Origin of the sequence: Yersinia sp. 2553 StPb PI, from assembly GCF_052217105.1 — a bacterium.
GTDB lineage: Bacteria > Pseudomonadota > Gammaproteobacteria > Enterobacterales > Enterobacteriaceae > Yersinia > Yersinia enterocolitica_E.
Genome location: NZ_JAZGPX010000002.1, coordinates 1,092,203 through 1,149,873, shown reverse-complemented (window position 1 = coordinate 1,149,873; position 57,671 = coordinate 1,092,203). Strand labels below are relative to the sequence as shown.

The following is a 57,671-nucleotide window of genomic DNA, read 5'->3' as shown; positions in this document are numbered from 1 at the left end:
GTCGGTTAGGGGTTATTGCCCTTAACGTCGGGCTTGAATTTGATATCTACGGCCATGCCAACTCGACCCACGTTGCCGGTACGGAATTGGTCAACGGTATTGGCGGCAGTGCAGATTTTGAGCGTAACGCCTATTTGTCGATCTTTATGGCCCCCTCCATCGTCAAAGGTGGAAAGGTCTCCACCATTGTGCCGATGTGTACCCATGTTGATCATAGTGAGCACAGCGTAAAAGTTATCGTTACAGAACAAGGCGTGGCTGACTTACGCGGGCTATCACCCATGCAGCGTGCCACCACGATTATCAATAACTGTGCACATCCGATGTATCGTGACTACCTGCATCGCTATCTGGCACAGGCCAAAGGCGGACATTTGCATCACAATCTGGCGCAAGCATTCCAGTTGCACCAAAATCTGTTCGAATTTGGCTCAATGTTGGCACCTTAATCACCCTCTCGGTCTGAATGTATATAGCCCATGACTTTTTCGATGTGATGATTATTCTTGAGCGAATATAGGTACTCTCGCATATACATGGGCTGATTCGGTGCATCAAAATATTTCAGCTTGGCGGGGTTAACTAACCGATAAGCAAACTGAGGCACTACCGTCAGAAACTGCCCTTGCTCAACAGCACTGATTTTTGCCATAAAGCTGTAGGGGCGATAGATAATAGTGGGGTTAATGCCAATCGCACGGAAATGCGCATCCAGTAGAGCCTCAAAATTTGCCCTATTTTGGAAGCGCATTTGCAACCAAGGCAATGTATTCAACAACTCTAGCGCCTGGATATTCTCAAAGCGACGTGACACTAAAAAACCGAGCCGTAAAGAGGGAAGCTCCGTGGCTTGCAGGGTATCAATATGGGTGACACGTTGTGACGCTTGCTGCGGGGAGATAATAAAATCTACACGGCGATCGAGTAAGTCATCAATCACACTGTTTTCGTTAAACTCAAAAGGCTGAGCGGTAATCCCGTCGTATTTATCGCTGAGACTGAACAATTGATCAAAAATGATGGTTGGGTAAGTGTTATCAATTCCTATCACAATATTCTTCTGACGCTGTGATATAGCCACAATGCTGTTATCTATAGCTGAAAGTCGTTGATAAATAGGAAATAGCTCCTGATAAAGCTCTTGTCCTGCTTTATTGAGGCTGATACTTTTCTCATTACGAGTAAATAAGGAATAACCGACCAATTCTTCCAGCGCCATAATACTTTTGCCGAAAGGAGATGCCGTCATGTGTAATTTTTCAGCCGCCTTCGCCATGCTATTTGTTTGGGCTAACACAATAAAATTACGCATTTTCTTGGAAATGAAAACGTTCATTACTTTACTGATATGACAGAGGAGAGAGTGCTACAGCATAAGGGAATCACATCAGAAATAGTGTGAGTGCAAGAAGAGTATCACTACCATTTTCTGGTAAAATTCTTTCAATACATTAATTTATTTATATATCAATAAAATAGACAATAAAAAGGCCAGAATGCTGTGTCACACACTGGCTTGTTTCTATACATCTCTATCACTCAGCAAGGCTTTCTTACAACAGAATCACCCTTGAGCCATCAATCCCAACAATTTAAGAACAAAATACCCCACCACAGCAATCACTAACGGCAAGATATATAAGGTAAAGAACTGCAAGAAGATGGTGTGATGCGGTAAAACCACCTTCTCTTCTAGCTGTTCACGGCTGCGCCCTTCGCTACCTTTGGCTTGTTCCAAAATCAATTGATCTTCAATACCTTCACGAATGTGCCGCACCTGCCGCGACATACGAGCACCAGATGCCTGTAGTGACAAACCGACAAAAATCAGCATATAGATGATAAAGAACATAATATTCGCGGCGGTTAAGCCCTGCTGAAGATCAGGTACTGGCGAGTTGAACCAGAAAACATCCAGAAAAGTGGTATTGAAGCGAATCATATCGGTCATCACATGGATAAAATCCAACATGACCGCATTAATCCCGCTGCTTTTTTGACTATATTGATAGGCAAAATTGATAATTGAGATCAATGTTGACAGCAGTGCTGGAATAAAAACGAGCCACCCTGCAATCCGTTTGATAACAGCGACGCGCCCAGCCTGTTGATAGGTCATGACTTCTCCTTGTAAATACCACAACTTATGTAGCTCTAGTTTACCCGCTACATTCGCTCTTTGTGCAAAATTTTTGCTATAACTCTCACCCTTAACACAAATTCAAGCCTAGCTCATTCGGCGCTTTATCATTAAGTTAATGATAAAGTATTCAGCCCGTAGCTAAAAAAACCACAGGAGTGATGATAAATGGCAACCCCTCACCCGATTAAAGCGGCAATTTTCGATATGGATGGCTTGCTGATAGATTCGGAACCATTATGGCTACAGGCCGAACTCGATATTTTCACCAATCTTGGGCTGGATACATCCTCACGGGATTCATTACCCGATACCTTGGGTTTACGTATCGATTTAGTGGTAAAGCTTTGGTTCCAAGCCATGCCATGGCAGGGTCCTAGTCAGGCGGAAGTGTGCAAACGGATTATTGTTCGGGCGATAGAACTGGTAGAAGAGACCCGCCCGGTGCTGCCAGGCGTTGAGTACGCACTGGACCTTTGCCGCCAACAAGGGCTGAAAATCGGCCTGGCATCAGCATCCCCTCTCCATATGCAAGAGCGTGTGCTGGACATGTTAGGTGTTAGAAATCAGTTCGACTGTCTGGTTTCAGCCGAATACCTGCCCTACAGTAAACCGCACCCTGAGGTGTATCTGAATGCTGCGGCTGATCTCGGTATCGACCCGCTACAATGCGTCACGCTGGAAGATTCGGTAAACGGTATGATTGCGACTAAAGCAGCACGAATGCGCTCTATCGTGATCCCATCGCCTGAATACTGCGCAGACCCACGCTGGGTATTGGCTGATCTTAAGTTGGAATCATTAGAGCAATTGAATAAAAAAGATATAACGTAATATTACCGTATTGATGATAGAGGGCGGTGGAGCCAATGACTCAACCGCCCAAATACCCTTTAGAGGAAATCATCTCGCTTAGGGTTAAAGGTGTCGATTAAAATACTGTTATCTTCCAGTGATACCGCGCCGTGCATCTCATTTTTCACGGCACGATACGCATCACCCGCTTTCAATATGCGTTTCTGCCCTTCAATTTCCACTTCAAAGCTGCCTGCGGCAACATAAGCAATCTGGTCATGAATGTCATGTTTGTGTGCAGTACCAATGGCACCTTTGTCAAAGTGAACGCAGACCATCATCAGATCATCGCTCCAAGTCATTACTTTGCGTTTAATGCCATTTCCTAACTCTTCCCATGGCGTTTCATCATTAATAAAGAACATCTTCATTGTCTCACCTCATTATGCAGAATAAGTTTCTGATGTAGCGTAGTCACAGTTTCACGCTGAATTCTGCCCATTCTACGGGCAAAATTGGCAGATAAGCCATAAATAATCCAAAAATCATGACATCCCTCAAAAAATAATAAAACATCATTTCATTTTTATTGAATTAACTTCCCGCAAACACTATCATCATCAGCATTACAAGAAACACTCGGTCAGACATCAGACCAGTACAAGTTGTCAGCAACAATTGTCGACATCATGCGCTTGTTTGAGCCGGTCTTGCTTTCTGAGTTGGGTTTTACCCACCAAGATACTGTTCTGTAAAAGAGGTACTGACATGCAAGTTCGCCAAAGCATCCATAGCGACCACGCGAAACAGCTTGATACTGCCGGTTTGCGCCGTGAATTTTTGATCGAAAATATATTCACCGCAGATGAGTACACCCTGACCTATAGCCACATTGACCGCATCATCGTCGGGGGTATTTTGCCCGTCAGTAAAGCAGTCAGCATTGGTGATGATGTAGGTAAACAACTGGGTGTCAGTTACTTTCTGGAACGCCGCGAATTGGGCGTTATCAACATCGGTGGCTCAGGACTTATCGTTGTTGATGGTCAGCGTTATGAAATTAACAATGAAGAAGCATTGTATGTGGGTAAAGGTGCGAAAGAGGTGCAGTTCAGCAGTATCGACAGCACAAAACCTGCCAAGTTTTACTACAACAGCGCGCCAGCACACACCACTTACCCGAACAAAAAAATCACGTTGGCAGAGGCCGCACCGCAAACATTGGGTGATGATGCCACCAGCAACCGTCGCACTATCAATAAATACATCGTGCCTGATGTGTTGCCAACCTGCCAACTGACCATGGGTTTAACCAAACTGGCTCCCGGCAATCTGTGGAATACCATGCCTTGTCATACCCATGAACGTCGTATGGAAGTCTATTTCTACTTTGATATGGACGAAGAAACAGCGGTGTTCCACATGATGGGCCAGGCACAGGAAACACGTCATTTGTTAGTCCACAACGAACAAGCTGTGATTTCACCAAGTTGGTCTATTCATTCTGGCGTGGGCACTAAGCGTTATACCTTCATCTGGGGCATGGTCGGTGAAAACCAAGTCTTCAGTGATATGGACCACATCGCTGTTAGCGAATTGCGTTAAGCGTCACCAACCGAATCCGTCCTTTGGGCGGTTTTCTCCCCAATATTGAAATCGCGGCAATCTTTGACCGCCTTGAGAGAGATGTTAGCTATGATTTTAGATTCCTTTGAATTGAAAGGTAAAGTTGCACTGGTTACTGGCTGTGATACAGGTTTGGGCCAAGGCATGGCGATCGGTTTAGCCGAAGCCGGTTGTGATATCGTGGGTATCAACATTGTTGAGCCACGTGAAACTATTGATAAAGTGACTGCACTAGGCCGCCGTTTCCTTAGTCTGACGGCTGACCTGAGCAAAATTGAGCACATTCCTGCCCTGTTAGAACAAGCTGTCGCTGAATTTGGTCAAATCGATATTCTGGTCAATAACGCCGGTATCATTCGCCGTGAAGATGCGATCAACTTCAGCGAGAAGGACTGGGACGATGTCATGAACGTTAACATCAAAACCGTGTTCTTTATGTCTCAAGCGGTTGCTAAACAGTTCATCAAACAAGGCCATGGCGGCAAGATTATCAACGTGGCATCAATGCTGTCTTATCAAGGTGGTATCCGTGTGCCATCTTACACCGCATCGAAAAGCGCAGTCATGGGTGTGACTCGTCTGTTAGCTAACGAGTGGGCTAAACATGGCATCAACGTGAACGCAGTGGCACCGGGTTACATGGCAACCAACAATACCCAACAGTTGCGTAAAGATGAAGAACGCAGCAAAGAGATCCTTGACCGTATCCCTGCTGGTCGTTGGGGCTTGCCTGATGATCTGAAAGGTCCAGTGGTCTTCCTGGCATCTAAAGCATCTGATTATATCAGCGGTTACACCATCGCGGTTGATGGCGGTTGGTTGGCTCGCTAAGCCGATAATCATGACTAATTTGAGTTAAGGTCTATCTGGCGGAGTTATTCGCAATATTTTGACTCAAAAACGCATCAAGGCACAACTTCTGTTGTGCCTTTTTTATTACTTATTTATCAATTAGTTAACAAATAAATCTACCGGTAAATTTCTGCCAAAAGCGCAAAAATAAAAAATTCAAAACAACGTTCCGACTCCGATCACACTTTTGTCATTCGCTCAATGACTCGTCAGTAAATACAAATATAATAGATTGTGAAACGACGTTTCTATTTATAAGGAACCTTAAACCGGTTCTATCCTGATGTTCGATGATGGGGTTATGGCAATGGATTTTATAGGCAACATTAAAGGCAGCGACGCAATGATGATTAACTGGCTCAGCGCTATTCGCAGCTATGTTGATCTGGTCCAGTCTATTGGCCATAGCAACCAAAACCCTACCCCCCTGCTAGCTGATGGCTTTGATGTGCTGACACATCAACCGGTCGTATGGGAATTTCCTGATGGCCACAATACACCAATATCTAATTTTGCCAGTCAGCAAAACTGGTTGCGGACATTGGATGCCCTCAGTCTGGTGACTCAGGATCCGCAATATCACCAACAAGCACGAGTGCAAAGCAGCTATTTTATGCACCTTGGCGTTCATGAGCAAAGCGGGTTGTTTTACTGGGGCGGCCATCGTTTCCTCAATCTGGATACATTAACGACCGAAGGGCCAGAATCAAAAGCGCAAGTACATGAACTGAAACATCATCTGCCCTATTACGATTTTCTGGTCACTGTTGACCGGGAAAAAACACTTAATTTTTTACAGGGTTTTTGGCACGCCCATGTAGAGGATTGGCAAACGCTGGATCTGGGCCGCCACGGTAGCTACGACAAGTTACGCGACCCACATGTGTTTACCCATGCTCGCCGCGATGTGGTTAATCCTACTGACTTACCGCGCCTTCCTGAAACCAAAGGCCTGACCTTTGTGAATGCGGGTACTGACCTGATTTATGCCGCATATAAATATGCTGAATATACCGGTGATATCGCTGCTGCTGCCTGGGGGAAACATCTCTATCGTCAATATGTATTAGCCCGTAACCCAGAAACCGGTTTACCGGTTTATCAGTTCAGTTCGCCACAACAGCGTCGCCCTATCCCGGCGGACGATAATCAGACCCAATCTTGGTATGGCGATCGTGCCAAACGTCAGTTTGGTCCAGAATTTGGTGACATTGCTCGCGAAGCTAATGTGCTGTTTCGCGATATGCGCCCGCTACTGATTGATAACCCATTGGCGATGTTAGATATTCTGCGCCAACAACCCGACGAACAAGTCTTGCAATGGGTTATTGATGGCTTAAAGAACTACTATCGTTTCGCTTATAACGTTGAGAGTAATACATTGCGCCCGTTATGGAACGATGGACAAGACATGAGCGGCTATGTATTGCAGCGGGATGGTTACTATGGCGCCAAAGGTACGGTTATTTCGCCATTCCCATTAGATGTTGATTATTTGCTGCCATTAGTTCGCGCCTGGCGCTTGAGTGAAGATGAAGAGCTGCTGGATCTGATTGGTGTGTTACTGCACCGCTGGCAGTTTGCTGAATTGAACAAACAAAAACGCCGAGCATCATTGATGGTGGGTAAAAAACCTGCTGCCACTGCACACCTATTGTTGGCCCTAGTTGAACTGGCAGAACACTGCCAATGTAGCCGATTATTTGAATTAGCCTGGCAAGTTGGCGATGAACTATTTAAACAACATTACCATCGCGGCCTGTTTGTTGAATCGGCTCAACACCGTTATTTCCGTATCGACAATCCAATTGCATTAGCAATATTGGCCTTAATTGCAGCAAAACAAAATAAGTCTGCTGCTATGCCTCAATTTATTACCAATGGTGGTTACATTCATGGAGATTATCGGGTGAACGGGGAAAACCGTACTCTGTATGATATTGATTTTATTTATCCGACGCTTTTGAATCAGTAATTTTATTTATCTTTCATGTTATTAAAAATAGGTAAGCATTATGAATGAAAACAGAATGCTGGGGTTAGCCTATTTATCGCCTTATATACTCGGGTTGATAATATTTACGGCTTTCCCCTTTGTATCATCCTTCTTTCTCAGTTTTACTGAGTATGACTTAATGAACCCTCCCGTATTTAACGGGATCGAGAATTATCGTCATATGATTCTTGAAGATGATTTATTCTGGAAATCCATGGGCGTTACATTCGCTTATGTTTTTCTGACTATTCCTTTAAAACTGGCATTTGCTCTAGGGATCGCTTTTGTACTGAACTTTAAATTACGCGGTATTGGCCTGTTCCGTACTGCTTTCTATATTCCATCAATCCTCGGCAGCAGCGTTGCAATTGCCGTGTTATGGCGTGCCCTGTTTGCCATTGATGGCCTGTTAAACAGCTTTATTGGCGTGTTCGGGTTTGATGCCATCAACTGGTTGGGAGAACCAGCGCTGGCGCTGACATCCGTGACATTACTGCGTGTCTGGCAGTTCGGTTCCGCCATGGTTATCTTCTTGGCTGCATTGCAGAACGTACCGCAGTCACAATATGAAGCAGCCATGATTGATGGTGCCTCTAAATGGCAAATGTTTATGAAAGTTACCGTGCCACTGATCACGCCGGTTATTTTCTTTAACTTTATTATGCAAACCACGCAGGCGTTCCAAGAGTTTACCGCGCCGTACGTTATTACCGACGGTGGACCAACTCACTATACGTATTTATTCTCGCTCTATATCTATGATACCGCGTTTAAATACTTTGATATGGGATACGGTGCTGCACTGGCCTGGGTATTATTCCTGGTAGTCGCCCTCTTCGCCTCAATTGCATTTAAATCATCTAAATATTGGGTCTTCTACTCCGCCGATAAAGGAGGAAAAAATGACTGACGTACAACAAACTTCCAACCAGAAGAAATTAGATCTGGCGCAGGAAATTGCTAATGCGGAAATTAGCCGCACAGAACGCAAAGCAAAAGTCAGTGCTGCTTTCCGCTACATCATTTTGATTATTGTCGGTCTGATGATGCTTTATCCGCTGCTGTGGATGTTCTCTGCGGCGTTTAAACCCAATAATGAAATTTTCACCACATTAGGATTATGGCCAGAAAACGCAACCAGTGATGGTTTCGTTAATGGTTGGAAAACCGGTACTGAATATAACTTCGGTCACTACATGCTTAACACCTTTAAGTTTGTAATCCCGAAAGTCATTCTGACTATTATCTCTTCCACTATCGTGGCATATGGTTTCGCACGCTTTGAGATCCCATGGAAGAAATTCTGGTTTGCAACATTGATTACCACCATGTTGCTGCCAAGTACTGTGTTATTGATTCCGCAATACATCATGTTCCGTGAAATGGGCATGCTGAATAGCTACTTACCACTTTATTTGCCGACGGCCTTCGCCACCCAAGGGTTCTTCGTCTTCATGCTGATTCAGTTCCTGCGTGGTGTACCACGTGATATGGAAGAAGCGGCACAGATCGACGGTTGTAACTCGCTACAGGTGTTGTGGTATGTGGTTGTGCCAATCTTGAAGCCGGCCATTATCTCTGTCGCACTGTTCCAGTTTATGTGGTCAATGAACGACTTTATCGGCCCACTGATTTATGTCTACAGCGTAGATAAGTACCCGATAGCGCTGGCTCTGAAGATGTCAATTGACGTCACCGAAGGCGCACCGTGGAACGAAATTCTGGCAATGGCAAGCATCTCCATTCTGCCGTCCATCATTGTTTTCTTCCTGGCTCAACGCTACTTCGTGCAAGGCGTAACCAGCAGCGGAATTAAAGGTTAATAGAGGATTTATCATGGCTGAAGTCATTTTCAATAAATTAGGCAAAGTTTACTCCAACGGTTTCCGCGCGGTTCATGGCATTGATCTGAAAATCCATGATGGCGAGTTTATGGTTATTGTTGGTCCATCAGGCTGTGCTAAATCCACCACTCTGCGCATGCTGGCAGGTCTGGAAACCATCAGTGATGGCGAAGTTCGAATTGGTGATCGGGTGGTCAATAATCTGGCACCTAAATCACGTGGTATTGCCATGGTGTTCCAGAACTATGCGTTATATCCGCACATGACAGTGAAAGAGAATCTGGCCTTTGGCCTGAAACTGAGCAAGCTGCCAAAAGATCAGATTGAAGCGCAAGTCGCAGAAGCGGCCAAAATCCTGGAGCTGGAAGACCTGCTGGACAGACTGCCGCGCCAGTTGTCAGGTGGCCAGGCACAACGTGTGGCAGTAGGCCGGGCGATTGTGAAAAAACCTGATGTTTTCTTGTTTGATGAACCGTTGTCGAACCTCGATGCCAAGTTGCGTGCCTCAATGCGTATCCGCATCTCAGATTTGCATAAGCAATTGAAAAAAAGCGGCAAAGCAGCAACAACTGTTTATGTTACCCATGACCAGACCGAAGCCATGACCATGGGTGACAGAATCTGTGTAATGAAACTGGGCCACATCATGCAAGTTGATACCCCGGATAATCTCTACCACTTCCCTACCAACATGTTTGTTGCAGGTTTTATTGGTGCACCGGAAATGAACATCAAACCGAGTACGCTGGTAGAAAAAGAGGGGCAGATTGGCCTGACAGTTGGCCAATACACTCTGGTATTGAGTGAAAAACAGCAAGCCAAAGTGGCCGCCCATGCCGGAGAAAAAGTGTTCTTTGGTGTACGTCCAGAATTTATTCGCATGTCACAACAACCCTTTGCCAATAACCATTCGCAAGGTGAATTAGTTCGTGTGGAAAACATGGGGCATGAATTCTTCTTATACATCAAGGTTGACGACTTTGAATTGACTTGTCGCTTACCGTCTGATGAAGCACGGCCAATTATTGAAAGTGGCCTGCATCGCACCGTGTACTTCCAATTTGATATGGATAAATGCCATATCTTTGATGCAAAAACAGAAAAAAATATCTCTCTTTAACAGGAGCAGTACCCAATGAAAAAAGCGATCCTACACACGCTGATAGCATCCACTCTGGCTTTATTATCACATCAGGCTTTTGCACAGGATGACGTTAACCTACGCATGTCATGGTGGGGGGGCAATGGGCGTCATCAAATGACACTTAAGGCTCTGGAAGAGTTCCACAAGCAGCACCCAAATATTAATGTTAAAGCAGAATACACTGGCTGGGACGGTCATCTTTCTCGTCTGACGACGCAAATTGCTGGTGGAACTGAACCTGACGTTATGCAAACAAACTGGAACTGGTTGCCCATCTTCTCCAAAGACGGCACTGGCTTCTATGACTTAAATAAAGTGTCAGAGCAGTTGGATTTGGCTCAATTCGATCCGAAAGAACTGCAACAGACTACCGTTAATGGCAAATTAAACGGTATCCCGATTTCAGTGACAGCGCGTATTTTCTATTTTAATGACGCGACCTGGGCTAAGTCTGGTTTAGAGTATCCTAAAACGTGGGACGAATTACTTAAAGCAGGTTTAGTATTTAAAGAAAAACTGGGTGACCAATATTACCCTGTGGTATTAGAGCACCAGGATACTCTGGCATTAATTCGCTCTTACATGACACAAAAATACAACACCCCGACTATTGATGAAGCTAATAAAAAGTTTGCTTATACACCAGAACAGTGGGTTGAGTTCTTTACTATGTATAAGAAAATGGTTGATAACCATGTAATGCCATCCACTAAATACTATGCATCATTCGGCAAAAGTAATATGTACGAAATGAAGCCGTGGATTAATGGTGAATGGGGTGGTACTTATATGTGGAACTCCACCATTACTAAGTATTCCGATAACCTGACTAAACCAGCAAAATTGATACTTGGCCCTTATCCGATGTTGCCAGAGGCAAAAGATGCAGGTCTGTTCTTTAAACCTGCTCAAATGCTCTCTATTGGTAAATCGACTAAGTATCCTAAAGAAAGTGCCATGCTCATCAACTTCCTGCTTAACAGCAAAGAAGGTGTTGATGCTATGGGCTTAGAGCGTGGTGTACCACTGAGTAAAACTGCGGTAACTCAACTGCGTGCCAGCGGTGTAATTAAAGATGAAGACCCATCTGTTGCTGGTTTAAATATGGCATTAGAACTGCCACATGAAATGAAAACGTCACCATACTTTGATGACCCGCAAATCGTTTCATTGTTCCGAGATGCAATCCAATATATCGATTATGGTCAGAAATCTGTTGAAGAATCTGCGGAATACTTTAATAAACAAGGTGACCGTATCCTGAAACGCGCCATGAGATAATCTGTAAATCTATTTAACTTAAGTGGTTATTAAACCCTGCCATTGATTTGGCGGGGTTGTTTTGTTTTATAAATAAAAAATAATAATAGCCAATTAGATCGCCATCACAAATTAATATCTGATTAAAAAATTAATCTCTAAGAAAGATCTGGATCACACAAATAATTATCCATATAAATAGAATATGAATCCACATAAAGTGAAACGTTGTTTCTTTGATTGTGGAATTGTTTTTTAGTCGTATGTTGATTTTTATAAAATTGTTAATGATTGTTGTTTTAAATAACCATAACCCTGGGATTATATAAAAAATGAAATTTAAATTACTTACTTTGGCAGTGGCATCTGTTATCAGTTTTAGTTCTGTTGCAACAACAATTGACTATCGGCATGAAATGAAAGATACCAGTAAATCTGATCATAAAGACCGTTTACTGATCTCCAACCGTTTTGCCAATGGTTTTGGTTTATCTTTAGAAGGGAAATGGGGCCAGCACAGCTCTGATACTACGCCTAATAAACCATTTAATGAGCAAGTCAGTAATGGTACCGAAGTGGTTGCCAGCTACGTCTATCAATTCAACAAAACATTCCAGATTGAGCCTGGTTTCTCATTAGAGTCATCATCTGACTCGAACAACTATCGCCCTTACCTGCGCGGTAAAGTGTCCTTTACTGATGATTTCTCTACCTCACTGCGTTATCGCCCATATTACAAGCGTAACCAGCCAGCTCAGACCAAAGCAACAGAGAAAGGCCATGAGTTCACCATGCTGTTTGCTTATAGTTTCTTGAAAGACTATTCAGCAGAATACGAATTAAACTACAAGAAATCTGAAGATGAAATTCTGGCAAATAAAGAAAAAGAAGAATGGAGTCATGATCTGAAAATTGCTTACAAATGGGATAAAAACTGGAAGCCATATGTTGCTATCGGCAACGTAGCAGGTAGCAAAACGACTGACGAGCGTCAAACTCGCTACCGTGTCGGTGTGCAGTACAGCTTCTAATTATTATGTTGTTATGAGTACCCTCATCATTATTTGTTAAATTATGCCCATACCCGTATTACTTTGGGGAAAAGTCGACTCCCGGTCACTTTTCCCCTTTTTTTATCAATGTAACTTCATTTCAGCCCAAGACCTGATATTTCCCCCCTGAATACTCACGTTAAACTCCCTGCTCTCAGCCAGAGAAAAATGAGACATTTAGTTACAGCGTAACGGCTATCCACGCCAAGATAAATCTCATATACTGGATAAATCAACAGCTACAGACTCGGAATTCAAGTATGACAGGGGAAGGACACCTTATTTTTTCTGTCGCCTGCGCTATCTTTGCCAAAAAAGTCGGTCTTACACCGGAACTGGCACAGGGTGACTGGTGGCATATTATCCCTGGCGCCCTGCTAACTTCCCTGCTACCCGATATTGATCACCCAAAGTCAATCCTTGGCCAGCGGTTAAAGTGGCTCTCCACCCCCATTGCTCGTGCATTTGGCCATCGTGGGTTTACCCATAGCCTATTGGCCGTTATTGGTGGTGTGGCACTATTTCAAATGGACATCTCACGCGATTGGATTATTCCCGCAGATGCGTTCCATGCAATGATTATTGGCTATTTCAGCCATTTGCTAGCGGATATGCTCACACCTGCTGGCGTACCGCTGTTATGGCCTTGCCGCTGGCGATTCTGTATCCCGCTATTACGCCCACAAAAAGGCAATCAATTAGAACGCGTATTCTGTGTTCTATTAGTTTGTTTTTCCGTCTATTGGCAAACTGATACCACCATTCCCTTGCTATCCTATATGGAACAATTGAAAAACTTTCGACTGTGATCACATTTTAATGGGTTAATAATCACCAATTTGAATGTATTCCATACAAATCAGGGTAAAAATTTATATAAAATTCCTTTTGGATATAAGTGAGCCTGAAGAGGAACTGCTACCATATGCGGCTAATTGCACCATGACGGTGCTTGGCTCTGTTCTAGATAAAAATAGTAATAGAATATGTGCCAGTATTTAAAATAATAATTTGGAGATATGGGGATGAACCTTCCGCTTGTGATTAACGTGCTGGTATTTGTAGCACTGCTATTACTATTGGCACAAACCCGGCATAAACAATGGAGTCTGGCCAAGAAAGTTTTGGTTGGCTTAGCACTGGGTGTGCTGTTTGGTCTGAGCTTGCAATGGGTATACGGTGCTGATAACCCGGTACTGAAAGAGTCCATCACCTGGTTTAATATTGTCGGAAATGGTTATGTGCAATTATTGCAGATGATTGTTATGCCGCTGGTATTCGCCTCAATCTTGAGTGCTGTCGCTAAACTGCATAATGCCTCTTCGCTAGGTAAAATTAGCGTACTGACAATCGGTACGTTGCTTTTCACCACCTTAATTGCTGCTCTGGTTGGCGTGCTGGTTACCAATCTGTTTGGCTTAACCGCTGAAGGCTTGGTACAAGGTACGCAAGAGACAGCACGTTTGAGTGCCATTGAAAGCAACTACTTAAGCAAAGTGACGGATTTGACAGTGCCGCAGTTGATCCTGTCGTTTATTCCGAAAAACCCGTTTGCCGATTTGACCGGGGCCAGTCCGACCTCAATTATCAGCGTGGTGATTTTCGCGACGTTCCTCGGTATTGCCTCACTGCAATTGCTGAAAGATGATGTCGAGAAAGGACAACGCGTATTAGTTGCTATTGATACGCTGCAAGCTTGGGTGATGAAACTGGTACGTCTGGTGATGAAACTGACCCCCTACGGCGTATTGGCACTAATGACCAAAGTTGTCGCTGGCTCTAATATTCAAGATATTATCAAGCTGGGGAGCTTTGTCGTTGCCTCCTACCTTGGTCTGGCGATTATGTTTGTGGTCCACGCCGTGTTGCTGTCATTCACTGGCATCAATCCGTTGAAGTTCTTCCGCAAAGTCTGGCCGGTGCTGACCTTCGCCTTTACCAGCCGCTCCAGCGCCGCCAGTATTCCGCTGAATGTGGAAGCTCAAACCCGCCGCTTGGGTATCCCGGAGTCCATCGCCAGCTTCTCTGCTTCCTTTGGTGCCACCATTGGGCAAAATGGCTGTGCTGGCCTCTATCCGGCGATGCTGGCCGTAATGGTCGCACCAACGGTGGGAATCAACCCTCTGGACCCAGTATGGATTGCCACACTGGTTGGGATTGTAACCATCAGTTCTGCCGGTGTTGCCGGTGTGGGCGGTGGTGCAACCTTCGCCGCGCTGATTGTTTTGCCGGCATTGGGCTTGCCAGTCACATTGGTTGCTTTATTGATCTCGGTTGAGCCATTGATTGATATGGGCCGGACCGCGCTGAACGTCAGCGGTTCAATGACCGCCGGTACCATTACCAGCCAATTGATGAAACAGACCGATAAAGAGATTCTCAACAGCGACGATGATGGCGATTTAGCCCATCAGTAACCGACGCTAATTAGTCACTCTATTGTGATGACTCAGAAAGCCAGTCAATAAAATGACTGGCTTTCTGCTTTTAAAGTGCTTATTGCCGCTAATTAATTGGCGACGTCAACTACTCTATGGGTGATATTTCTCGACCAACGCCAGAGCAATGGCTTCAGTTTCTATATCTGGTACGCCGCGAATATTCTGCGCCCTGAAATGCATCTGAAAAGCCTTAATAACCTGAATGGTTTCATTATCCAGCACGCCGCTTTGTGGGATTTGATAACCATAACGGGCCAGTGCCTGCTGAATAACAGTAACTGAGCCGATATCATACTTATTTCGACCATCAATATACTTAGCGACTGTTGCGTCATCTGGCCAGGCGCCTATGCCTTGCTGCGCCAAACGCTGCCATGGGAATAGCGGACCGGGATCAGATTTTCGCTGTGGAGCAATATCGCTGTGAGCTACGACATTCATCGGAGCAATATTATAACGCTCGACAATATCTCTGGTAAGGCGCTCAATCAATTCAATCTGAGACTCATTGTAAGGATACCACCTTCTACCCAACATCCTCTCAGTGAAGCCCTTATTGACGATTTCGATACCGATAGAGGTATCATTGAGACTGGTGCGCCCTTCCCAGTAACTCACCCCGGCATGCCAAGCTCTTTGGCTTTCAGCCACCAATTGCAAAACAACCGGTTTGCCCTCAACATTTTGGGGATGTGTTTTTACCAAATAATGGGCACTGACATTACCCTGAGTCAGTATTCGCAGTGATTCAGCATCATCTGTTGCAGTATAATGAAGCACTAAAAAACGCACTCGTTCATTTTGAGCCACTGATGGATGATTAGTATCGATTTTATAATCATCACGGTCGATCAGTTTATGCGGCCGGTCACTGTGAGGGCTACTACAACCCGCCAATAGCAGTAACAAACCCGCGCTTAATAACTTCCTCATCATTTTTCTCCCTATAATATGATTAAGCACGGTTATAGTGACCCAACCGAATTAAATGGACTGTCAACAATACATTTAATTAACAAATCACAAGACCGAATAATACCAAACACAATAAATAGTATTAGATTGATAATTATACATAGAAATTAATGGCTGTTTTAACAACCCAGCTTACCGTCATATCACTGATTTTGGTACGTCGGGCCGCTTACACCTTGGCGCGGGGGATTTACCAATAAAAAACGGCTCCTGGTTAAAGGAGCCGTCCGGCATCGCTGGGAAGGAATAAATAGTTATAATTAACAGCTGATTAAAAATATCCAATAATTATAAAGTATTTACCCTATTTCGCTTTATCCTCAGAAAGGATAATCACGGTAACCCATTTGCTCTGAGATGTTACGTGCTGCGCGATGCAAAGATTTAACTATGTCACTCTTGCTGTCTTCAGAAAAACGCAGCGTCGGGTATGAAATACTTAAGCCCGCGATCACCACACCGAAACGGTCGAAAACAGGTACAGCGATACAACGCAAACCTTCTTCTTGCTCCTCGACATCTTCACCAAAGCCCTGCTCACGCACCAGATCCAGCACTGGCAATAATGCAGCCGCGCTATCCAGGGTGTGTTTAGTGCTACGGGTGAACTCGATATGAGACAAGATTTCCTCTACTTCACCACGGTCACGCCACGCCAATAACACTTTACCAATTGCGGTACTGTGCAGTGGGTTACGACGACCAATACGGGAATGCATCCGCAGGTTATACATAGAATCAATTTTATGAATATAAACAATGCTGTCTTCATCCAATGCACCCAAGTGAATAGTTTCACGAGTTTCATTAGATAATTCACGCATCTGTATATCTGCGCTACGAATCAAATCAACATTTTGTAGCGCTTTAGCCCCCAGCTCAAATAACTTCAGCGTAAGGGAGTATTTCTCTGATTCGCCTTCCTGAGCAACATACCCCAGGGATTTCATGGTCTGGAGAAAGCGGTAAACCGTACTTTTAGGCATCATTACACGTTGGGAAAGCTCGGTAATACCAATTTCCCGTTCTTCACCCAATGCTTGTAAGATGCCAAAAACCTTCAGAACCGACGACACAGAGTCGGGCTGTTTATCTAGATCTGCAATAGCCATTTCTTGGTTACCCTACTCAGTTTTCTGTGTTTCATAAAACAATATGTTTTAAAAAAAATAGAACAGTGGTTTTATTATAAAGGGAAGTTGCGAGACTGTGCAATAAACCAATGTGAATAATAAGATATTAACCTTGCAGACAGCAAATTAGCCTCTTTCCATGAAAGAGGCTAGTGCAAAATTTAACTATTGCCAGACTGATTCAGGCAAAGTAGCCAAATAAAGTGCAGGTTTGCCATGAACATCAGATGTGAACAGAACTTGTTTATCATCAGGGGTAAAGGAAGGATGTGGATGCGTCACCTGCCGATCACCTTCAAACACCTGCCATGAGGTATCGTGGCGAGCAACACGATGCTGGCTGCCATTTTTCATGTTGAATACATACAGGAAAGGATCGTTTTCGATCTTATAGCCGCTATCGTCTTGTACATCTACCGGTGCATCTGAACCATCGCCGACCATCAACGTACCGTCATAGTTACTCATCAGATGGGAACACGCCGGCATAGAGGTCAATTGGCGATTTTCCAATGTCTGTGGGTCAGCACTGTAGATAAAGCGATCCGGGCTGCCTTTCAAATAAGAGACATACACCAGCGCCGAACCATCGGGTACCCAGAACTCATGGGTGCAGCTTTCGCCTTCAGCATGAGTTTTCACTTTACGCATGTTGCTGCCATCTTCATTGATTAGCCACATACGTGCATCAACCAGATCGTGTGGACCTTCATGGCAGAATGCGACCGTACTGTCATCATAAGGGCGATAGATTGGGTGACCTAGCCATTGATTCTCTTGCAAAATCACCGCCGACTCACCGGTTTTCAAGTCAACACGCATCAAACGGCAACAAGGCTTAGTGAAATAGAACTCGTGGAATTTTTTCCAATCGGTCAAGGGGACCCAGTCTTCGCGTTTAATTTCAATACCGACCAACTTGGTACAATCTGAATTGGCGACCCAGGTACCGTAACCCACCCACTCTTCAGGCACCTGATAAACCACGCTCTCTTCCAGTGTGGCAAGACAGACTCGCATCAGGTTACGCCCATCTTTGACATAAAACAGTGCATCATCTTCAGGTGACAAGAAACCACCAAAGGTATTGTCGCCACGCCCTTCTGTCAGTTGTGTTGCCACTTGCGTGTTGAGATCCAACAAGTAGTAGTTCCACGGACCATCAAAAGCGCCGCCGAACAATAACTTACTGCCATCACGGGTGAAACATTTTTGATAGAAATAGTTACGGTGGCAAGTGACATCAGGCGGCGTTAACCGTGTAACTTGTGCACCGGTAGAGGCATCCTGATATGTGTGAAATGTCAGGGGGATTTGTTTACCTTTGGCCATCAGGAAAGTCCTTAAAATCATCAGAGAATTAAAATTTGCCCGCAGAGGAACCTGTCAGGCTATTACTATCTCACATTATAGAAACGATGTTTCATTTTTCCGTGATCGCGGTTCTATTTTCACTGATTTAGCCAAATTACTGTGCTTATCAGCCTGTTAATCTGATTGCGATAACTGTACAACATCGCTATTTACAAATAAGCCGGCTGGCAAGGATGCATTCAAGCACAATACTGGTTAGCATATAAACACTTACCTACATCATTATTTTTACAGATAAAACCTATGATCCCATCATCAAACGATGGCATGCCGGTTCCTCAGCGCTATGCTGCAATATTGGTTATTGCACTCGGTATTACCATAGCGGTGTTGGATGGCACTATCGCCAACGTAGCTTTGCCAACCATCGCTCGTGACCTCAATGCCAGCCCAGCCACGTCTATTTGGGTCGTGAATGCTTACCAGTTAGCTATCACCGTGTCGTTGCTCTCAATGGCATCGCTGGGCGATATCATCGGTTATCGGCGGGTTTATCAGGCAGGTTTACTGGTGTTTAGTGTGACATCGCTGTTCTGTGCTCTGTCTGACTCCTTATGGACGCTAACATTTGCCCGTGTGCTGCAAGGGCTTGGCGCAGCAGCCTTAATGAGTGTTAATACTGCATTGATTCGGATTATTTATCCACGAGCACAACTGGGCCGTGGTATCGGTATTAATTCATTGATTGTGGCCGTTTCCGCCGCCGCCGGTCCCACCATTGCCGCGGCGGTGCTATCGGTTGCTTCATGGCAGTGGCTATTTGCCATTAATGTCCCCATCGGCTTGTTGGCATGGTTGTTAGGTATGAAGTATTTGCCTGCCAATAATATGAAAAGTAACGGTAACCGTTTCGATTTTACCAGTTGTGTGATGAATGCTCTGACCTTTGGTTTACTGATAACCGCTATCAGTGGCTTTGCTCAGGGACAAAGCCCAACCCTGATAGCGGCTGAAATTATCGCATTGCTGCTAATTGGTTTCTTCTTTGTACGCCGTCAACTTAGTCAGTCTTTCCCGCTGCTTCCGGTTGATTTACTGCGTATTCCTATTTTTGCATTATCAATCGGCACTTCTATTTGCTCTTTTGCCGCACAAATGCTGGCAATGGTGTCACTGCCCTTCTTTTTACAAACTGTTCTGGGCCGTGATGAAGTGGCAACCGGACTGCTGTTAACCCCATGGCCGTTGGCAACCATGGTGGTAGCCCCGATAGCCGGGCGATTAGTCGAACGTTATCATGCAGGATTATTAGGCGGGATAGGTTTGGCGGTGTTTGCCAGTGGTTTGTTCCTGCTAGCATTGCTGCCAGCCAACCCGAGTGATGTGGATATTATCTGGCGGATGGTGCTATGTGGTGCCGGTTTTGGCCTGTTTCAGTCGCCGAATAACCACACCATTATTTCTGCTGCACCGCAACATCGTAGTGGTGGGGCCAGCGGCATGCTAGGCACCGCCCGTTTACTCGGGCAAACCTCTGGGGCGGCATTAGTGGCATTAATGTTTAATCTGTTCTCAACCAGTGGCACTCATGCTTCTCTGGTGCTGGCTGGCTGCTTTGCCAGTATCGCCGCATTGGTGAGTGTGCTGCGCATAAGCCAGAAACGTGGCTAGACTCGGGTTGCAATAAAAAAACCCCGCTGGTGGGCGGGGTTTTTAATCAGAAGAGTTGGTGGTGGCTACTTCAGATACTGGCCTGAACGTAGCGCTTCAATACGTTTGTCCAGCGGCGGATGTGACATAAACAGCTCGCTGAAGGTTTTGGACTTACCATTAATGCAGAAAGCCATCATGTTGCCTGCTTCCTGTGGCTCATAGCTGGTTTTCAGCCGTTGCAGAGCCGCTATCATCTTCTCACGCCCTACCAGTTTCGCTGAGCCGGCATCAGCGTGGAATTCGCGATGGCGCGAGAACCACATGGTGATAATGCTGGCCAGAATACCAAAGACCAATTCCAAGACCATTGATACGGCAAAGTAGACCATCGGGTTACCAGCGCTACTGCTTTCATTATCACGGTCCCCTGATAGGAAACCGGCCGCGACTTGCGCAATCAGGCGTGAAATGAAAATTACAAAGGTATTCACAATCCCCTGAATCAAGGTCATGGTGACCATATCGCCGTTAGCAACGTGGCTAATTTCATGAGCAATAACGGCTTCTGCTTCATCACGGCTCATGTTCTGCAATAGACCTGTACTCACTGCCACTAAAGAGGCATCACGACGAGCCCCGGTCGCAAAGGCGTTAATATCCGGTGCCTGATAAATAGCAACTTGTGGCATAGCAATACCGGCTTGCTGAGATTGGCGACGTACCGTATCCAGCAACCAGCGCTCAGTTTCATTGCGCGGTTGTTCGATAACCTCACCACCCACTGAACGCAAAGCCATCCATTTGGACATCAGCAACGAAACAAATGCGCCGCCGAAACCGAACAGACCAGCCATGATCATCAGCCCTTGTACACTGCTGGACTGAATACCTGTCAGGCTTAGTACCAACCCGAACACCAACATGACTGCCAGGTTGGTGAGAAGGAACAGAGCGATACGCATCATAAAAATTTATTTCCTTATTGTTTTAAGTCGACACTGTGTTGAGTCACATGGGTCTTAAGTCAAAATTGGCATAATCCTGGATGATGACTTAGCCAAATTACTACTGAGATACGCTGATCGTATGGGCATCTGATAAATTTTCAAGGCTTGTTAAGTTCTAACAGAGTAAATCAACATAACTTTACAAATTTGGATACTTTTCATTACATATTTTGCTATTTTTTCGCCAATTGATAAATTCGGCGATGAAAAAAAGTAAAAAAAATCCGGGCTCTTTTTAAGGCCCGGATCCTTCATATTATCTGCTGACTTATTTTGCCGCAGGTGCTGCCGCTGGTGGTGATTCAACTTGCGGCTGCGCTTTTTCTTTATGAGCCAAATCCAAAGCAATATGAACAGTCTCATCCAGATAAGGGTCTGGCTCCTGATAGTCTTTTGGCAAATCCTCCAATGACTTCAGTGGCTTTTTACCTTCACGCTTGAAACGCTCATTCAAGCGATTCAGCCGCGTGGCATCATCATCATGGTTCTCTTTTTCACGCTGAGCGTAATTGAGAGAGACGATGTTGCGTTTTTCTTTCAACGCTTTATAACGCTCAATATCTTGCTGAATATGCTGGAATTCAGGATCAGCGGCAATCCGCGCTGTATGTGCTTTCAGTAACTCCGGCTCCAGTGGCTTCAGATCACCACTCTTGACGTAACTGGCCGCATTGATACTGTCCCAAGGCAAGGCATTGTCTTCGAAACTCTCACCCGTTTCCGCCGGATCAACACCGGTTGGCATCACGATATCCGGGGTTACCCCTTTACGCTGAGTACTGCCACCGTCTACCCGATAGAATTTCTGGATAGTGTATTGCAGTGAACCTAACGCAGGCCATTCCGGGCGCAACATTTGATCATAAATACGATTTAACGACCGATACTGTTGAACAGTACCTTTACCAAAGGTTGGTTCACCGACAATTAATGCACGACCATAATCCTGCATGGCAGCAGCAAAGATTTCGGAAGCGGATGCACTGTAGCGGTCCACCAATACCACCAGCGGGCCTTTGTAGTACACCACGCCATCAGTATCACTGTCTTCACGCACTTTGCCGTTGTTATCCCGCACTTGAACCACCGGCCCACTCGGAATAAACAAACCGGACAGCGACACAGCCTCGGTCAGAGCACCACCACCATTACTGCGCAAGTCAATAATAATGCTACTGACATTCTCTTTCTCCAACTTCTGCAATTGCACCTTAACGTCTTCGGTCAGGCCAACATAGAAACCAGGGATATCCAGTACACCGACACGCTCTTTGCCGATAGTTTTCACCGACATTTTCACTGCGCGATCTTCAAGACGAATGCGTTCACGGGTCAAGGTTACAGTGCGCGGTTTAGTACCTTTACCGGCCGGTAAAATCTCCAGCCGCACTTTACTGCCCTTCGGCCCTTTAATGAGTGCCACGACATCATCGAGACGCCATCCAATCACATCCACCATCGGCTTACCGGTTTGACCCACACCGATCACCCGATCACCTACGGCGATAGTTTTACTTTTCGCCGCGGGGCCACCTGGAACCATAGAGTTGATTAAGGTGTAATCATCATCCATTTGCAAGACAGCGCCAATACCTTCCAGAGACAAGCTCATTTCAGTATTGAACTGTTCGGTATTACGTGGCGACAGATAGTTGGTATGCGGGTCAATTTCATGCGCAAACGCATTCATAATTAGCTGGAACACATCTTCGCTATTACTTTGCGTCAAACGCTTAATGGCCGCCTGATAGCGTTTTGTCAGCGTCTCTTTGATTTCTTTATCCGTTTTACCGGTTAATTTCAAATTAAGCTGATCGTACTTAACTTTTGCGTCCCAAAGCTTATTCAGCTCAGCTTCGCTGGTAGGCCAAGGTGCTTTACCACGGTCAATATCAATGGTGTCATTACCGGTAAAGACCATTGGCCGGTCCAGTACTGACAATGCATATTGATAGCGCTCAAAGCGGCGTTTTTGCGCCAAATTGAATAAAGCGAAAGGCGTGTCCAACTGGCCTGATTTTAACTCATCATCCAGCGACTGCTTTTTATCCGCAAACTGTGCCACATCTGATGCCAACAACACGTTATGGCTGTAATCCAGCATGTTGAGGAATCTATCAAATATTTTGGCGGAAAACTGATCGTCCAGTGTAAATTGACGATAGTGAGAGCGAGTGAAGCGCGATGTTACGCGCTCACTCACGGTTGCATGCTCGGGTTCCTGACGCAGTTGAGGTAGCTGATCGATGCGATAGGTGGTATCCGCTGCGTAACTCGCCCCCGCCAGTAACAAGCCTGCGATTGCTGTTAGTCTGACAAATTTGTTCATGCCTAGGTTGGCCTCCGTATCAGAACTGCAAGTGTTCTGCGCGCACAATCATCGCCAGACCGGAAGATAGCTGCACCCGTACGCCATCTTTAGCGATTTCTAATACGGTTGCATCCATCGCGCTCTTACCTGCTCTGACTTTGATTTCTTGACCAATTTGCAGTTTAGAGATATCTGTGACCGGCACAGGGCGTGGCTGGTTTTCCTCGGCCTGTGGCCGAGGTGGCCGAGCCTGTGGTGGGCGAGGTGACTGACGAGGCTTGCGGTTTTCCGAAGCCACACCCGCTTCACGACGCGGCGCAGGTTTTTTACCTGCCGGACGTGGGCGACGTGGCTCTGGGGTTTCACCCGCAGCAATGGCAGCTTCGCGCTTTTTAGCTTGTTGTTCAGCACGTTGTGCCTGAACACGGGCTTTCGCCTCTTCTAGCTGTTTGCGGGCATGTTCTACATGTTGCTCTTCCAGCACACCACAAGGGTTGCCGTCTAAATCAACACGTTCAGCACCGACTTTGACCCCATAAAGATAACGCCAGCTTGAGGTATAGAGACGCAGCGCAGAACGCAATTGCGTTTTGCTTAAATTCTCTTCCCCCTGAACACGTTCGACCAGATCTTGAAAAATACCGATCTTCAGTGGACGTGCTTCGCCTTCGGCGGTGAAGCAAAGCGGGAACCGCTCAGCCAAAAAGGCTATGACTTCTTTACTACTGTTCAACTTAGGTTGATTTTCCATGAAATTTCCTGATTACAACGGGTTTGCCAACCAGCGCAGGCATGAACAGGCGTCATTATAATGACGCCATCAGCAATTGCCACGTTATCCGTATATCAACTTGCAGTCTGTGTGACATATTTCTCACTGTCACACAGGTCAAGATGCTCGCAAAGCCCCGCCACAACTGAGATTAAACCCAATTCATCAGCGTCATCAAAGCGATCATAAACAATGCTGTCGATATCCAAAACGCCGATAATTTTACCCTTCACAGTGATTGGCAGCACAATTTCAGCATTACTTGCGGCGTCACAGGCAATATGTCCGGGGAATGCATGCACATCCGCCACTCGCTGAACGCGGTTTTCTGCCACGGCAGTTCCACATACGCCTTTGCCGATTGGAATACGGACACAGGCGATTTTCCCTTGAAAAGGACCCAGCACTAATTGTTTGCCGTCGATCAAGTAAAAACCGGCCCAATTCAACCCATCAAGACGCTCATAAAGTAAAGCGCTGGCATTAGCCAAAGTAGCAATGAAATTCGTTTCACCTGCAATCAGGGCACTCAAGTCACGTTTTAATTCCGCGTAGAATTCTGCTTTTTTCATGTAATGACCGTTAGAAACCTAAGAATAGCCAGAGGCGATAGTTATGCTTAGCTTATATAAAGTAATCATTAAATACCCTTGGCTACAAGGTTATTCCGCTATAACGAAGTAAAAGAGTTATCGCCATCGGGGGTTTGGCCCGTTTTGCCCCTTGTTTTGACCGATTGCTCTGCTACCATCCGCGCTATTCTTTATAAACCGGTGTCAGCATCAGGGTTTTATAATATGAAGGTACATGCCATTCAACGGCCACTCTCCACTGCAAGGGTTCAGCGTTGCTGCCAGTGCGATGCGCTATTTACCCTGCCGCCGCTCAATGGTACACAAACAGCCTATTGCCCACGATGCAGCGCAAAAATTGCCAGTGGGCGCGATTGGTCCCTTACCCGCCTAACCGCCATGGCGGTTGCCATGTTACTGCTGATGCCATTTGCTTTTACCGAGCCGCTGATTACCATTCGCCTGCTCGGCACGCGGATTGATGCCAGTCTGTTAGAGGGTATCTGGCAAATGAGTCGTCAGGGCGGCCCGATTACAGCCAGTATGGTGGCATTTTGTATTATTGGCGCTCCCGTTACACTCACCGCATCGATTCTGTATCTGCGTATCGGCAGCCGGATTGGCATGAACCTGCGCCCGGTGTTATTGATGCTGGAGCGGCTAAAAGAATGGGTCATGCTAGATATCTATCTTATCGGTATGGCGGTGGCCTGTATTAAGGTCAAAGAGTATGCGGACGTTATGCCCGGTGGCGGGTTGATAGCGTTTCTGGCTCTGACGTTACTCAGTATTCTGACGCTGGTGCATTTGAATCTGGAGCAGTTGTGGGAGCGATTTTATCCCCAGGAGCAGCCCCCCGGCCCCCGGGAAACATTGCGCATTTGCCTGTCATGCCATTATACCGGGCACTGCGATGCACACGGCCGCTGCCCACGCTGCCATACCCCTTTGCGCCATCGCCGCCGCCATAGCATCCAAAAAACCTGGGCGGCGTTAATTGCCTCGATAGTCCTGCTGTTGCCTGCTAATCTTTTACCGATATCAATTGTTTATGTCAATGGCACCCGCATGGAAGATACTATTTTCTCCGGCGTGGTCTCTTTGGCCTCATCGGGTAACCTGCCCATTGCCGCGGTGGTGTTTATCGCCAGTGTGCTGGTGCCGTTTACCAAGGTGATTGTGTTGCTAACATTGTTGCTCAGCATTCATCTAAAGACGCAACATAGCCTTAAAACGCGCATGCGATTACTGCGACTGATTACCTGGATTGGCCGTTGGTCGATGCTAGACCTCTTTGTTATTGCGTTAATGATGTCGCTGATTAATCGTGATCAGCTCCTTTCCTTCACTATGGGACCGGCAGCCTTCTATTTTGGGTCTGCGGTCATTTTGACTATCCTTGCTGTTGAATGGCTCGATAGCCGATTGATTTGGGATGCACATGCAACAGGAAACGCCGAGTACACCGACTGAGGCACAAATTAAACATAAACGCCGGATATCGCCTTTCTGGTTGCTGCCTTTTATTGCCCTGCTGATTGCCGGTTGGCTGATTTATAACAACTGGCAGGACCGCGGTACCGAAGTCACTATTGATTTCCAGTCTGCCGCCGGTATTGTGGCGGGCCGAACCCCGATTCGCTATCAGGGCGTTGAAGTCGGGATGGTGCAATCCATCAGTCTGGATGATGACCTGCGCAATATAAAAGTCACCGCCAGTATCAAAAATGATATGGAAGACTCATTGCGAGAAGGGACACAGTTCTGGCTAGTGACGCCCAAGGCCTCTTTGGCCGGGGTCTCTGGCTTGGATGCGCTAGTCGGTGGTAACTATATCGGGATGATGCCAGGCGAGGGCAAACCGCAGAGCCACTTTACCGCATTGGATACCCAGCCTAAGTTCCGCCTGAATACCGGCGAATTGATGGTTCACCTCCATGCCCCCGATTTGGCCTCACTCAATAACGGCTCTCTGGTTTACTACCGTAAAATCCCGGTGGGTAAAGTCTATGACTACAATATCGCGCCTGATAATAATGGCGTTGTCATTGATGTACTGATTGATCGGCGCTTCGCCAAATTGGTAAAAAACGATACCCGCTTCTGGAATGTGTCTGGTTTTAAAGGTGACTTCAGTCTCAGTGGCGCGTCGGTTCAAATGGAAAGTCTGGCTGCCTTGGTCAATGGTGCCATTGCCTTTGACTCACCCAAAAACAGCCCAGATGCGAAACCGGACCAACCCTTTCAGCTCTACCCCGATTTAGCACATAGCCAACGTGGTGTGGCAATTACGCTGGATTTACCCAGTGGGAGTAGTTTAAGCGAGGGGAGAACACCGCTGATTTATCAAGGGTTACAGGTAGGCACCCTGACCAAAATGACACTTCAACCGGACAGTAAGGTGACCGGTGAACTGACCATTGACCCTTCAGTGGTCGATTTGATGCGTGCAGGCAGCCGCATTGAAATGAACAGCCCCCGAATCAGTCTTAATGATGCCAAACTGAGTGAACTCTTGACTGGCAATACATTAGAGTTAATCCCGGGTGAAGGGGCACCACAAAAACACTTTACCGTGCTACCAAGCAGTAAAAGTCTGTTGCAGCAGCCCAATGTGCTCGAATTGCAATTAACTGCACCGCAAAGTTATGGCATTGATATCGGCCAGCCGATCTCGCTACATGGAATTAAAATTGGCCAAGTCTTGACCCGTGAGCTATCAGCCGACGGTGTTACCTTCACGGCAGCAATTGAAGCCAAATACCGTGATTTGGTGCATAAAGACAGCAAGTTTGTGGTGAACAGTCGGCTGGAGGTAAAACTCGGGATTGATGGCATTGATATTCAGGGTGCCAGTGCGCAGGAGTGGATTGATGGCGGTATTCTGATACTGCCGGGCAGTAAAGGTGCAGCCCTGAATAAGTATCCGCTGTATAGCAGTGTCGCCAAAGCTACCGACGGCATTTTAGGCAACGCCCCCGCCACAACACTAAGTTTAACTGCTGCCAGCTTGCCCGATGTGCAAACCGGTTCTGTGGTGTTATATCGCAAGTTTCAGGTAGGTGAAATTACCCATATCAGGCCAAAAGCCAATGAGTTTGAAGTAGATGTCTATATTCAGCCCGAATATCGCAATTTACTCACTGATAAGAGCATTTTCTGGGCCGAAGGTGGGGCGAAAGTCCAGTTGAACGGCAGTGGGCTAACTGTGCAGGCATCTCCATTGAATCGCGCTCTAAAAGGAGCTATCAGCTTTGATAATCTGGAAGGTGTGACACTGGATAAGGGGGCCAAACGCACCTTGTATGGTAATGAAACCGCCGCCCGTGCTGTCGGTAGTCAAATCATCTTGCGCACCTTTGATGCCAGCAAACTGGCAACCGGCATGCCGATTCGTTATTTGGGTATCAATATTGGCCAAGTCGAATCGCTGAAACTGGCACCAGAGCGCAACGAAGTGTTAGCCAAAGCCGTGCTTTATCCAGAATATGTGCAGAACTTTACCCGGGCCGGTACCCGCTTTTCTATTGTCTCGCCGGAGATATCAGCCGCAGGGGTCAATAATCTGGACACCTTGTTCCAACCTTATATTAATGTAGAGCCGGGTAAAGGTGGCACATTACGTACTTTTGAGTTGCAAACCGCCACTATTACCGACTCCCGTTATCTTGATGGGCTGAGCCTTATTCTGGATACCGCTGAGGCAGGATCATTGCAAGTTGGCACACCGGTCCTCTTCCGTGGGCTTGAAGTAGGTACTGTTACCGGGTTTAACCTTGGTGCGATGTCTGATCGCGTGCAAGTATCGATACGGATCAGCCAGAAATTCCAGCAGTTGGTGCGGCAAAATAGCGTGTTCTGGCTGGCATCAGGGTACAACCTTGAATTCGGTCTAACCGGTGGTGTGGTGAAAAGCGGCACCTTCCAGCAATTTATACGCGGCGGCATTGCTTTCGCGACCCCACCAACTACGCCACTGGCCCCTAAGGCCAGCATAAATCAGCACTTCTTGCTTAACCCAGAAGAGCCGAAAGATTGGCGCAATTGGGGTACAGCAATCCCCCGCTTTTAGGTGCTCATCAGGGTAGCTCACACTGGGCTGCCCTGATAATTCCCCAACATCATTTCCGCATAAAGATTAATCTTCGTGTGCGATCTGCTGCTCACTCGGTGTCACCACCACATCCAGCACACATTGACGCAACCAGCGGTGCGCCGGATCAGCATCCATGCGCGGATGCCACAACATCGAAACCGTAATAGTCGGTAAGGTTAAAGGAAGCGGAAAACTGTACATCCCTCGGCGCAGATTCTGGCTATGCCGTTCGGGAACCGTCGCCACCAAGTCCGTCCCTCTCACCAGCGCCAATGCGGTGGATATAGAATCAACCGAGGCGATAATATTCCGTTCAATCCCAAGTAATTGTAGTGCCTCATCAATCGGCCCTTTATGGCCCTGACGCCGTGAAACCACAATATGCCCCTGAGTTGCATAACGCACGGGGGTGATGTCCTCCCCACATAGCGGATGACCATCACGCACTACGCCCATAAAGCGATCGCGGAAAAGTGCCCGTGTTCGTAATTCAGGGCTGGCAGTCGGGCCCACCACCCCCGTTTCCAGATCCACCATGCCATCACGTAACAATGCGCTGTCTTTATTCAATTTTTGCATGAAATGCAGTTGCACATTGGGGGCTTGTTGATGAATCCGAGTCAGCAATGCGCCGCCAAAGTTTTCGACAAAGCCATCGCTGGTACGCAAAGTGAAGGTACGCATCAACTGTGCCAGGTCCAGTTTTGCCGCAGGCCGCAGCGCCGATGTGGCTTCTTGTACTAATTGGCTGACCTGTTCACGCAGTTCAAGTGCTCTTGGTGTCGGTACCAAGGCGCGCCCTGCCCTGACCAGCAAGGGATCACCGGTTGTTTTACGCAATCTTGCCAACGCCCGGCTCATCGCCGATGGGCTAAGCCCTAATCGCTGGGCAGCACGCGCTACGCTCCCCTCGGCCAGCAGAACATTGAGTGTGATTAATAAATTGAGATCAGGTTTTGTCATGTACTGACTCTAGCACAACCTCATGCTGACATGGCGTTTTATGCATGGATAAACTGCATTCCATGCGCCTTCCGCCTTATGATGTAATGCCCTAGTCTCTCCTGAACAGGTCATTCAGGAGTTAATCTATTAATGAAAATCAATACCGAAAACATCAATAGTGACATCATCGCCAACAGTGCGCTAAGCAGAATAGTTATCAGCCTCTCACTGCCGATGCTGCTTTCTTCATTAGCAACCAGTATCGCCAATGTGGGTTTACCCACGTTAACACTCACTTTCAGTGCCTCTTTTCAAGCGGCGCAGTGGGTCGTTTTAGCCTATTTACTGGCGATTACCACCTCGGCCATCAGCATTGGCCGTTTGGGGGATATCACTAACAAACGCCGATTGTTGAATGCGGGGATTGGTTTATTCACAGTGGCCTCTCTGGGTTGCGCGTTAGCCCCTGACATCGGAGTGTTAATTGCTGCCCGTGTGTTACAGGGATTAGGGGCCGCCACCATGATGACACTGACTCTGGCGCTGGTCGGTGAGGCGATTAGTAAAGAAAAAATCGGGCGGGCGATGGGCATGCTCGGCAGCATCTCGGCTATCGGCACGGCACTTGGGCCATCAGTGGGCGGCATGTTAATCAGCGGATTCGGTTGGCCAGCGATGTTCCTGATTAACATCCCTTTTGGGTTATTAGCCCTATTTTTGCTATCACGCTATTTACCCATCTCCGACTCATTCCCTAGCACTAACAACGAATTACAACAGGCCCATGGTGGTTTTGATCCTCTTGGGATGCTATTGCTGGGCCTGACTCTGGCACTGTATGCCCTTGCCATGACGCTGGGCCATGGCACCTTCGGCACACTTAATTTAGTGTTATTACTCGCTGCGGTAATCGGCATCGGATTATTCATCTGGGCGGAAAAGAACACCTCATACCCATTAATTCAAACCGCTATGTGGCGCCACTCACAACTGCGTAGTGCATTGATAGTCAGTGCATTGGTCACCACTATCATGATGGCAACATTAGTCGTTGGGCCATTCTATCTTTCACGGGCTTTTGCCATGAGTACACCATGGGTTGGATTGTCGATGTCCGCCGGCCCGATAGTCGCGGCACTCATCGGGGTTCCTGCGGGTTATCTGGTCGACAGATTCGGTGCTCAAATGATGGTGATTACAGGATTAACGGCGATCACTACCGGGGCAATTGCACTGTCGATGATCGGGCCAATTGCCGGCCTGCCCGGCTATATTTTGCCGGTCTGCCTGATTACAGCTGGCTATGCTATTTTCCAGGCTGCGAATAATACGCTGGTGATTAAATCTGTTGGCGCGCAACAACGAGGCATTGCATCCGGCCTGCTGAATCTTTCGCGCAATCTCGGGCTGATTACTGGCGCCGCTGTCATGGGGGCTATTTTCGCCTTTGCCTGCGCCCAGCAAAACATTCAATTAGCAACCGTAGATCATATCACCCAGGGAATGCAGTTTACTTACCGCATAGCCGCCCTATTGGGCGGTACTGCTTTAGCTATTTCTGCAATATATTCAAAAAATAAATCTAATCAATAGCCAGGATCTTTGATATGGATCTCAGCATATCCTTATTTGGCTGAATGGATTCATGCCAGTAAACCCCCGATATAAAAACATCAATTTATCTTGAATAAAATAGCTAACCCATTTTTAAATTTTTGCCAGTACAAATAGGAATAAATGATGTAAATGAGATGGATAAAGATTTTTTAATTAATTTTAAACACTTTCTAAATCTTGCTGCTATTAATTAAATATCTAAATTTTTAATGATTTGTTACATAAACATTAGTTTCGCTACGTTATTGGCGCAACTCTGTTCTCGCTTACCTGGCTGCAAATTAGATGATTAAGGAAGCAATAATGAAGAGAATCTTACTTATTTTAGGTGCGGTGATGGTACTACAGACAGCGCCAGTGCAAGGTGCAGGTACCGCCAGTGGAACACTAAACGCAACACTCAACATCATCGCCGGTTGTTACATCGATAATGGTCTCGGGAGTGGCAACTTAAGTAATCTGGGCACTGTAAATTTCGGCACAGTGAGCGACCTAACCGCACCTCTTAGCGTGACATTCAGTGGCACGACCAACGATTCACTTAAATTGCATTGCAGCAATAATACCGCTTATTCCATCGCAATAGATAATGGGCTGCATGACAACTCTGGGCAACGCCGACTGGCTGGCGGAACATCAGAATTCGTCAATTATAACCTTTACAGAGACAACGGTTTTCTTCAGCCATGGAATGCGACGCCAGTATCCGGCACGGTTGATGGAACGGGCACTGGGTTGGCCACCGCGATCCCACTGACTATTTATGCCCGCGTCCCTGTTCAAACGACACCCAGTGTCGGCACCTATCTCGATACTGTTACCGTCACTGTTACCTGGTAATGGCAGGCCGCTTGTTTGCTCTGGCCGCCACTTGCAGCTTGTTACTGCTGCCACTTTTTCCCGTTGGGGCTATAACGAAAAATGCCAATATCACCGTCCGTGCCACGCTATTGCCCACTTGTACTGCGGGCACCATTGTTAATGGCGCAACCAGTTTTGGTACCCTGAATTTCGGCACTGTGGTGGCGTTAACTACTCCGATTGCCGTCGCCGGTCAGGGAAATAACGGTGCCATTTCCGTCCAATGCAGTAAGGGGACCAGTTTTAATGTGCTACTCAATGGCGGGCAGAGTGGTAGCACTGCCAGCCGTTATTTGGCCGGCGGCCCGTCAGGCCAGCATGTTAATTACAACCTGTATACCGATGCGGCACATAGCAAAGTTTGGGATAACCTGACTGGCATTTCCCAGATTGCTAGCGGATCAGTGGTGATCATTCCGGTTTATGGTCTGGTTTTTGCCCAACCGACCCCGGCGGTAGGGACTTATACCGACACCGTTCAGGTCACGGTGAATTGGTAAATATTATGGAGGATGCTGACAATGAAATATGCTTTATCTCAGTATAACCTCACCCGCGCCCTACTTATTTTAGTACTCAGCATAGCCGTTACCCATGCTGCCACCTCACCGGTATCTAAAAGTTTCACTGTCAATGCAATAGTGCAAACCGGCTGTAGCCTTGGGGGCGGAGCCACCGATACCAGCAACTTTGGCACATTGGATTTCGGCACCGTCTCTTCATTGGCAAACGCCACTAACGCAATATCTGGACTCAACTCAGGCAGTATCGTCCTCCAGTGCAGTGGTAATCCCACGGTCACACTGGCGCTTAATTCCGGGGCCAATACCTCAGGTAACATTTCTGCCGGCAGGCGCTTACTCAACAGCACAACGGGCGAATATTTGCTGTATCAAATATATCAAAACCCTGCCCGAACACAGATCTGGGGGGATGGTGCCAATGGGGGATCGACACGTTTAGTGACCACCGATGGCACCCAGCAACAAGTCAATTTTATGCACAACTATTTGCCAGTAGTATGCAACCCAGCGCTGGCGTCTACACAGATACTTTATTAGTTACAGTTACTTATTGATTACTGGCACGATGCCGCAGGAGATTTCACTATGACGCCATTTAACCTACTATCTCGGGTAATATTGCTTTCGGCCACACTGACCAGTAGCCAACTGTATGCTGCGGCCTCCGTTCTGATCTGGCCCATTGACCCGATAATTTCAGACAATGATAAAGCCACTGCATTGTGGTTGGAAAATAAAGATAGTCAGCCTATCTATATGCAGATTCGGGTATTAGGTTGGCAGCAGGTCAACACCCAAGACGATTACACCCCGCAATCAAGAATCATCGCCAGCCCACCGGTTGCAACTATTCAACCCGGTAAGCGTCAACTGATTCGTTTAGTCAAAAACGCCCCCGTTCCCGCTGGGCAAGAACAAGCCTACCGCATATTAATTGATGAAATACCTTATAAGGACCCAAACGATAAAACCGCCCCCGCTGCCACTCAGTTAGGGCTGAAATTCCAAATGCGCTATTCCGTTCCCTTGTTTGTTTACGGCAGTGGTGTGCTGGCGGCATCTGATACCACGCCAGCCCCCGGTGTTATGCCGACGAAACTCAGTTATAGCGTGCATTCACAAGGCGAGAAACAATGGTTGAATATCACTAATCAGGGCGCTGTTCATGCACGGATTTCGCGGGTGACCCTGCAAGAGAAAGACATTAATAAAGGTTTACTCGGTTATGTGTTAGCCGGCGCAAAAATGAGTTTCCCGCTCAGCCCAACAGCCAGAACAGGAGAATTAAGCGCCATTATCAATAACAGCACCAAACCCATAGTCATCCCACACCAATAAGGTGTTCGCATACAGCAGATAAGGTGTGTTTAATAATAACCTAGGGTTGGGAATGACTATCAGATTCAAGCTGTCACCATTATTAATATTGATGTATGGCTCAGTGTTGTTGCCTCCACTCATCCCCTGGGAAGTTTGGGGGGATAATCTGCCGCCACCTATGGCAGCAATGCCCGACAGTACCTTATATCTTGAGTTAGTGGTCAATGACCGTAACTTTGGTGATGCTGTGCCAGTCATCTATCGCGGGGGACATTACTATCTTTCACCAGCACAGTTAAAAACCATCGGATTACCCTCTAGTGCTGAGGTTGCGGTTGATAAGATGGATAAGGTGGCCGTGAAATATGATGGAGAAAACCAACGGCTATTAATTGATGTTCCCAGCGAGTGGTTACCGAAACAGCAAATTAACTCTGCCGCAACCGATGATTTTAATCTTGCACAAAGTAGCCTGGGATTTTTATTAAATTATGATTTTTATGTCAGCCAGAACAGTGGTAACCCACAGTCAGGTAATGCCTCAGCCTGGAGCGAGCAACGTATTTTTGACCGTTTTGGTTTAATCAGTAATACCGGCGTTTATCGTACTAACTTTTCAGGTAATAACGGCGACACGGATAATAACGGCTATATTCGGTTTGATACCCAATGGCAGAGGAATGATGAAAAAAACCTGCTACGTTATACCGCAGGTGACCTGATCACTGGAGCCTTGCCCTGGAGTAGCGCGGTGCGCCTGGGTGGTGTTCAAATCGCGCGTAATTTTGCTATTCGCCCCGACCTTATTACCTATCCGATGCCGCAATTTGCCGGTCAAGCTGCGGTACCTAGCACTGTCGAACTGTATATTGATAACTTCAGAACACAATCAGCCAATATTAACCCCGGCCCTTTTGTTATCGATAATGCCCCTCGTATTAATGGTGCTGGCCAAGCGACTATTATTACAACCGATGCCCTCGGTAGACAAATCAGCACCTCAGTGCCATTTTATGTTGCCAGTTCACTGCTAAAACCCGGCATGTGGGATTTTAGCCTGTCAGCCGGTGCTTTACGCCGCAATTATGCCATCCGTTCTGCCGATTATGCTGATCCTGTCGCCAGTGGCGTGGTTCGTTATGGCACAACGTCTTGGTTGACACTAGAAGGCCGAGGGGATGCTGCCAAAGGCATGAATGTGGTAGGTGGCGGAGCCGGATTTCGACTGGGCCTATTTGGGGTACTGAATGGTGCCTACAGCATGAGTAGTACCTCTGCCGATGCATTTAGTGATGTCATCAGTCAACCAGCCACTGATATCAACAATTCAACCATTAATACCTCACAGGTTGCCATTAATACCCGTGGTGGTATCGGTAACCAGCGTTCATTAGGTTATACCTACAGTAATTCCTACTTTAATCTGAATGCTCAGCGCATTAGCCGCAGCGATAATTATGGCGATCTGGCTAATTACAAAAGCGACTTTCGTCTGAGCCGACGTACCGACCAGATAACCGGCAGTATCAGCCTTGGAAACTTAGGGACACTTGGATCTGGTTATTTCGATGTCAGGGATGCGCTCGGTGAGCGAACCCGGTTGGTCAATATCAGCTATAGCACCTCAATATTCCGTAATACCAGTATTTACCTCTCCCTCAATCGTGAGTTGGGGACCAAAGGTTACAACGCACAACTGATCTGGAGTATCCCGCTGGGTGAATGGGGATCAGCCAGCGCCAGCACCAGCCGTGATGTTGATAACCAGTGGTCCCAACGCGTGAATTATAGCCGGGCAGCTCCTTCTAATGGCGGACTGGGTTGGAATCTCGCTTATGCCAACGGCAACAGTGAAAATAGCAGTTACCAACAAGCAGATGTTATTTGGCGCACTCGGATAATGGAAAGTCGCGCCGGTGTTTATGGCAATAGTGATAACTATAATAGTTGGGGTGAATTAAGTGGCTCGCTGGTTATGATGAATGGCGGCGTTTATGCCAGTAATATGATTAACGATGCATTTGCCTTGGTATCAACCAATGGTTTTAGCAATATTCCGGTCAGTTACGAAAACCAACTGATTGGTACTACGAACAACAACGGATATATCTTGATTCCGACAGTTTCTTCATATTATCAGGCCAAATTCCAGATTGACCCCATGAATTTACCTGCCGATGTCATATTGCCAACAGTAGAGCGAAATTTAGCGATTAGCGAACGCAGTGGCTATTTAATTGATTTCCCCATAACACAGATTACCGCCGCAAATATCAGACTTACCGATAAATCCGGTCAAGACTTACCGAAAGGCAGCGCGATATATACCACGGGCGACACACCTAGCGGTTATGTCGGTTGGGATGGTATGGCTTATATTGAGCAAGCCACCCAGTTGAATAAACTCACCATAGTGCGGGCTGATAATGGCACCCGCTGCTACAGCCAATTCCAATTGAAAAATACTAAAGGGATACAAGATGCTGGTACAGCCATATGCCAATAATTGCCGTACCTGGCTATCGGCAACTTTATTTAAGGAGCAGCTAATGATATCGCTCACGACGCAAATTACCAGCAAGATACCTCGGCCATACAGGCTACCTTATTGGTTGGTTCTGTCTGTACTGTGGCTATTGTCTGTCAGCAGTGCCACCGCGTGCACTTTTGCTGCCGCAGAAGTAAAGCTGCCACAAAATTCATCGTTTAATGTCAATACCCTCCCCGAAAGTGCCAGTGGTATAACGGCACTTGGCTGTGATGGAACAGCGCTGAGCGTATTATCCACTCCCGTATTGAACAGCACCATCACCAGCACTGCTAATAATCTTAATCTTAAGAATGCCGCCGGCGACTTAATTCCTTATTCAATCTATTCTGACCCAGGCTACAACAATCCCATTATAGTCGGGGGGAATATTAACTATGCTAACAGCAATTTACTCACCATCGTGCTGGGGAAAATAAAAGCCAATTTACCTATCTATATCCGTACTGGCAGTAATAATGCCATTAACGTCAATATCAGTGCCGGCACTTATACCGATACTATCTCTTTGAACTGGAATTATGATTTATGCTCTGCCGTTATTGGCGTCTGTATCGGTGGCACATTCAAAGGAACGGCTTCATCAACAGTCACTGTCACATTGGTGGTCAACAACGATTGTGTCATAAACGCCGCGCCCAATGTCGATTTTGGTAGCTACGCGTTAATGTCACAATTTATTCCTGTAAATCAATTTATCACCGCTACCTGTACCAAGAACGCCACCTTCACTACCTACATAACAAATGGCGATAATTTCTCTGCCCTTTGGCCCCAAATGAAATTACTCCCAGGGAGTGTTATACCTGCCCCCCCTACCGACTATTTACAGTATCAACTGTATCAGGGCTCGGGGTCGATTCCCTGGAATATAACCAACAAAAGATCAGATACCGCGACAGGCTCAGCTCAACAGATTCCTTATAAAGCGATGATCAATGCACAACAAACGCAAAGAACCGTTGGCACCTATCAGGACAATGTCAGTGTAGTGCTGGAATACTAGTGTGGTGCCGGAATACAGAGGAGGAGAAGCCATTAACTCGTTGTGTTTTATGCACTATTGGTCTTTTAACCTTTTATTTTTTTATGATTGAAATTTTTAGTTATTGTTTATTTATAAGAAAAATCCGATTGGACTGTACTAAATCTGTCCCTGTTATACAATCTGCGGGCTTAAATAATAGCCGACATATTTCTATCTAAGGAAAGCCGAGATTAAACAGGAGTGGACATCATGACTGACTACGATAATCGGGAAGAATCAGCTGACATTGGTCTGTTAAAAGAAATGAACAGCTTACGGGACATCATCGAGAATAATTCAGACTGGATCTGGGAAGTTGATGCTTCCGGCCGTTATACGTTTTCATCTGCAAAATCCATTGAGCTTCTTGGTCGCCTACCCCATGAGGTGGTCGGTAAAACGCCGTTTGACTTTATGCCTCAGGATGAAGCCAGCCGGGTAGGAAAGATATTTGCAGAGATTGCGGCTGCACGTATCCCTTTTGCCGGTTTGCAAAACCGTAATATACGCGCTGATGGCAGCGAAGTCTTAGTTGAAACCAGTGGTATCCCACTGTTCGATGATAACGGCGAATTCAAAGGTTATCGAGGAATTGATCGAAACCTGAGCAATTTACCTTATGATGCGGGTAAACGCTTATTTGAGTTGGAATCGATTTATTCCAGTGCTCCGGCTGGTCTGTGCTTTATCGATACAACCCTGCGCTATGTTACTGTAAATGATTATCTGGCTGAACTTCTGGGTAAAAATACAGTAGAGATTAATGGGCGCAAAATTGCAGACTTCCTACCTGGCATTATTCCTATTTTGCAGAGTGCTCTGCTGAAAGCCTATTGCAATGACAGTATCCCCGATGCTGAGTTTCAGATGCCGGATAAAGCACGGGTGTTCTTTATGCGGATAAATGCCGCCAGATATCCCAGTGGTCAAGTGAGTGGGCTGTCCGTCGCGATGATCGATATTACGTCATTAAAAGAGATGGAAGAAAAGCTGCGCAGCAGTAAACAGCATTACCGCAATATGGTGGAGCTGAATCCGCAAATTCCCTGGACTGCATCCCCGGATGGCATGATTACCGATGTCAGTTCTCGCTTTGAAAAAATTACGGGATTAACCCGCGAAGAGGCGCTGGCAGATAAATGGCTGCGTACCATCCATTTAGATGATCGCCACCCCACCTTAATCAGTTGGGAACACTCCTTACAAACACAGCAGCCACTGGATGTTGAAATCCGCTTTTGTCATGTTGAAAAGGGATGGAACTGGATGCGAATCCGAGCAGTTCCCAGCGTAGATGACAATGGCGATGTGTTGTGTTGGTATGGAACCGCAGAAGATATCCATGAACGAAAATTGCTGGAACTTAAGCTGGTTAAAGCAAATCGACGTCTGGAAATTCAGGCCAGAACAGACTCACTGACTAAATTGCCTAATCGCCGGGCGTTCAAAAAAGTGCTGGCCCATGAATTTATGCGGGCAAAACGCTCAGACTCTCCGCTAGCAGTTTTAATGATTGATATTGATTACTTTAAGAACTTCAATGACTGCTATGGTCATATCTCTGGTGATGCCTGCTTACGGTTGGTCGCCAGGGCATTACGCAAATCACTAAAACGCAGCACCGATATTGTTGCTCGCTATGGTGGAGAAGAGTTTGCTGCTATTCTGCCAGATACCGATCAACAGGGCGCCAGCCTGGTGGCCGAGCATATATTGCAATCTATCCGTGCTATGGGAATTAAACACAATGACAGTAAATTCCGTAAAGTCACCATCAGCCTTGGTGTCACTGTTTATCAAGCCCATCAGCATAGTGGTATTACAGATCAAGCGGATTTAATGCTCGCGGCAGATCAAGCACTTTATTACTCGAAAAAGAATGGCCGTAACCAATTTAATTTGGCTGAACTCCCCTGCGAATGCAGCCATTAGGCTACTCTGACTAAACATACTCGGTATTAAATAATTAACACCCATCAGATTCGATGCGGATAGAATTTACGCCGAGGCGGTATTTTTTAGATGCGGCCTCTGGCACTTTTTTCTGACTCAGCTATTCTCAATAAGGCGACCAATCTGGTCATACCTCATACCACTTGGTAGGTAAGGAGTCTTTATGGGAAAAACTCTAGTAAAAATCAGAGATTTTGAAGTTGATGACGCAGAGTTATCTGCACCACTGACAAAAGGCGAAAACACCCTCAGTATCCCCTGTAAATCGGATCCTGAATTGTGCATGCAGCTAGATGGGTGGGATGAACATACCAGCATTCCCGCAACGTTAGATGGGAAAGACCGGTTGCTTTTTAAGCAACATTACGATCGACATCAGGATGCTTGGGTAATGAGGGTAACGTGATTGTTGCAATAAGAAGATCCGTCAACCCATAGCTACAATTTATGAGTGACGGTTTCTTCTGTTGCGACTCGATAATATCTGTAGTGCAAAATCAATCAAATTACTGACCACTAGAAGCCAGCTATCAGAATTTTTCCAATACTTTGAACTGCATACAAATCAGCATCATTTCTGGGGAGAACATCTCGTACTCCTCAAAAAAGCGCTGTTGCGTTTTACGCCAAAACGTCAGCGTTCGATCGCCCTCACCTTCAGCGACAGCATGGGCTTCATCAACCTGATCAAACGTTTTCAATTCTACGTCGGTCAACTCTATCGCACAAACCGGTTCATTGCGGCCATTGACCACAACAAAGATATCCCCCGCCTGCGGCACGCCATCTTCATCCAATGCCGCACAGGTCGCTGTTTTCGTACCGTTCAGTACTAATGCCAATACATCATCTGCCACTTGTTCAGTATCACCAAATGCCCAACGCTCGGCATCTTGATATTTTTGTGGGACTGTAGCCATAGTTTCATTATTCCTATTCGTCATCTTATTGATGCAGCGCATATTACACTTTATCTTAACTGGTACGAACTGACTAACTCTCGCATCAGCATAAATTTTCGCTACTATACCTAAAGTAACCAGCGTCGCAGTAAACAAATGAATTCCGCAGAGCTGACCCCGTCAGACATAATACTAAATTGAATAAGGACCCTATGGTGACCAAACGCTTGCATACGAAACATTGGAAAATGTTTGTGGTGTTACTCTGTATCTGTGGCGCATTAATGCTGCTGCGGTGGGCGTCGATGATTTTTGGCTGATATGACTACCGCTAGCGTTTGTCTTTAGGTAAAAATAAGCAACCACACTTTGGGCAAACCAAGGCCGTATTTTTGTGCACTTTTTCTGAGCTCTGCTCAGAGACTGCGCCACAATCTGGGCACTTGATCTTCACTTTTACACTGCTAACCAATCTTTTGACGCTATCAAGAAATGACATATGCTCGCCTCTCAGTTGTACAACCTCGTTAGATTACGTTAACCAACGGCAATAAACCGTGGAGTGGTCAGCGTTTACTCAGATTATCTGTACCGGGCCAGATTTTTGTTCACGAAAATAGCCGGTTTTGCAGGAGACAACGGGGAAAAAAACAAGCGGAAAATGGAAAGTACGGGGAAATCATTCACCACGCAGCATGACTTGCATGCTTGGCGTAGTGATGTGGTAGACGGGTTATTGGAAACCTTTGGTCTGGGGTCAGTGATTCCATAATTCTTGGATCAACCCTCTGACCCGAACCTTGGAAGCACCAGCAACCAAACTGATAACACGGTTAGCACTCAACGTAGAAACGTCGGTATTCCATTCATCAAAAGAATGTTCTGCGTAACTATCGTTGAAAACTTTTTTTATCGAGGATTCAGCTTCGGACATCTCACTGAAACTCTTAGCGTTTATTAAGCACTGAGCAATGATTGAGACTTTTTTCATGTTTTATCCTTGATTATCGGTCGCATAGTGTAGCACAATTACACTCTCTCTGATCATATGCTGCTTAAATTGTTTTCAATTGAAGATAACGTTTTGATATTACAGCATATTCAACCAAGACTGACAGGCAAGATCTGGTCCTAACCTCATTGTTCAGTCACTCTAAAACCCTACTACGCGCTCAGAACTTGCTTGAAAAGCATTCATCATTCTAAATCCACCCCAGCAGATTCATTATTTATTCACTATCAGTGCGTTTTTTAGTCAGCTCACATGCTATATTGTAGTGGCTTTGTCATGACAAAGACCTTATCTGTGTGAGTAATTGAGGTGCCGAATGATCAGCAATTTCTTTCTCTATTCACTATTTATTATCTATATCACCGCGGCGCTTATTGATGGCTCACTCCCACTGCTTGACCTAATGTAACCCAAGTACCAGCCTGACATGGCATCAACGCCAAAGCGCCCCCTCTAGTTACTGTGCATGGCAGCAGCATCTTGTAGTAAGGAGTTCATCTCAATGGTACCTGGTGGCCGTAGTGACCATTTTGGCCCCTGTAACGCCTCTGCATAACCCGCCTGATACAAACGCTCCATCTTGATGGGATCAAAAATCTCTGCGCCATTGGTATCAACATTTGATGGAATCGTTATCCAGTGGAATCCTGAATTTTCAGCCAAAGAGAATGCATAAATACGATACAAATCCCCGACCAATGCCGCTTTGCTGGTTGAGTCAAGAGTACGCATAGCGATATTACGCACCAACCGTGGGGTCGGTTCTGGTTGTGGGCCAAGCTGTCCATTATGGATGATATAAATATCTTCTTTACTGTCTGCCAGGCCCGCTCTGGTACGTACGACTTTTGAACTGTACACACCACCATTATAGAAGACCCGCGCCGCCACACCGCCGTCAACATGCATTTCATCGTAATGCTTACCCTGAGCCACCACATCAAAAAATACCGGTGAGAACGCGACAGGGACTGAAGAGGAAGCCAGCATCACCTTACGAAATAGCATTAAAGCTTCAGGAGTCCCTTTCATCGCAATCAGCCCCATGTTCCAGACAATAAATCTTTGCGAATCGAGATCCACCGTACCCATATACAACCGCCGACCATGCCGATGTGCCTGGGCGATTTCACTCATTAACTCAGGAGTAATATGCCCATCAATCAATTTAGACAACGGGCTGGTATCCGCTAATGATTCGCGGAAAAAGAGGCGAAATAATAGATTATCCAGATGGAAAATATCACGGGTGGTGGTGGTGGTATAAAAGTCATGTAATGCCTGGTCGTGATCACTCCCTAAAAAGGCGAAAGGTGCGATCAACGCGCCAGTGGAAACTCCACTGACCACCTTAAACACGGGGCGCTTACCTGTTTTCGTCCAGCCGTTCAAAAAACCAGCACCGAAGGCGCCATTTGGGCCACCACCAGATAATGCCAGATGGGGATAAACCAATGTTCCATCCGCGGCTCGGAACATCTCTTTCGATTCATCTTTATAAGATTGCAGTAAATCCGCTTCAAATATCGGGCTAATGTGCCCTGCCCCGGCACGGATATCCGGCATTCCAGGGATTTCGGCCGCTGGCATTAACTCCACTGGCACTGGATTTCTAGGTAATTGGCTACAGGCCACCAATAGAGAAACTCCGGTTAGCAACGCCATGGAACGAACTAATTCCCAGCTTATTATCATTATATGTCCTAGCAGATGCGGCCAAATATTACTGACTAAACGTAGACTAATTTGATGATAGTCTCACAAAATCATCCTGTCTGTTATGCCATTGTTGATGAGAAAGATGATACCAACAGTGTTGGCTTAACTTACTGTCAGGGCTGACAATTGGATGGGGAAAATGGTCTGGCGCGCGCACCATGCCGATTCGTTCCATCAATGCTTGTGAACGCAGGTTAATTAAAGCAGTAAATGAAACAATTTCAGCCAGTTTTAATTGATCGAAACCTACCGTCAATACTGCCAATGCAGCTTCCGTTGCCAGCCCTTGCCCCCAAAATGGAAAAGCAAAACGCCAGCCTATCTCGACACAAGGTGAAAAAGGTAATTTAACGGTAGGAATATGTAACCCCAATGCGCCGACAAACTGCCCGCTAGCTTTCAGCTCAACAGCCCACAACCCCCAGCCACACTGTGCTATCAATAATTGACAACGTGAAGCCATCATATCGCTTGCTTCACGTGTTAGAGGGGCTGGGAAAAATGCCATAACGCGAGGATCTGCGTTAAGCGCTGCAAAAGGTGCCCGGTCTGACGGGAGCCACTGCCGTAGCTGTAAACGCTCAGTTTCAAACTCAATAACGTTTTTCATTCTATCGAAGCTAATCCTACTTTGGTACAAGGTGAAGGATTGCCCCCACCCTCAATTTTTCTTACCTCTATTTCTGCGATAATGCTCGCCATTGCTGCACAGAAGGCCGCTGCCATTGGTAATTTGCATACTGACGAAGATACTCAGGTAAGTTGTCGCCATTCAGAACTAACCGGTTAAGCATCAGTGCCAAATCAGTATCTGCGATACACCATTCACTGAATAAATATCTTCTGCCATCCGACAGCAAACGCTCCAACCCAGAAATAAGTTTATTCGCCGCTTGTTGCGCGCTATCAGACAAAGGAGGCAGCCTTAACCCAGCAAAGACCACTTCAGTTGGCCGTTCAGTGCGGACCGGCATAAAATCACTGCGCAGCCATGCCTGTATTTCACGCGCTCTGGCACGCTCTTGCCTATCTTGCGGATACAGCCGAGCGTAATCTGGCGCCGGGAAACGCTCGTCCAAATATTCAGCAATAGCTGAAGACTCAGAGAGTTGAAAATCATCGATAACCAGTGTCGGCACCCGACGTGTCGCCGACAGACGGGCATAAGCCTGTTGCAGATTCTCCCCAGCAGACAAATTAATGACGCTTAATGAGAAAGGCAGTGCTTTTTCTGTCAATGATACGAATACCGACATCACATAAGGACTAAAAAAATCTGAATCGGTATACAACGTAATAGTTTGCTGGCTCATCGAAACCCCGACTGATTATCACTAAGTAGATTGACGTTAATCGGTTTTAGCCAGATTGAATAGCAGCTTCTGCAAAAAAATATTATCGCTAATAACGCCCTATTTTCTGTTTCAAAAACCGCAGATGATCTTTATATAGCAACATTGCACAGACGAAAGCCAAAGTAATGAAATCTAATCCGCAGGTTGTTGGTCATCTAAAATTGTCAGCAGAATATCCGCATCCGGGGTTGTTATATGCTTCCCTTCGAGAAAACCAGCGAGTTTAGCCTCTGCATCATGTTCATACACTTCATAACCTGTGATTCGATAGCCCGGTACGCCATCCTGGCGGCGAATATACTCATCACCATCAATGTAGTACTCAACAACACCACTGGCATCTTCAATCTCATAACGTTTATCAAAAGGGAACTGTTTCATTACTCATCCTAAAAAAACAACATAGCTCTATGATGCCAATTTATAGCTGTTTTAGGAAGTGTTCGGCGTACCGTCTTCCCCACTAGCGCTCAACAACGTTGCTTTAGCAATGAGAAAGGTTGCCCTGTTAATCAGGCAACCTTTATTACTTTTTATCTATTTTTTTAGACTTAAAATAACTGAATTAACTAATAATGGTCACTTCTTAAACTTTAAAGAAAGCAGTGCATTCTTGCCAACATCCATATATTTGTCAGCTAAAGCTTCAGTCGTGTTAAACGTAGCAATAACTAGTTTCCCATCAATCGTAGTGAGCAACATCACATTCTTGATGGTTCCATCAGCAGCCGGGGTATCCATAGTGATGATATAAGCTTTACGCCCATCAACATCCTTCTCTTCCAGAGTCGGCTTGAATGGCGCAAATTGTTTCTTCATCATATTAACAACTTCAGCGAGCTTGCCATCGGGTATGGCACTATTGCTATCGCTGAATGCGAAGGACACACTGCCCTGTTCAACGGAATAGGCTTCTTGTGGTGCATTCTGCTGAGGGTATTTAGTTGCCAGCATTTCTTTAGACATTAAAGTGAATTCAGCTGGCATCTCAATGTAAGCTTTGCCACCAAAAACTTTAGTGCCTGTTGGTTCAGGTTCAGAACAACCGGCAAGAACAACGACCATAGCAAATAATAGGAAAACACTTTTTTTTAACAAAATAGACACCCCAGAATAAAATGAATGTAGACTCTGGCTAATAATAGCCAGACCCTGTTTTTGATAATAATTTATTGCCGTTGAATTATATCCACTGGTATTCTTTTTAGTCCATTTAGATCATCCAAGATATGTCCTAATTAATTATTCCCTTTTATCATAAATAAAATTAGAAACACGATTACTATCAATGATAAGGAAAAAGCAACGAATATCATATGCAATAAACACCCCCATTTACTTAATCAGAGCAATGTCACCTTGGCGTAATCCACCCTTATTTATTGCTTAAGAAAGTAAATAAGATGATACAGATGTTGTTAGTTAGTTATATTTACTCTTGCAATAAATCGGGACATTGAGCTCATTTTTTCATCTTCTCCCTCACTAAGAATCAGCTATCTGGAACAATTTTTACGTGTTACAGACGTGAAAATAAATGCAATTAAGGTAAACTGAGACGCCTAAGTAAGGGGATAGAATGAGTAGTGAAATATTTCTTGCAGTGCTGGGCGCGGCACTGTTACATGCTTGCTGGAACGCTCTTGTTAAATTTGGCAATGATCGTTTTGTCGCTATCTCTTTGATGGCAATTTTCTCCGGAGTGATTTCACTGTTCGGTATTTTTTTTGTGGCGTTACCCTCGCTGAGCGCGCTTCCTTGGTTACTGTTGTCGGTTGCTTTTCACACAGGTTATTGCCTGTTTCTAAGTAAAGCTTATGAACAAGCCGAGTTTGGTCAAATCTATCCTATCGCACGTGGCGTTGCCCCCCTGTTAAGTGCTCTGCTCTCTTGGTTAATCTTGTCGGAAATCCCCAGGTCATTAGCCTTAGTAGGGGCGGCTATTTTAGTCTCCGGTGTCATCATGATGACATTTGATGGCCGACGTGGCCCTGACAAAGTCAATGGCAGGGCTATTATCTATGCCTTAATTACTGCGACTTTTACTGCCTGTTACACCCTATCTGATGGGGCTGGTAGCCGCGCCAGCATTGAACCACTTAGTTATATTTTTTGGTTGTTTATGTGCAACGGCATAGCCATGTTTGCATTACTTTGGATAATGCACCGCAATGTGGTTTTTCGTCAAATACGCCAGCACTGGCGACACGGCGTGATTGGTGGTGCGATGCAATTACTGGCTTATGGCATTGTCATTTGGGCCATGAAAAGCACGCCAATCGCCCTCGTTGCCGCTCTACGTGAAACCAGTGTCTTGTTCGCCATGATAATCTCAATCTGGATGCTAAAAGAGAAACCATCGATGTTACGACTCATCGCCAGTGCCATTATTCTGATGGGGGTAGCAGTAACTAAACTTGGCTAATACTTAACCAAAAAATGCAAACTCCATTTCTTAGAAAAGGAGAGCACTACTTCTTCAGCAAACGCGCTATACTCATATAAATCCTATAAATAAGGAGAATATATGCTCATAGGATTTGTTTTATTGGTTAGCACCTGCGGTATGGATGCTTGCGAGGCACTGCCCGTGACCGATGATGTGTATACAACACGCCACGAATGCATGGCTGTAGCTACTCGTCTTCATGAACGCAGACCTGATGTAGTTTTGATTTGCGGTGAAGTATACCGCCAGCCTGACAGCGATCAATCTCATTGAGGGTTTCACTGTATTAATTCGATCTGCTGAACATCTGTTCCGATATTATTTTTAATATTAGAGGATGTGCTTTATTTCCTACATTTAATCTGTAAGAAATTGGCAAGTTAACAAAAAAACAACCAAGGTGACGTTAACCACATTCGCCAATCATTAATGCTAATCACCAAAATAAAGTGTTAAATGGCCTGCTGAGTTAAATGTAATATCACAGAAAACCATTGATAAACACACTGCTGATATTAGTTTCCTGACTAAACTACCGAACCAATGATATAAAATATTAACATACTAGATATCACCACAACCACGATATTGTTAATGAACAAAGCAAACATCACACTGAATAGTGCGCCCCATAAATAGGGATTATCCGAGAATGAGCGTAGTGCACCATCCTGAAATAGATAATTGCCCCACAAATTGTTGTTAATAAACAGGGTGTGGCGTACTTAAGTGCCTGGGCGAACTTCCCTCAATAGCACAGAGGGACGATTGACCATCGGAACAACAATTGAAGCGAAGGTGGCAATAATGGAGAAATCTAGCTGCAAGCGGGCAAGATCAGGCATCATTGTGCCACTACAGGCTATTGTTTTCTCTTACCCGAACAATTAGAGCACATTTTATCGGAACAGTAATAAATATCAGGCAAGCTACCACCAGCCCGATCCCCACCCACCCCGTAATAGGCAGTCTTTCTCCCACGATAATCACTGCCAATATGGCAGCAATAACAGGCTCGATGAGGGTAATAGTCGTCGCCATACTTGCCGTTATACGAGCCAGCCCATATCCATAGCAAATATAGCCAAGAAACATCGGGACCAACGCCATATAGGCACCCACTGCCGCATTACTCCAAGATTCCAGCAGCGGGGCTCCAGTCATAAGGAGTACTGGCATTAGTAAAATGCCGCCAAGACCAAAAATCGCCCCCATCGCGGTGCGAGAAGGAAGTCCTCGCTGCATCAAACGGCGAGCAGCCCACGAATACAGCGCATAAGTAAAACCAGCAAGAAGGCCTAGAATTACTCCTATCGTGACATTGGGTGACTGAACCAGAGTGCCGTGCCCCCCACTTTCAGCCATACAAAGCAACACCATGCCTGCAATGCCAAGAGCCGCCCCCAACATCCAGCGAGTCGTCAACCGCTCGCCCTCCAAGACATATTCAATCAGAGCAGATAACAGAGGGGCAGAACCAATAGAAATGACAGTCCCGACAGTGACACCCGCTAAATGCATAGAGGCATAGAATGCCAGCGGATAGATGGCAACAGCAATGACCCCTATCAGCAGTAAACGCCACTGTTGAAGGAGTTTATCTACATAACTAATGATACTCCCAGCGGCTATCATCGCTTGGAGTAGCCCCCCTAGCCCCATCGCAACAGCGCCTATGGCAACAGCACTAACCGCAGGAGCAAATGTTGCCGCCGTTCCTGTGGTTCCCCACAAGATGGCCGCAATCAATACTCCCACCCTTCCCATCATGCGATCTCTTGGCGTGACAGTCATAGCGACTCCATCATTTCGGCGGCCATTGTCATTGCCTGACGAACGCACTCACCATTCCCTTCCAAGCCTGCGCGAGACATACTCCCCTCGAGTAAAAATGAAAAGTGCCTGGCCATCCGTATGGCACGTTGTTCATCACCAGAGAGAAGCACACAAAGATGTTCAGTCAGAATCGACTCTACCTGCTCCTTGTGCCCGCGCACTGCCTGTCTGCCCGGTGCGCCCGCGGGCAGTTCAGCCGCGGCATTCAATAGTCCGCACCCTCTGAATCCACGTTCATAGGCAAATTCAGCATGGTCTGCATAAGCAAGAAAAACAGCCATCACGCTCTCTTTTGGACTCGCCGTTTGTTGCAGACGATTAGCGTACAGTGCGAGCCACTCTTCATGACGAATCTGTAAGTAAGTAGCAACAAGTTCTGCTTTGGACTCAAAGTTGTTGTAGAGACTTTTCTTGGCAACACCAGCCCTTTTAACAATGGCATCAATACCCGTTGCCGCAATGCCATCGTTATAGAACAACACCCTTGCAGCACTCAGCAGCCGATCTCGGGCACTTTCTGATAATTCGCGTGAGGACATGGCCAATTTCTTCCTGCTTTGGATAATTATAGGTATACCAGTCTACCTACTATTATTGTGACGTCAATACGAGCAAGAAAGTATGCTCTATATTAAATATTGGGAACTAATGCCGTACTCAGGCCATAGCGTCAGGTTTGACAGGACATGAGGAAAAAGACTGATGATTGGTTTCACACCGAGTGTTTCATCAATATAAACTCGGCTATTGCCGAGTTTATATGCTTGAGTACTGAGACCGATGATAATTATGTGAGCTTAGCGCCCTTTCTTCTTACGTCCGGGCTGGGTAAAGCGCTTGCGGGAAGCTGAGTTACCATCGGGTTTTTCGGCCTTTTTCGCCCCACTAACACTCGGTTTTTTATCTGCCACGGGCTTAGCCTTGGCTTTTTTCACCGGTTTTTCGTCAGATGATGAGTTTTCAATCAGCTTAAATAACTCGATTAGCTCATCATCAGTCAAATCTCGCCACTCACCCATTGGCAGTCCTTTCAGGGTGACGTTCATGATACGAGTGCGCTCAAGCTTGGTGACTTCATAGCCAAAATGTTTACACATACGGCGAATTTGACGGTTAAGCCCTTGCACCAGCGTGATATTAAATACAAAGGTCGCGACTTTATTCACTTTGCATTTTTTGGTCACGGTTCCCATCATCGGTACACCAGCACCCAGACCGAGAATAAACTCGTCAGTCACCGGTTTGTTGACCGTAACCACGTACTCTTTTTCGTGGTCGTTCCCAGCGCGCAGGATTTTGTTAACCAAATCACCGTGATTCGTCAAAAAAATCAACCCCTGCGAGTCTTTGTCCAAACGTCCGATAGGGAAGACTCGTTTACTGTGATTAACGAAATCAACGATGTTATCGTTTTCCCCCTCTTCGGTGGTGCTTATGATGCCAACCGGTTTATTCAGTGCGATCAGCACCAAGTCGTTTTCGTCACGCGGTTCGATAAGCTGACCGTTAACTTTGACTACATCCCCGCCATATACTTGATCGCCAACAGCGGCCCGTTTGCCATTAATAAAAACATGTCCTTGTTCAATATAACGATCGGCATCACGACGAGAACAGATACCGCTCTCGCTAATATATTTGTTAAGACGAGTGGATGAGTTGGTCAGCATAAATCTTCCGTAAAAATAAGATTATATCACGTTAGGCTATGAAGCCGGCAGAGCAGCTTAGCAGAGAGAATGCAAAGTCATAAAGACGATTTCGAAGGATATGATGGCCGGTGGCAATATCATCGTGCTGCAACACATCCTCGGCCATTCAGATATTCGGGTCACCATGCGCTACTCTCACGTCGCGGCAGACCACCTGCAAGACGCTATTCACTCAACCCATTAGCCCGATTTAAGCATGGCGACAAAGTGGCGATAGGGATGAAATAACAAGTAACGAGGGGTGATGGTAGTCCTATTAAGCAATTGATATCATCTCAAAAAACACCTTCCATTACCTTACTTCCCTAGTCTTTAAATTCATATAGTTAACTGCTAATTCGGAACCATTCGTAAAAATTTCGATACGTTTAATGCGTTCGGGTTGTGTTCTGTAGCAAGGTACGAACAAGCCTGACTGTCAGCTATGAGCGAAGAGCGGACGTTATGGATCCATTAGGACACCATGTTAATGTGTTATGGCTGCCACGCATTTCTATTCCCACCCTAATTCTTTATAGGTCTCCCTATCCTGCTCAGGGAAATCAGTTTGATATTCCCCCCAATTACGAAACTCATAATATATTGTCATTGCTTCAAAGTGAGAATCTGAATCACACGTCCACACTAACCTGTAGCCCGGCTCCAGTAATTTACGAGCAGAATCGCCCCGCTGACCTGCAAGGCAAAACAAATCCAAATCTTCTTCATTTGTCCAAAGCTCGTGTATCATAATTTTGCTCTCAAACAAGCCTGTTTGACCGGCCCCTCATCAAATAACAATCGTGATTTAGTAACAATACATTTTAACATTAACTACTACACGAAGATTTTTCGGCAGCTATTAGCGAAATATAGTCATTCGCACCCTTGTGGTGTGAAAAACCATCTGGTAACAAGGTGGTATTAGTGGATCAATGGCCGGTAAACTTAGGCGTAGTCACTACACACCGCTAGTTGAAATAATAAAGGATGAGACTTTGAGACTTAATGATGTAATCACCGACTGTATCAAGCTTAAATTAAGTGGAACTGCAACGGATACTTTTATTCAATGCTACGGTGGCAATATACTGAGGAAAGAAAAACCAGTTTTAGCAATTGAGGTTTCGAGCAAAGAAAATTTGATTTGGATGATGAAAGGAGCAACAAATGCTCATATTTATATCAGCTCAAATACTTTTCATATAAATGCATTGTATGAGCCGACTGACCGTTTTCCTGCAGCTAGAATTTATTTCATGAAATCAGAAGATCTTTTTTGGGTTGGCCACATTGGTGCTTATATCGAGCAACACGGGATCAAGCTGGCGCCAGTGAATGACGCCAGCTTCTCGGAGCTCATTGATGATGCAGGGTATGCACAACGTTATAAGTTGTGGTACGAGAAAAGGAAAGCCGACTCTAGCTTATTTGATGGTTTACTCGTAGGACGTCTTCAAAATACTACCGTAGATCCGGGCATCTGGCTGTCTTCTGGAGGACGTTGCCTTGTTTGTGGTGAAAAAACCGATCGCATGGCGACCAGTACTGTTTGGGGAAAGTCCGGGATGATGATTGGTATGCAGTTGTGTTTGTCGCACGAAGCCGAATCTCAGAAGCAATCAATTCTTCTCAACTATCTCTCAAAGCATTTGGGTGGAATAGTTATGTTCTCGAATATGAGCCCACAGACTACTGAAGAAATGCTTGAGCAGACCTGTGAAATACTTAAAGTAAACTTCAAATGCACTATCGTGAAAGTTGAAGGGGAAACTGTAACCGCCCGAAGACAGTCCGGGATCACCGTAGTAATCAGACACCAATCTCCATCGAATTATGCCTATATAATTCTGGCCCCTGATGGAAAACAGTTGTCCAGGGTCGATTCTGCCGATCATCACAAAGTGCCTTACGGCCCGGATCATGTGCATTTTGATCTGCGTAAATCTACAAAAAATGTCGTCGAGGCAAGCTTTACATACGGAAATGTTGGTCTGGATATGAAACTACTTTTGAAGTTGATCCAAGAGGCTGAAGATAAATTATAAGGTATTCTGATGATGTTAGTAATGTCCACTTCTGGCACGATGCGAACTTGCCCACCAAGAGGTATAACATCTGCTCTGAGCGAGAAGCGGACCTTACAATCAGATCGAGTTAGCAGGGCGGCACATGGATAGCCAAGTGCCAAACTCAGCTTTCCCCATCCTGTTTAGTTTTAGCCGTCAGCTGGTATCTGTCTATCAGCGATGTTTTCGTTCATGTTCGATTAGCCATTCTTTGCGCGCGATGCCCCCGCCGTAACCGGTCATCGAACCATCCTTGCCGATGACTCTGTGGCAAGGAATAACTATAGCTATTCGGTTTGCTCCATTTGCGGCGGCCACCGCTCGTACTGCGTTAGGTTTTCCAATCTGCCCGGAAAGAGCTTGATAGTGTGACGTTTGTCCATAAGGAACAGCACTTAGCCCCTGCCAGACGGAGCGTTGAAAATCACTGCCAGGAGCATCGAGCGTGAGCTCAAACTGTTGTCGCGTTCCGGAAAAATATTCACTAATCTCTTTTTCCGCTTGTCGGGTATGGCTATTCTCCCCTGACATTATTCGAGCATTCAGCAAACGTTGGAGATCACGGAATTCCGTCTCCAGCATTCGGCGATCGGTAAACTCCAGCAGGCAAACTCCACGTTCCGTAGCACAGACGAACATTGGGCCTAGGGTCGTGGTAAATCGTTGAATTATAATTATCTGAGTCTGCTCTGTTGGAGCAACACCCGTAAGTCGCTTATAGGTATAAGCAAAACCACTCAATGATTCGTAGCCATTATCAAAAGCCACATCGGTGGCTGCGGACCCACCTTTTAGCTCCTGAAGTGCGATATTCACCCGCTGCATTCGTTGAAATGCCTGGAAGGTAATACCGTGGTTTTGTAGAAACCAGCGTCGTACCCGCTCGGGGCTGATATCGTGCTTACGTAGCGCAGTGTCGCTTATTCGTGTTTTAGGGTTAGCGCGCACGAGTTCAAGTGCTTTTTCGATAAAAAATGGAGCTGTGTGCGCATTTTCAGTGGGTCGGCACACTTTGCAGGGGCGAAAACCTGCATCTAGAGCAGATTTAAAATCTTTATAGAACTCGACATTCTCACGTTTTGGTTTCCTCGCCCGACATACCGAAATACAAAATACCCCCGTTGTTTTGACACCAACGAAAAACACCCCTGTATACTCCGAAGCGCGCTCAAGTAATGCCTGATACCAGACATTGCACTGGGCATTATCGAGAACTTTCATCAATGAAAACTCCTGCAAATGTTTGCTGCGACTGGATAAGTAGCATTAAATCTTTAAGTTTCGATTGAATGGCTGAATGAACGAAATTTCCCATAGAAATGCGACTTACACCCATTTTACCCAGCCTTTCGAACGTGGGAAGATCTGGCATACACATGACGTTTAATGGAATATTAAGCTCTTTGGAAAAGGTCTCAATATCTTTTTCTGACGTCAGACATGGGACAAAAAGCCCGTTTGCCCCCGATGCTTCATAAAGTCGGCCACGTAAAAGCGTTTCCTGTAAAGCATGTTCATGATTAAGCAGGTATGTATCAGTACGGATATTAAGAAATAGTTGATAACTCTCGTTGTTCAACGCATCGCAAATCTCTTTTAATTGACTGGAAAATGCAACTGCATCATCAAGTTGTCTGACACCGTTAACAACTCTGCTGTCCTCAAGATTTATACCAACAACTCCAAGCTGCGCGAGACGTTTAAGATTGGTCGTTATCTCATCAGTTGTGCCACCAAACCCCGCTTCTACATCAACACTTAATGGTAGGCTACTGACGGATTGGATACGTGTGACAATGTAGAGCAATTCATCAAAAGACATTGCTTCTCCATCTTCGTAACCTAACGTTGCGGCAATCGCTGCACTTGAAGTACCCATGGCCTGATAGCCCGACTGGTGCGCCATAATTGCACTAGCAGCATCCCAGACATTGGCGATGAGTAATGGTTTGTTTTGATGGTGAAGTTCCGTGAAGTTCATGATTATCTCCTTTAATAAAGTACAGGATGAATCTAGAACATCCGATGAAACACTCACAACCGAAAATTAGACGACCATTTTTTTAAACCGCTATAAGAACTGATCTGCTCGCTTTTGATTAACATAGCTGGTGCTAGAACGTCCGCACTTGGCACAGAGCAGCCGAAGCAACATCAGGGGACTGCTATGAGCGAGGAGCGGAAGTTGGCCTTACACCGCATTGATGTATAACTGTGTTTGTAAGTGCGCTGTAGTAGCGACTATCTACGCTTTTCAAGGCTGTCCATGAAAATCCCAGCGCGATGACCCCATTACGTCGTAGACGTGCTGATCCGTAAATGGTGGGAATAATGTACGTTTAGAAGCTTCCACTAAAGCATGACAATAACCTTCATCGCCGCTCTTTATGATGAAATTTTGTAGGGTACCATCAATTTTGAAATCGAGGTGTGCATCACATCTTTTACCACCCCAAGCATGGGGCTCAATGAGGGCTGCATCAAGTGCTTTTTTGATACCCAAGGCCTGGTAACCAAAAAGGTCTTTATCTGATACCTTCCCAGAACGGTTGTAGGTGCAAGAGTTAAGTGCGCTATTTTTATGACAATCCTTAGGAGTTAGTGGTGCGCATCCTGTAACAGTTGCCGCCAGTATCATCAACATCAATATTTTAGTCATGCCTAAATCCGTCCATGGTGATTTGCATTAAGTTGTGCTTGCAAATAGTAGTTTGGGTTATTATACCATTCAATCTAGTCCGTGACCTGCCCCCTAATTTTTAACGCAACGCGATGTTAGCGACGTCCATATGTACTCTTTCAAAACTGGTTACGTCAGCTTCTGGCACCAATGGGACGACCAGAGACGAAAGTCAGTACATTATGCCAGGAACTGGGGATAACCAGGCAAACGCTATACAGGCATATATTTCCTGATGGTCAGCTGCATTCTGACGGAATAAAACCTCTCAACCGGAGTTAGACCAGTTAATTAATTCTTTTTATTGAAGGTATTATATGATTATGAATGGTAAAAATGGTCATTTATATTATCGAACAAAAGGTAATGGTCCTCTTGTAGTACTATTACATGGCTTACTGATGGATGGAAATTCATGGCTCACTAATGGGTTGGTTGAGGCTCTCAGCCACAAATTTTGTGTCGCATATCCTGACATGTTAGGGCATGGAATGAGTGATAAGCCAGTTGAAATTGGTCTTTATGAGCAGGAAAAACAGGCATTAAATATAAAATTATTAATCAATGCATTAGGGTGCCAACAGGCTCATGTAATAGGCTATTCTTCGGGGGCTTGGCTGGCTGCAGGATTAGTAAAATACCATCCAAAAGCCCTGTCTTCACTGGTTATTGGGGGATGGGATGTTGAAAATGGCCTTCCTGAAGGCCCAAATGGAAAACTGGATTTTGATACATTTTTTGCGTACGCAAAAATTACTGCCCCTGAATTAACCGACTGGATAACACCAGCTACAGAACCAGCAGTACGTGCATATTTCAATGCAATCAGCTCGTACGATGGTTTTTATGATTCGGTACAGCTTACTCAGATCAACACTCCTAAATTATTTTGGGCTGGACTGGAAGATGTTTACTACCGACAACTAAATTACTGGACCGAAGCGAACAAATTTGCGTTCATTTCGGCAACGGGAGATCATGTAAGCGCAATACTCAAGCCTGAACCTGCCATCATCAGTGAAATTTGTAAATTTGTTACACAAGCGGAATATCAAACCTCAGTATAGTTTTAACCGCAGGAAAAATCTGAGATTCCGGCGTAAAACCCTGATCTGTGAAATACGCTCTAACGTTTTATTTTTGCTCATGGCTGCTTAAAGTCTTTGCTACGGCAGCTTCGAGCGAGGTGCGGAAGTTAGAACTGAAAAATACATTCCTGGTATCAGCGGATCGAATGTTTCAGAATAGAACGTGGAGATTTAGTCAATCCAGGCTGGGTGAAATTTTTATTTCAGTGATAATCAAAACCCGGACAGCGTTGTCACACAGGAGCAATACGGGCAGTATGGATGCGATCTGAAACAATAATAAATAAGGGATTTTAATGTTCCGAAAATCGACTCTGATAACTTTACCCCTGCTGATGACGTCTATCTTCCTGCTGACAGGGTGCCCCCCTGCACCGGATCTAACACAGTGGCAACGTCCTGATACGGATATCGACGGCGTGCGCGTCGCGATGGGTAAATGCGGCGTGCAACTCCCCGGCTCCGATATTCCCAAAACGGATAATGAGTCAGTTCTGTATTACCAATGCATGGAGAATATGGGGTTTACCCGTAAAGACGGATTCAAAATTTGCAGCGTTCGTGTTTACCATGATACACCAGCCTGCCTCAAGCAAGAGCAGGGGTATCCCTTGAGTCAGAGTCAGCTAGAAGCGCTGCCTTTTGTTGCAGACAGAGGGTTTCATCCGATTAAGCCGGATTCCGGCGTGAGCAAGTTTTCCTTGATTACCTGGCGTAAAGTGGGAGCCTCGCTGCATTTTTCTCATGAAGTTGAAAACGACAAGCAAGCACTGGCGGTGATGTATCAATGCGGTTATCCGCAACCGTTGGGTTCGACGCCTTACGTGCCGACGCTGCGCAAAGCCGCTAATATTCAACGATGCATGCTGGATAAAGGTTTCGAGCCGAAAAACAAACTCAATCTAGTATGTCGCAATTACCCGCAGGTCACTGACTGCTCAAAACATCACTCCTCCCCCTGAACTAGCCCTGAAGAAGCTGTATAGGCACTGTCGTTATCTCCCCCATATATGATCTCTGAGGAAGTTTTTTTGGCCGATGATGGGATTTTCCACGACGACATATTCATAATCAAACCTCCTCCAATGATTA

Annotated in this window: 56 protein-coding genes and 2 pseudogenes (1 of these 58 cut by a window edge); 32 read left to right on the top strand and 26 right to left on the bottom strand. The window is 45.9% G+C overall.

What is annotated here, in order from left to right; all coding sequences use genetic code 11:
* Window positions 1–449 carry the 3' end of a succinate CoA transferase gene (locus V2A84_RS06555; RefSeq protein ID WP_083158673.1) on the top strand. It extends 1,033 nt beyond the left edge of the window, so only the last 449 of its 1,482 coding nucleotides appear in the window; its start codon lies off the left edge, out of view; the stop codon is at window positions 447–449.
* Here V2A84_RS06555 and srsR read toward each other — a convergent pair.
* Window positions 446–1,336, bottom strand: a complete 891-nt coding sequence (gene srsR / locus V2A84_RS06550; RefSeq protein ID WP_083158672.1) for a LysR family transcriptional regulator SrsR — start codon at window positions 1,334–1,336, stop codon at window positions 446–448. The genes V2A84_RS06555 and srsR overlap by 4 nt on opposite strands.
* Before the next feature lie 228 nt (window positions 1,337–1,564).
* Window positions 1,565–2,119 carry a YniB family protein gene (locus tag V2A84_RS06545; RefSeq protein WP_083158671.1) on the bottom strand — a complete coding sequence of 185 codons (555 nt, stop codon included), beginning with the start codon at window positions 2,117–2,119 and terminating at the stop codon, window positions 1,565–1,567.
* Window positions 2,120–2,308: 189 nt separating this feature from the next.
* On the opposite strand from V2A84_RS06545, the gene hxpB reads away from it, so the two are divergent.
* Complete coding sequence (gene hxpB, locus V2A84_RS06540) at window positions 2,309–2,974, top strand: hexitol phosphatase HxpB (RefSeq protein ID WP_083158670.1); 666 nt, start codon at window positions 2,309–2,311, stop codon at window positions 2,972–2,974.
* Window positions 2,975–3,033: 59 nt separating this feature from the next.
* Here hxpB and V2A84_RS06535 read toward each other — a convergent pair whose 3' ends face one another.
* Window positions 3,034–3,366 (bottom strand): cupin domain-containing protein, encoded by a 333-nt coding sequence (locus tag V2A84_RS06535; protein ID WP_032905805.1) that lies wholly within the window; start codon window positions 3,364–3,366, stop codon window positions 3,034–3,036.
* A gap of 337 nt (window positions 3,367–3,703) precedes the next feature.
* Between V2A84_RS06535 and kduI the strand changes: the two genes are divergently transcribed.
* The 10 genes from kduI to V2A84_RS06485 all read left to right on the top strand — a co-directional run bounded on the left by kduI (window position 3,704) and on the right by V2A84_RS06485 (window position 15,126).
* On the top strand, window positions 3,704–4,540 hold the full coding sequence (kduI, locus tag V2A84_RS06530) for a 5-dehydro-4-deoxy-D-glucuronate isomerase (RefSeq protein WP_083158669.1): 837 nt from the start codon (window positions 3,704–3,706) through the stop codon (window positions 4,538–4,540).
* 90 nt (window positions 4,541–4,630) lie between these two features.
* Complete coding sequence (gene kduD / locus V2A84_RS06525) at window positions 4,631–5,392, top strand: 2-dehydro-3-deoxy-D-gluconate 5-dehydrogenase KduD (RefSeq protein WP_005182925.1); 762 nt, start codon at window positions 4,631–4,633, stop codon at window positions 5,390–5,392.
* Window positions 5,393–5,720: 328 nt separating this feature from the next.
* Window positions 5,721–7,388 (top strand): pectate lyase, encoded by a 1,668-nt coding sequence (locus V2A84_RS06520; protein WP_442849116.1) that lies wholly within the window; start codon window positions 5,721–5,723, stop codon window positions 7,386–7,388.
* Between the two features lie 40 nt (window positions 7,389–7,428).
* Window positions 7,429–8,319 carry a carbohydrate ABC transporter permease gene (locus tag V2A84_RS06515; protein WP_083158668.1) on the top strand — a complete coding sequence of 297 codons (891 nt, stop codon included), beginning with the start codon at window positions 7,429–7,431 and terminating at the stop codon, window positions 8,317–8,319.
* Window positions 8,312–9,232 (top strand): carbohydrate ABC transporter permease, encoded by a 921-nt coding sequence (locus tag V2A84_RS06510; protein ID WP_083158667.1) that lies wholly within the window; start codon window positions 8,312–8,314, stop codon window positions 9,230–9,232. Before V2A84_RS06515 ends, V2A84_RS06510 begins: the two co-directional genes overlap by 8 nt.
* A 13-nt stretch (window positions 9,233–9,245) precedes the next feature.
* Window positions 9,246–10,373 (top strand): ABC transporter ATP-binding protein, encoded by a 1,128-nt coding sequence (locus V2A84_RS06505; RefSeq protein WP_083158666.1) that lies wholly within the window; start codon window positions 9,246–9,248, stop codon window positions 10,371–10,373.
* Window positions 10,374–10,388: 15 nt separating this feature from the next.
* Window positions 10,389–11,678 (top strand): ABC transporter substrate-binding protein, encoded by a 1,290-nt coding sequence (locus tag V2A84_RS06500; RefSeq protein ID WP_083158665.1) that lies wholly within the window; start codon window positions 10,389–10,391, stop codon window positions 11,676–11,678.
* 311 nt (window positions 11,679–11,989) lie between these two features.
* Entirely contained in the window at window positions 11,990–12,688 is a 699-nt protein-coding gene (locus tag V2A84_RS06495) for an oligogalacturonate-specific porin KdgM family protein (protein WP_083158664.1), read from the top strand.
* Window positions 12,689–12,969: 281 nt separating this feature from the next.
* Window positions 12,970–13,518 (top strand): metal-dependent hydrolase, encoded by a 549-nt coding sequence (locus tag V2A84_RS06490; protein ID WP_005182936.1) that lies wholly within the window; start codon window positions 12,970–12,972, stop codon window positions 13,516–13,518.
* A gap of 216 nt (window positions 13,519–13,734) precedes the next feature.
* Window positions 13,735–15,126, top strand: a complete 1,392-nt coding sequence (locus tag V2A84_RS06485; RefSeq protein ID WP_372569244.1) for an L-cystine transporter — start codon at window positions 13,735–13,737, stop codon at window positions 15,124–15,126.
* A gap of 114 nt (window positions 15,127–15,240) precedes the next feature.
* On the opposite strand, the gene V2A84_RS06480 is transcribed toward V2A84_RS06485, so the two are convergent.
* The 3 genes from V2A84_RS06480 to ogl all read right to left on the bottom strand — a co-directional run bounded on the left by V2A84_RS06480 (window position 15,241) and on the right by ogl (window position 18,590).
* Entirely contained in the window at window positions 15,241–16,083 is an 843-nt protein-coding gene (locus V2A84_RS06480) for an N-acetylmuramoyl-L-alanine amidase (protein WP_442849115.1), read from the bottom strand.
* 362 nt (window positions 16,084–16,445) lie between these two features.
* Window positions 16,446–17,237: a DNA-binding transcriptional regulator KdgR gene (kdgR, locus tag V2A84_RS06475; protein ID WP_050077553.1), complete on the bottom strand. Its 792-nt coding sequence runs from the start codon at window positions 17,235–17,237 to the stop codon at window positions 16,446–16,448.
* 186 nt (window positions 17,238–17,423) lie between these two features.
* Window positions 17,424–18,590, bottom strand: coding sequence for an oligogalacturonate lyase (gene ogl, locus V2A84_RS06470; protein WP_083158661.1), 1,167 nt, complete (start codon window positions 18,588–18,590; stop codon window positions 17,424–17,426).
* A gap of 285 nt (window positions 18,591–18,875) precedes the next feature.
* On the opposite strand from ogl, the gene V2A84_RS06465 reads away from it, so the two are divergent.
* Entirely contained in the window at window positions 18,876–20,243 is a 1,368-nt protein-coding gene (locus V2A84_RS06465; RefSeq protein ID WP_083158660.1) for an MFS transporter, read from the top strand.
* Between the two features lie 65 nt (window positions 20,244–20,308).
* Here the strand turns inward: V2A84_RS06465 and htpX are convergent, their stop codons facing one another.
* The 4 genes from htpX to V2A84_RS06445 form a co-directional block, all read right to left on the bottom strand.
* Window positions 20,309–21,190: a protease HtpX gene (gene htpX, locus V2A84_RS06460; protein WP_005182949.1), complete on the bottom strand. Its 882-nt coding sequence runs from the start codon at window positions 21,188–21,190 to the stop codon at window positions 20,309–20,311.
* A gap of 310 nt (window positions 21,191–21,500) precedes the next feature.
* The gene (gene prc / locus V2A84_RS06455; RefSeq protein WP_083158659.1) at window positions 21,501–23,561 is read right to left on the bottom strand and encodes a carboxy terminal-processing peptidase; all 2,061 of its coding nucleotides are present in this window, start codon (window positions 23,559–23,561) and stop codon (window positions 21,501–21,503) included.
* Between the two features lie 19 nt (window positions 23,562–23,580).
* A complete protein-coding gene (gene proQ, locus V2A84_RS06450; RefSeq protein ID WP_005182952.1) occupies window positions 23,581–24,294 on the bottom strand; it encodes an RNA chaperone ProQ in 714 nt (237 codons plus the stop codon).
* Window positions 24,295–24,389: 95 nt separating this feature from the next.
* A complete protein-coding gene (locus V2A84_RS06445; RefSeq protein WP_083158658.1) occupies window positions 24,390–24,887 on the bottom strand; it encodes a GAF domain-containing protein in 498 nt (165 codons plus the stop codon).
* Window positions 24,888–25,112: 225 nt separating this feature from the next.
* Between V2A84_RS06445 and yebS the strand changes: the two genes are divergently transcribed.
* Together yebS and V2A84_RS06435 are read left to right on the top strand one after the other, a co-directional pair.
* Window positions 25,113–26,360 (top strand): membrane integrity lipid transport subunit YebS, encoded by a 1,248-nt coding sequence (gene yebS / locus V2A84_RS06440; protein ID WP_442848660.1) that lies wholly within the window; start codon window positions 25,113–25,115, stop codon window positions 26,358–26,360.
* The gene (locus tag V2A84_RS06435) at window positions 26,329–28,959 is read left to right on the top strand and encodes a PqiB family protein (RefSeq protein ID WP_083158656.1); all 2,631 of its coding nucleotides are present in this window, start codon (window positions 26,329–26,331) and stop codon (window positions 28,957–28,959) included. Before yebS ends, V2A84_RS06435 begins: the two co-directional genes overlap by 32 nt.
* Window positions 28,960–29,025: 66 nt before the next feature.
* Here the strand turns inward: V2A84_RS06435 and V2A84_RS06430 are convergent, their stop codons facing one another.
* Entirely contained in the window at window positions 29,026–29,946 is a 921-nt protein-coding gene (locus V2A84_RS06430; protein WP_083158655.1) for a LysR family transcriptional regulator, read from the bottom strand.
* A 132-nt stretch (window positions 29,947–30,078) separates the two neighbouring features.
* Between V2A84_RS06430 and V2A84_RS06425 the strand changes: the two genes are divergently transcribed.
* The 9 genes and pseudogenes from V2A84_RS06425 (at window position 30,079) to V2A84_RS06385 (ending at window position 40,184) form a co-directional block, all read left to right on the top strand.
* Complete coding sequence (locus V2A84_RS06425; RefSeq protein ID WP_083158654.1) at window positions 30,079–31,521, top strand: MFS transporter; 1,443 nt, start codon at window positions 30,079–30,081, stop codon at window positions 31,519–31,521.
* Between the two features lie 327 nt (window positions 31,522–31,848).
* Window positions 31,849–32,385, top strand: coding sequence for a Csu type fimbrial protein (locus tag V2A84_RS06420; protein ID WP_083158653.1), 537 nt, complete (start codon window positions 31,849–31,851; stop codon window positions 32,383–32,385).
* Entirely contained in the window at window positions 32,385–32,906 is a 522-nt protein-coding gene (locus tag V2A84_RS06415; RefSeq protein ID WP_083158652.1) for a Csu type fimbrial protein, read from the top strand. Before V2A84_RS06420 ends, V2A84_RS06415 begins: the two co-directional genes overlap by 1 nt.
* A 21-nt stretch (window positions 32,907–32,927) precedes the next feature.
* Window positions 32,928–33,484 (top strand): annotated as a pseudogene (locus tag V2A84_RS06410) (Csu type fimbrial protein).
* A 31-nt stretch (window positions 33,485–33,515) separates the two neighbouring features.
* Window positions 33,516–34,268 carry a fimbrial biogenesis chaperone gene (locus V2A84_RS06405; RefSeq protein ID WP_083158650.1) on the top strand — a complete coding sequence of 251 codons (753 nt, stop codon included), beginning with the start codon at window positions 33,516–33,518 and terminating at the stop codon, window positions 34,266–34,268.
* Window positions 34,269–34,320: 52 nt separating this feature from the next.
* Complete coding sequence (locus V2A84_RS06400; RefSeq protein WP_083158649.1) at window positions 34,321–36,756, top strand: fimbria/pilus outer membrane usher protein; 2,436 nt, start codon at window positions 34,321–34,323, stop codon at window positions 36,754–36,756.
* A 43-nt stretch (window positions 36,757–36,799) separates the two neighbouring features.
* Window positions 36,800–37,804, top strand: coding sequence for a Csu type fimbrial protein (locus tag V2A84_RS06395; RefSeq protein WP_083163596.1), 1,005 nt, complete (start codon window positions 36,800–36,802; stop codon window positions 37,802–37,804).
* Between the two features lie 231 nt (window positions 37,805–38,035).
* Window positions 38,036–39,757 (top strand): sensor domain-containing diguanylate cyclase, encoded by a 1,722-nt coding sequence (locus V2A84_RS06390; protein ID WP_083158648.1) that lies wholly within the window; start codon window positions 38,036–38,038, stop codon window positions 39,755–39,757.
* 184 nt (window positions 39,758–39,941) lie between these two features.
* Window positions 39,942–40,184, top strand: a complete 243-nt coding sequence (locus V2A84_RS06385; protein WP_083158647.1) for a DUF1480 family protein — start codon at window positions 39,942–39,944, stop codon at window positions 40,182–40,184.
* A 124-nt stretch (window positions 40,185–40,308) separates the two neighbouring features.
* On the opposite strand, the gene V2A84_RS06380 is transcribed toward V2A84_RS06385, so the two are convergent.
* Complete coding sequence (locus V2A84_RS06380; protein ID WP_083158646.1) at window positions 40,309–40,698, bottom strand: ASCH domain-containing protein; 390 nt, start codon at window positions 40,696–40,698, stop codon at window positions 40,309–40,311.
* Between the two features lie 194 nt (window positions 40,699–40,892).
* On the opposite strand from V2A84_RS06380, the gene yniD reads away from it, so the two are divergent.
* Window positions 40,893–41,000 carry a small membrane protein YniD gene (gene yniD / locus V2A84_RS06375; protein ID WP_086018937.1) on the top strand — a complete coding sequence of 36 codons (108 nt, stop codon included), beginning with the start codon at window positions 40,893–40,895 and terminating at the stop codon, window positions 40,998–41,000.
* An 11-nt stretch (window positions 41,001–41,011) separates the two neighbouring features.
* Here yniD and V2A84_RS06370 read toward each other — a convergent pair whose 3' ends face one another.
* Window positions 41,012–41,179: a YnfU family zinc-binding protein gene (locus V2A84_RS06370; protein ID WP_227746530.1), complete on the bottom strand. Its 168-nt coding sequence runs from the start codon at window positions 41,177–41,179 to the stop codon at window positions 41,012–41,014.
* A 105-nt stretch (window positions 41,180–41,284) separates the two neighbouring features.
* On the opposite strand from V2A84_RS06370, the gene V2A84_RS06365 reads away from it, so the two are divergent.
* Window positions 41,285–41,452 carry a hypothetical protein gene (locus V2A84_RS06365; protein ID WP_442848659.1) on the top strand — a complete coding sequence of 56 codons (168 nt, stop codon included), beginning with the start codon at window positions 41,285–41,287 and terminating at the stop codon, window positions 41,450–41,452.
* Here the strand turns inward: V2A84_RS06365 and V2A84_RS06360 are convergent.
* The 6 genes from V2A84_RS06360 to V2A84_RS06335 form a co-directional block, all read right to left on the bottom strand.
* Entirely contained in the window at window positions 41,438–41,671 is a 234-nt protein-coding gene (locus V2A84_RS06360; RefSeq protein ID WP_005182969.1) for a hypothetical protein, read from the bottom strand. The two genes, V2A84_RS06365 and V2A84_RS06360, sit on opposite strands and share 15 nt — an antisense overlap.
* A 474-nt stretch (window positions 41,672–42,145) precedes the next feature.
* Window positions 42,146–43,387 (bottom strand): patatin-like phospholipase family protein, encoded by a 1,242-nt coding sequence (locus V2A84_RS06355; RefSeq protein ID WP_420073793.1) that lies wholly within the window; start codon window positions 43,385–43,387, stop codon window positions 42,146–42,148.
* A 46-nt stretch (window positions 43,388–43,433) separates the two neighbouring features.
* Window positions 43,434–44,021 (bottom strand): GNAT family N-acetyltransferase, encoded by a 588-nt coding sequence (locus tag V2A84_RS06350; RefSeq protein ID WP_083158644.1) that lies wholly within the window; start codon window positions 44,019–44,021, stop codon window positions 43,434–43,436.
* Between the two features lie 67 nt (window positions 44,022–44,088).
* Window positions 44,089–44,724 carry a glutathione transferase gene (yfcF, locus tag V2A84_RS06345; protein WP_083158643.1) on the bottom strand — a complete coding sequence of 212 codons (636 nt, stop codon included), beginning with the start codon at window positions 44,722–44,724 and terminating at the stop codon, window positions 44,089–44,091.
* Window positions 44,725–44,898: 174 nt separating this feature from the next.
* Complete coding sequence (locus V2A84_RS06340; RefSeq protein WP_083158642.1) at window positions 44,899–45,147, bottom strand: hypothetical protein; 249 nt, start codon at window positions 45,145–45,147, stop codon at window positions 44,899–44,901.
* 198 nt (window positions 45,148–45,345) lie between these two features.
* Window positions 45,346–45,864: a hypothetical protein gene (locus V2A84_RS06335; protein ID WP_083158641.1), complete on the bottom strand. Its 519-nt coding sequence runs from the start codon at window positions 45,862–45,864 to the stop codon at window positions 45,346–45,348.
* A 481-nt stretch (window positions 45,865–46,345) separates the two neighbouring features.
* On the opposite strand from V2A84_RS06335, the gene V2A84_RS06330 reads away from it, so the two are divergent.
* A complete protein-coding gene (locus V2A84_RS06330) occupies window positions 46,346–47,191 on the top strand; it encodes a DMT family transporter (protein WP_083158640.1) in 846 nt (281 codons plus the stop codon).
* Window positions 47,192–47,293: 102 nt separating this feature from the next.
* Window positions 47,294–47,488 carry a hypothetical protein gene (locus V2A84_RS06325; protein ID WP_083158639.1) on the top strand — a complete coding sequence of 65 codons (195 nt, stop codon included), beginning with the start codon at window positions 47,294–47,296 and terminating at the stop codon, window positions 47,486–47,488.
* Window positions 47,489–47,742: 254 nt separating this feature from the next.
* Here V2A84_RS06325 and V2A84_RS06320 read toward each other — a convergent pair whose 3' ends face one another.
* From V2A84_RS06320 to rluF, 4 genes are all read right to left on the bottom strand, one after another.
* On the bottom strand, window positions 47,743–47,910 hold the full coding sequence (locus tag V2A84_RS06320; RefSeq protein ID WP_372569252.1) for an AzlD domain-containing protein: 168 nt from the start codon (window positions 47,908–47,910) through the stop codon (window positions 47,743–47,745).
* 160 nt (window positions 47,911–48,070) lie between these two features.
* On the bottom strand, window positions 48,071–49,009 hold the full coding sequence (locus V2A84_RS06315; RefSeq protein ID WP_372569253.1) for a DMT family transporter: 939 nt from the start codon (window positions 49,007–49,009) through the stop codon (window positions 48,071–48,073).
* Window positions 49,006–49,590 (bottom strand): TetR/AcrR family transcriptional regulator, encoded by a 585-nt coding sequence (locus V2A84_RS06310; protein ID WP_083158637.1) that lies wholly within the window; start codon window positions 49,588–49,590, stop codon window positions 49,006–49,008. The genes V2A84_RS06315 and V2A84_RS06310 overlap by 4 nt, the downstream gene beginning before the upstream one ends.
* Window positions 49,591–49,848: 258 nt before the next feature.
* On the bottom strand, window positions 49,849–50,721 hold the full coding sequence (gene rluF, locus V2A84_RS06305) for a 23S rRNA pseudouridine(2604) synthase RluF (protein WP_083158636.1): 873 nt from the start codon (window positions 50,719–50,721) through the stop codon (window positions 49,849–49,851).
* Between the two features lie 100 nt (window positions 50,722–50,821).
* Between rluF and V2A84_RS06300 the strand changes: the two are divergent.
* Together V2A84_RS06300 and V2A84_RS06295 are read left to right on the top strand one after the other, a co-directional pair.
* Window positions 50,822–50,991, top strand: a pseudogene (locus V2A84_RS06300) (site-specific integrase); the annotation flags it as partial.
* Between the two features lie 749 nt (window positions 50,992–51,740).
* The gene (locus V2A84_RS06295) at window positions 51,741–52,790 is read left to right on the top strand and encodes a hypothetical protein (RefSeq protein ID WP_442848658.1); all 1,050 of its coding nucleotides are present in this window, start codon (window positions 51,741–51,743) and stop codon (window positions 52,788–52,790) included.
* Between the two features lie 195 nt (window positions 52,791–52,985).
* Here V2A84_RS06295 and V2A84_RS06290 read toward each other — a convergent pair whose 3' ends face one another.
* The 3 genes from V2A84_RS06290 to V2A84_RS06280 form a co-directional block, all read right to left on the bottom strand.
* Window positions 52,986–54,032, bottom strand: a complete 1,047-nt coding sequence (locus V2A84_RS06290; RefSeq protein ID WP_083158635.1) for a bifunctional transcriptional activator/DNA repair enzyme AdaA — start codon at window positions 54,030–54,032, stop codon at window positions 52,986–52,988.
* A complete protein-coding gene (locus V2A84_RS06285; protein ID WP_083158634.1) occupies window positions 54,016–54,792 on the bottom strand; it encodes an isocitrate lyase/PEP mutase family protein in 777 nt (258 codons plus the stop codon). The genes V2A84_RS06290 and V2A84_RS06285 overlap by 17 nt, the downstream gene beginning before the upstream one ends.
* 273 nt (window positions 54,793–55,065) lie before the next feature.
* A complete protein-coding gene (locus V2A84_RS06280) occupies window positions 55,066–55,470 on the bottom strand; it encodes a cell envelope integrity TolA C-terminal domain-containing protein (protein WP_083158633.1) in 405 nt (134 codons plus the stop codon).
* 344 nt (window positions 55,471–55,814) lie between these two features.
* On the opposite strand from V2A84_RS06280, the gene V2A84_RS06275 reads away from it, so the two are divergent.
* Window positions 55,815–56,558: an alpha/beta fold hydrolase gene (locus V2A84_RS06275; RefSeq protein WP_442847787.1), complete on the top strand. Its 744-nt coding sequence runs from the start codon at window positions 55,815–55,817 to the stop codon at window positions 56,556–56,558.
* A 317-nt stretch (window positions 56,559–56,875) separates the two neighbouring features.
* On the top strand, window positions 56,876–57,541 hold the full coding sequence (locus V2A84_RS06270) for a hypothetical protein (protein ID WP_083158631.1): 666 nt from the start codon (window positions 56,876–56,878) through the stop codon (window positions 57,539–57,541).
* Window positions 57,542–57,671: the final 130 nt, after the last annotated feature.

What these genes read in the sequence shown, in the direction of transcription:
- srsR (WP_083158672.1), bottom strand. Translation starts at nt 1,336, where the DNA reads ATGAACGTTTTCATTTCCAAGAAAATGCGTAATTTTATTGTGTTAGCC.
- V2A84_RS06545 (WP_083158671.1), bottom strand. Translation starts at nt 2,119, where the DNA reads ATGACCTATCAACAGGCTGGGCGCGTCGCTGTTATCAAACGGATTGCA.
- hxpB (WP_083158670.1), top strand. Translation starts at nt 2,309, where the DNA reads ATGGCAACCCCTCACCCGATTAAAGCGGCAATTTTCGATATGGATGGC.
- V2A84_RS06535 (WP_032905805.1), bottom strand. Translation starts at nt 3,366, where the DNA reads ATGAAGATGTTCTTTATTAATGATGAAACGCCATGGGAAGAGTTAGGA.
- kduI (WP_083158669.1), top strand. Translation starts at nt 3,704, where the DNA reads ATGCAAGTTCGCCAAAGCATCCATAGCGACCACGCGAAACAGCTTGAT.
- kduD (WP_005182925.1), top strand. Translation starts at nt 4,631, where the DNA reads ATGATTTTAGATTCCTTTGAATTGAAAGGTAAAGTTGCACTGGTTACT.
- V2A84_RS06520 (WP_442849116.1), top strand. Translation starts at nt 5,721, where the DNA reads ATGGATTTTATAGGCAACATTAAAGGCAGCGACGCAATGATGATTAAC.
- V2A84_RS06515 (WP_083158668.1), top strand. Translation starts at nt 7,429, where the DNA reads ATGAATGAAAACAGAATGCTGGGGTTAGCCTATTTATCGCCTTATATA.
- V2A84_RS06510 (WP_083158667.1), top strand. Translation starts at nt 8,312, where the DNA reads ATGACTGACGTACAACAAACTTCCAACCAGAAGAAATTAGATCTGGCG.
- V2A84_RS06505 (WP_083158666.1), top strand. Translation starts at nt 9,246, where the DNA reads ATGGCTGAAGTCATTTTCAATAAATTAGGCAAAGTTTACTCCAACGGT.
- V2A84_RS06500 (WP_083158665.1), top strand. Translation starts at nt 10,389, where the DNA reads ATGAAAAAAGCGATCCTACACACGCTGATAGCATCCACTCTGGCTTTA.
- V2A84_RS06495 (WP_083158664.1), top strand. Translation starts at nt 11,990, where the DNA reads ATGAAATTTAAATTACTTACTTTGGCAGTGGCATCTGTTATCAGTTTT.
- V2A84_RS06490 (WP_005182936.1), top strand. Translation starts at nt 12,970, where the DNA reads ATGACAGGGGAAGGACACCTTATTTTTTCTGTCGCCTGCGCTATCTTT.
- V2A84_RS06485 (WP_372569244.1), top strand. Translation starts at nt 13,735, where the DNA reads ATGAACCTTCCGCTTGTGATTAACGTGCTGGTATTTGTAGCACTGCTA.
- V2A84_RS06480 (WP_442849115.1), bottom strand. Translation starts at nt 16,083, where the DNA reads ATGAGGAAGTTATTAAGCGCGGGTTTGTTACTGCTATTGGCGGGTTGT.
- kdgR (WP_050077553.1), bottom strand. Translation starts at nt 17,237, where the DNA reads ATGGCTATTGCAGATCTAGATAAACAGCCCGACTCTGTGTCGTCGGTT.
- ogl (WP_083158661.1), bottom strand. Translation starts at nt 18,590, where the DNA reads ATGGCCAAAGGTAAACAAATCCCCCTGACATTTCACACATATCAGGAT.
- V2A84_RS06465 (WP_083158660.1), top strand. Translation starts at nt 18,876, where the DNA reads ATGATCCCATCATCAAACGATGGCATGCCGGTTCCTCAGCGCTATGCT.
- htpX (WP_005182949.1), bottom strand. Translation starts at nt 21,190, where the DNA reads ATGATGCGTATCGCTCTGTTCCTTCTCACCAACCTGGCAGTCATGTTG.
- prc (WP_083158659.1), bottom strand. Translation starts at nt 23,561, where the DNA reads ATGAACAAATTTGTCAGACTAACAGCAATCGCAGGCTTGTTACTGGCG.
- proQ (WP_005182952.1), bottom strand. Translation starts at nt 24,294, where the DNA reads ATGGAAAATCAACCTAAGTTGAACAGTAGTAAAGAAGTCATAGCCTTT.
- V2A84_RS06445 (WP_083158658.1), bottom strand. Translation starts at nt 24,887, where the DNA reads ATGAAAAAAGCAGAATTCTACGCGGAATTAAAACGTGACTTGAGTGCC.
- yebS (WP_442848660.1), top strand. Translation starts at nt 25,113, where the DNA reads ATGAAGGTACATGCCATTCAACGGCCACTCTCCACTGCAAGGGTTCAG.
- V2A84_RS06435 (WP_083158656.1), top strand. Translation starts at nt 26,329, where the DNA reads ATGCAACAGGAAACGCCGAGTACACCGACTGAGGCACAAATTAAACAT.
- V2A84_RS06430 (WP_083158655.1), bottom strand. Translation starts at nt 29,946, where the DNA reads ATGACAAAACCTGATCTCAATTTATTAATCACACTCAATGTTCTGCTG.
- V2A84_RS06425 (WP_083158654.1), top strand. Translation starts at nt 30,079, where the DNA reads ATGAAAATCAATACCGAAAACATCAATAGTGACATCATCGCCAACAGT.
- V2A84_RS06420 (WP_083158653.1), top strand. Translation starts at nt 31,849, where the DNA reads ATGAAGAGAATCTTACTTATTTTAGGTGCGGTGATGGTACTACAGACA.
- V2A84_RS06415 (WP_083158652.1), top strand. Translation starts at nt 32,385, where the DNA reads ATGGCAGGCCGCTTGTTTGCTCTGGCCGCCACTTGCAGCTTGTTACTG.
- V2A84_RS06405 (WP_083158650.1), top strand. Translation starts at nt 33,516, where the DNA reads ATGACGCCATTTAACCTACTATCTCGGGTAATATTGCTTTCGGCCACA.
- V2A84_RS06400 (WP_083158649.1), top strand. Translation starts at nt 34,321, where the DNA reads ATGACTATCAGATTCAAGCTGTCACCATTATTAATATTGATGTATGGC.
- V2A84_RS06395 (WP_083163596.1), top strand. Translation starts at nt 36,800, where the DNA reads ATGATATCGCTCACGACGCAAATTACCAGCAAGATACCTCGGCCATAC.
- V2A84_RS06390 (WP_083158648.1), top strand. Translation starts at nt 38,036, where the DNA reads ATGACTGACTACGATAATCGGGAAGAATCAGCTGACATTGGTCTGTTA.
- V2A84_RS06385 (WP_083158647.1), top strand. Translation starts at nt 39,942, where the DNA reads ATGGGAAAAACTCTAGTAAAAATCAGAGATTTTGAAGTTGATGACGCA.
- V2A84_RS06380 (WP_083158646.1), bottom strand. Translation starts at nt 40,698, where the DNA reads ATGGCTACAGTCCCACAAAAATATCAAGATGCCGAGCGTTGGGCATTT.
- yniD (WP_086018937.1), top strand. Translation starts at nt 40,893, where the DNA reads ATGGTGACCAAACGCTTGCATACGAAACATTGGAAAATGTTTGTGGTG.
- V2A84_RS06370 (WP_227746530.1), bottom strand. Translation starts at nt 41,179, where the DNA reads ATGTCATTTCTTGATAGCGTCAAAAGATTGGTTAGCAGTGTAAAAGTG.
- V2A84_RS06360 (WP_005182969.1), bottom strand. Translation starts at nt 41,671, where the DNA reads ATGAAAAAAGTCTCAATCATTGCTCAGTGCTTAATAAACGCTAAGAGT.
- V2A84_RS06355 (WP_420073793.1), bottom strand. Translation starts at nt 43,387, where the DNA reads ATGATAATAAGCTGGGAATTAGTTCGTTCCATGGCGTTGCTAACCGGA.
- V2A84_RS06350 (WP_083158644.1), bottom strand. Translation starts at nt 44,021, where the DNA reads ATGAAAAACGTTATTGAGTTTGAAACTGAGCGTTTACAGCTACGGCAG.
- yfcF (WP_083158643.1), bottom strand. Translation starts at nt 44,724, where the DNA reads ATGAGCCAGCAAACTATTACGTTGTATACCGATTCAGATTTTTTTAGT.
- V2A84_RS06340 (WP_083158642.1), bottom strand. Translation starts at nt 45,147, where the DNA reads ATGAAACAGTTCCCTTTTGATAAACGTTATGAGATTGAAGATGCCAGT.
- V2A84_RS06330 (WP_083158640.1), top strand. Translation starts at nt 46,346, where the DNA reads ATGAGTAGTGAAATATTTCTTGCAGTGCTGGGCGCGGCACTGTTACAT.
- V2A84_RS06325 (WP_083158639.1), top strand. Translation starts at nt 47,294, where the DNA reads ATGCTCATAGGATTTGTTTTATTGGTTAGCACCTGCGGTATGGATGCT.
- V2A84_RS06315 (WP_372569253.1), bottom strand. Translation starts at nt 49,009, where the DNA reads ATGACTGTCACGCCAAGAGATCGCATGATGGGAAGGGTGGGAGTATTG.
- V2A84_RS06310 (WP_083158637.1), bottom strand. Translation starts at nt 49,590, where the DNA reads ATGTCCTCACGCGAATTATCAGAAAGTGCCCGAGATCGGCTGCTGAGT.
- rluF (WP_083158636.1), bottom strand. Translation starts at nt 50,721, where the DNA reads ATGCTGACCAACTCATCCACTCGTCTTAACAAATATATTAGCGAGAGC.
- V2A84_RS06290 (WP_083158635.1), bottom strand. Translation starts at nt 54,032, where the DNA reads ATGAAAGTTCTCGATAATGCCCAGTGCAATGTCTGGTATCAGGCATTA.
- V2A84_RS06285 (WP_083158634.1), bottom strand. Translation starts at nt 54,792, where the DNA reads ATGAACTTCACGGAACTTCACCATCAAAACAAACCATTACTCATCGCC.
- V2A84_RS06280 (WP_083158633.1), bottom strand. Translation starts at nt 55,470, where the DNA reads ATGACTAAAATATTGATGTTGATGATACTGGCGGCAACTGTTACAGGA.
- V2A84_RS06275 (WP_442847787.1), top strand. Translation starts at nt 55,815, where the DNA reads ATGAATGGTAAAAATGGTCATTTATATTATCGAACAAAAGGTAATGGT.
- V2A84_RS06270 (WP_083158631.1), top strand. Translation starts at nt 56,876, where the DNA reads ATGTTCCGAAAATCGACTCTGATAACTTTACCCCTGCTGATGACGTCT.